44 protein-coding genes are annotated in these 57,671 nt (G+C 64.4%); 17 read left to right on the top strand and 27 right to left on the bottom strand.

Going from position 1 to position 57,671, the window contains the following annotated elements:
• Positions 1-5 precede the first annotated feature (5 nt).
• The 3 genes from PIN31009_RS07270 to PIN31009_RS07260 all read right to left on the bottom strand — a co-directional run bounded on the left by PIN31009_RS07270 (position 6) and on the right by PIN31009_RS07260 (position 4,521).
• Complete coding sequence (locus PIN31009_RS07270; protein WP_150789800.1) at positions 6-1,448, bottom strand: replication-associated recombination protein A; 1,443 nt, start codon at positions 1,446-1,448, stop codon at positions 6-8.
• A 92-nt stretch (positions 1,449-1,540) separates the two neighbouring features.
• The gene (gene lolA, locus PIN31009_RS07265) at positions 1,541-2,191 is read right to left on the bottom strand and encodes an outer membrane lipoprotein chaperone LolA (protein WP_087688781.1); all 651 of its coding nucleotides are present in this window, start codon (positions 2,189-2,191) and stop codon (positions 1,541-1,543) included.
• A gap of 5 nt (positions 2,192-2,196) precedes the next feature.
• Positions 2,197-4,521: a DNA translocase FtsK gene (locus PIN31009_RS07260; RefSeq protein ID WP_150683650.1), complete on the bottom strand. Its 2,325-nt coding sequence runs from the start codon at positions 4,519-4,521 to the stop codon at positions 2,197-2,199.
• Positions 4,522-4,898: 377 nt separating this feature from the next.
• Between PIN31009_RS07260 and trxB the strand changes: the two genes are divergently transcribed.
• The 3 genes from trxB to PIN31009_RS07245 all read left to right on the top strand — a co-directional run bounded on the left by trxB (position 4,899) and on the right by PIN31009_RS07245 (position 7,394).
• Positions 4,899-5,855, top strand: coding sequence for a thioredoxin-disulfide reductase (trxB, locus tag PIN31009_RS07255; RefSeq protein ID WP_058375412.1), 957 nt, complete (start codon positions 4,899-4,901; stop codon positions 5,853-5,855).
• 125 nt (positions 5,856-5,980) lie between these two features.
• Positions 5,981-6,664 carry a Smr/MutS family protein gene (locus PIN31009_RS07250; RefSeq protein WP_150789799.1) on the top strand — a complete coding sequence of 228 codons (684 nt, stop codon included), beginning with the start codon at positions 5,981-5,983 and terminating at the stop codon, positions 6,662-6,664.
• A 106-nt stretch (positions 6,665-6,770) separates the two neighbouring features.
• Positions 6,771-7,394, top strand: coding sequence for a trimeric intracellular cation channel family protein (locus tag PIN31009_RS07245; protein WP_087688782.1), 624 nt, complete (start codon positions 6,771-6,773; stop codon positions 7,392-7,394).
• A 137-nt stretch (positions 7,395-7,531) separates the two neighbouring features.
• Here the strand turns inward: PIN31009_RS07245 and PIN31009_RS07240 are convergent, their stop codons facing one another.
• The 6 genes from PIN31009_RS07240 to PIN31009_RS07220 form a co-directional block, all read right to left on the bottom strand.
• Complete coding sequence (locus PIN31009_RS07240) at positions 7,532-7,870, bottom strand: P-II family nitrogen regulator (RefSeq protein ID WP_058375414.1); 339 nt, start codon at positions 7,868-7,870, stop codon at positions 7,532-7,534.
• A gap of 116 nt (positions 7,871-7,986) precedes the next feature.
• Positions 7,987-10,107, bottom strand: coding sequence for an NAD(+) synthase (locus PIN31009_RS07235; RefSeq protein WP_150789798.1), 2,121 nt, complete (start codon positions 10,105-10,107; stop codon positions 7,987-7,989).
• 91 nt (positions 10,108-10,198) lie between these two features.
• Entirely contained in the window at positions 10,199-11,329 is a 1,131-nt protein-coding gene (locus PIN31009_RS07230; RefSeq protein ID WP_150789797.1) for a GNAT family N-acetyltransferase, read from the bottom strand.
• A gap of 3 nt (positions 11,330-11,332) precedes the next feature.
• On the bottom strand, positions 11,333-11,485 hold the full coding sequence (locus PIN31009_RS27855) for a hypothetical protein (RefSeq protein WP_174997017.1): 153 nt from the start codon (positions 11,483-11,485) through the stop codon (positions 11,333-11,335).
• Between the two features lie 85 nt (positions 11,486-11,570).
• Positions 11,571-12,098, bottom strand: coding sequence for an inorganic diphosphatase (gene ppa / locus PIN31009_RS07225; RefSeq protein ID WP_058375417.1), 528 nt, complete (start codon positions 12,096-12,098; stop codon positions 11,571-11,573).
• A gap of 103 nt (positions 12,099-12,201) precedes the next feature.
• Entirely contained in the window at positions 12,202-13,377 is a 1,176-nt protein-coding gene (locus PIN31009_RS07220; protein WP_150789796.1) for an alpha-hydroxy acid oxidase, read from the bottom strand.
• Positions 13,378-13,460: 83 nt separating this feature from the next.
• Between PIN31009_RS07220 and PIN31009_RS07215 the strand changes: the two genes are divergently transcribed.
• Entirely contained in the window at positions 13,461-14,381 is a 921-nt protein-coding gene (locus PIN31009_RS07215) for an IclR family transcriptional regulator (RefSeq protein WP_150789795.1), read from the top strand.
• Between the two features lie 24 nt (positions 14,382-14,405).
• Here the strand turns inward: PIN31009_RS07215 and PIN31009_RS07210 are convergent, their stop codons facing one another.
• From PIN31009_RS07210 to PIN31009_RS07190, 5 genes are all read right to left on the bottom strand, one after another.
• Positions 14,406-15,311, bottom strand: coding sequence for a dihydrodipicolinate synthase family protein (locus PIN31009_RS07210; protein WP_150789794.1), 906 nt, complete (start codon positions 15,309-15,311; stop codon positions 14,406-14,408).
• A gap of 102 nt (positions 15,312-15,413) precedes the next feature.
• Complete coding sequence (locus PIN31009_RS07205; RefSeq protein ID WP_150790245.1) at positions 15,414-17,138, bottom strand: ABC transporter permease subunit; 1,725 nt, start codon at positions 17,136-17,138, stop codon at positions 15,414-15,416.
• A gap of 105 nt (positions 17,139-17,243) precedes the next feature.
• Positions 17,244-18,347 carry an ABC transporter ATP-binding protein gene (locus PIN31009_RS07200; protein WP_058375420.1) on the bottom strand — a complete coding sequence of 368 codons (1,104 nt, stop codon included), beginning with the start codon at positions 18,345-18,347 and terminating at the stop codon, positions 17,244-17,246.
• A gap of 45 nt (positions 18,348-18,392) precedes the next feature.
• Complete coding sequence (locus tag PIN31009_RS07195; protein ID WP_246185609.1) at positions 18,393-19,436, bottom strand: ABC transporter substrate-binding protein; 1,044 nt, start codon at positions 19,434-19,436, stop codon at positions 18,393-18,395.
• Between the two features lie 265 nt (positions 19,437-19,701).
• A complete protein-coding gene (locus PIN31009_RS07190; protein ID WP_150789793.1) occupies positions 19,702-21,138 on the bottom strand; it encodes an FAD-binding oxidoreductase in 1,437 nt (478 codons plus the stop codon).
• 223 nt (positions 21,139-21,361) lie between these two features.
• Between PIN31009_RS07190 and PIN31009_RS07185 the strand changes: the two genes are divergently transcribed.
• From PIN31009_RS07185 to PIN31009_RS07160, 6 genes are all read left to right on the top strand, one after another.
• Positions 21,362-22,801: an aldehyde dehydrogenase family protein gene (locus PIN31009_RS07185; RefSeq protein WP_150789792.1), complete on the top strand. Its 1,440-nt coding sequence runs from the start codon at positions 21,362-21,364 to the stop codon at positions 22,799-22,801.
• Positions 22,802-22,844: 43 nt separating this feature from the next.
• A complete protein-coding gene (locus PIN31009_RS07180; RefSeq protein ID WP_150789791.1) occupies positions 22,845-23,603 on the top strand; it encodes an SDR family oxidoreductase in 759 nt (252 codons plus the stop codon).
• Positions 23,604-23,746: 143 nt separating this feature from the next.
• On the top strand, positions 23,747-25,063 hold the full coding sequence (locus PIN31009_RS07175) for an MFS transporter (RefSeq protein WP_150683641.1): 1,317 nt from the start codon (positions 23,747-23,749) through the stop codon (positions 25,061-25,063).
• A 196-nt stretch (positions 25,064-25,259) separates the two neighbouring features.
• On the top strand, positions 25,260-26,774 hold the full coding sequence (locus PIN31009_RS07170) for an MDR family MFS transporter (protein ID WP_174997015.1): 1,515 nt from the start codon (positions 25,260-25,262) through the stop codon (positions 26,772-26,774).
• A gap of 146 nt (positions 26,775-26,920) precedes the next feature.
• Complete coding sequence (locus PIN31009_RS07165) at positions 26,921-28,171, top strand: hypothetical protein (protein ID WP_150789789.1); 1,251 nt, start codon at positions 26,921-26,923, stop codon at positions 28,169-28,171.
• Positions 28,172-28,515: 344 nt separating this feature from the next.
• The gene (locus PIN31009_RS07160; protein ID WP_150789788.1) at positions 28,516-29,400 is read left to right on the top strand and encodes a hypothetical protein; all 885 of its coding nucleotides are present in this window, start codon (positions 28,516-28,518) and stop codon (positions 29,398-29,400) included.
• 60 nt (positions 29,401-29,460) lie between these two features.
• Here the strand turns inward: PIN31009_RS07160 and PIN31009_RS07155 are convergent, their stop codons facing one another.
• Genes PIN31009_RS07155 through hemC form a run of 4 tightly spaced genes read right to left on the bottom strand, consistent with a single transcriptional unit; the run spans position 29,461 to position 33,646 of the window.
• The gene (locus PIN31009_RS07155; RefSeq protein ID WP_150683637.1) at positions 29,461-30,633 is read right to left on the bottom strand and encodes a heme biosynthesis HemY N-terminal domain-containing protein; all 1,173 of its coding nucleotides are present in this window, start codon (positions 30,631-30,633) and stop codon (positions 29,461-29,463) included.
• Between the two features lie 10 nt (positions 30,634-30,643).
• Positions 30,644-31,789 carry a uroporphyrinogen-III C-methyltransferase gene (locus PIN31009_RS07150; protein WP_174997013.1) on the bottom strand — a complete coding sequence of 382 codons (1,146 nt, stop codon included), beginning with the start codon at positions 31,787-31,789 and terminating at the stop codon, positions 30,644-30,646.
• Positions 31,776-32,687, bottom strand: coding sequence for a uroporphyrinogen-III synthase (locus tag PIN31009_RS07145; RefSeq protein WP_150789786.1), 912 nt, complete (start codon positions 32,685-32,687; stop codon positions 31,776-31,778). The genes PIN31009_RS07150 and PIN31009_RS07145 overlap by 14 nt, the downstream gene beginning before the upstream one ends.
• Positions 32,687-33,646 carry a hydroxymethylbilane synthase gene (gene hemC / locus PIN31009_RS07140; RefSeq protein WP_150789785.1) on the bottom strand — a complete coding sequence of 320 codons (960 nt, stop codon included), beginning with the start codon at positions 33,644-33,646 and terminating at the stop codon, positions 32,687-32,689. Before hemC ends, PIN31009_RS07145 begins: the two co-directional genes overlap by 1 nt.
• Before the next feature lie 82 nt (positions 33,647-33,728).
• Here hemC and ppc point away from each other — a divergent pair, with 82 nt between their 5' ends.
• The 3 genes from ppc to argH all read left to right on the top strand — a co-directional run bounded on the left by ppc (position 33,729) and on the right by argH (position 39,296).
• Positions 33,729-36,701: a phosphoenolpyruvate carboxylase gene (gene ppc, locus PIN31009_RS07135; RefSeq protein WP_425495470.1), complete on the top strand. Its 2,973-nt coding sequence runs from the start codon at positions 33,729-33,731 to the stop codon at positions 36,699-36,701.
• Positions 36,702-37,065: 364 nt separating this feature from the next.
• On the top strand, positions 37,066-37,776 hold the full coding sequence (gene aroQ / locus PIN31009_RS07130; RefSeq protein WP_174997011.1) for a gamma subclass chorismate mutase AroQ: 711 nt from the start codon (positions 37,066-37,068) through the stop codon (positions 37,774-37,776).
• A gap of 122 nt (positions 37,777-37,898) precedes the next feature.
• Complete coding sequence (gene argH / locus PIN31009_RS07125; RefSeq protein ID WP_058375434.1) at positions 37,899-39,296, top strand: argininosuccinate lyase; 1,398 nt, start codon at positions 37,899-37,901, stop codon at positions 39,294-39,296.
• 115 nt (positions 39,297-39,411) lie between these two features.
• On the opposite strand, the gene gltS is transcribed toward argH, so the two are convergent.
• The 4 genes from gltS to apbC form a co-directional block, all read right to left on the bottom strand.
• The gene (gene gltS, locus PIN31009_RS07120; RefSeq protein WP_150683634.1) at positions 39,412-40,641 is read right to left on the bottom strand and encodes a sodium/glutamate symporter; all 1,230 of its coding nucleotides are present in this window, start codon (positions 40,639-40,641) and stop codon (positions 39,412-39,414) included.
• Positions 40,642-41,030: 389 nt separating this feature from the next.
• On the bottom strand, positions 41,031-43,316 hold the full coding sequence (locus tag PIN31009_RS07115; RefSeq protein ID WP_150683633.1) for an arginine/lysine/ornithine decarboxylase: 2,286 nt from the start codon (positions 43,314-43,316) through the stop codon (positions 41,031-41,033).
• A 106-nt stretch (positions 43,317-43,422) separates the two neighbouring features.
• On the bottom strand, positions 43,423-43,992 hold the full coding sequence (gene dcd / locus PIN31009_RS07110; RefSeq protein ID WP_150683632.1) for a dCTP deaminase: 570 nt from the start codon (positions 43,990-43,992) through the stop codon (positions 43,423-43,425).
• 112 nt (positions 43,993-44,104) lie between these two features.
• A complete protein-coding gene (gene apbC, locus PIN31009_RS07105) occupies positions 44,105-45,250 on the bottom strand; it encodes an iron-sulfur cluster carrier protein ApbC (RefSeq protein ID WP_087688635.1) in 1,146 nt (381 codons plus the stop codon).
• 210 nt (positions 45,251-45,460) lie between these two features.
• Here apbC and PIN31009_RS07100 point away from each other — a divergent pair, with 210 nt between their 5' ends.
• Together PIN31009_RS07100 and metG are read left to right on the top strand one after the other, a co-directional pair.
• A complete protein-coding gene (locus PIN31009_RS07100) occupies positions 45,461-46,117 on the top strand; it encodes a YiaD family glycine zipper/OmpA-like lipoprotein (protein WP_150683631.1) in 657 nt (218 codons plus the stop codon).
• A gap of 344 nt (positions 46,118-46,461) precedes the next feature.
• Positions 46,462-48,564: a methionine--tRNA ligase gene (metG, locus tag PIN31009_RS07095; RefSeq protein WP_150789783.1), complete on the top strand. Its 2,103-nt coding sequence runs from the start codon at positions 46,462-46,464 to the stop codon at positions 48,562-48,564.
• Between the two features lie 137 nt (positions 48,565-48,701).
• Here the strand turns inward: metG and PIN31009_RS07090 are convergent, their stop codons facing one another.
• Both PIN31009_RS07090 and PIN31009_RS07085 read right to left on the bottom strand, forming a co-directional pair.
• On the bottom strand, positions 48,702-49,430 hold the full coding sequence (locus tag PIN31009_RS07090; protein ID WP_150789782.1) for a class I SAM-dependent methyltransferase: 729 nt from the start codon (positions 49,428-49,430) through the stop codon (positions 48,702-48,704).
• A 47-nt stretch (positions 49,431-49,477) separates the two neighbouring features.
• Positions 49,478-49,939: an Lrp/AsnC family transcriptional regulator gene (locus PIN31009_RS07085; protein ID WP_058375442.1), complete on the bottom strand. Its 462-nt coding sequence runs from the start codon at positions 49,937-49,939 to the stop codon at positions 49,478-49,480.
• A 117-nt stretch (positions 49,940-50,056) separates the two neighbouring features.
• On the opposite strand from PIN31009_RS07085, the gene PIN31009_RS07080 reads away from it, so the two are divergent.
• A complete protein-coding gene (locus tag PIN31009_RS07080; protein WP_150789781.1) occupies positions 50,057-50,302 on the top strand; it encodes a DUF6356 family protein in 246 nt (81 codons plus the stop codon).
• An 85-nt stretch (positions 50,303-50,387) separates the two neighbouring features.
• Here the strand turns inward: PIN31009_RS07080 and bamE are convergent, their stop codons facing one another.
• The 3 genes from bamE to PIN31009_RS07065 form a co-directional block, all read right to left on the bottom strand.
• Positions 50,388-50,924 (bottom strand): outer membrane protein assembly factor BamE domain-containing protein, encoded by a 537-nt coding sequence (bamE, locus tag PIN31009_RS07075; RefSeq protein WP_150684233.1) that lies wholly within the window; start codon positions 50,922-50,924, stop codon positions 50,388-50,390.
• Between the two features lie 147 nt (positions 50,925-51,071).
• On the bottom strand, positions 51,072-55,325 hold the full coding sequence (locus PIN31009_RS07070; protein WP_150789780.1) for a translocation/assembly module TamB domain-containing protein: 4,254 nt from the start codon (positions 55,323-55,325) through the stop codon (positions 51,072-51,074).
• Positions 55,325-57,055 (bottom strand): autotransporter assembly complex protein TamA, encoded by a 1,731-nt coding sequence (locus PIN31009_RS07065; RefSeq protein WP_150790243.1) that lies wholly within the window; start codon positions 57,053-57,055, stop codon positions 55,325-55,327. Before PIN31009_RS07065 ends, PIN31009_RS07070 begins: the two co-directional genes overlap by 1 nt.
• Before the next feature lie 368 nt (positions 57,056-57,423).
• Between PIN31009_RS07065 and PIN31009_RS07060 the strand changes: the two genes are divergently transcribed.
• The gene (locus PIN31009_RS07060) at positions 57,424-57,606 is read left to right on the top strand and encodes a DUF3460 family protein (RefSeq protein ID WP_058375446.1); all 183 of its coding nucleotides are present in this window, start codon (positions 57,424-57,426) and stop codon (positions 57,604-57,606) included.
• The last annotated feature ends 65 nt before the right edge of the window (positions 57,607-57,671 follow it).

Raw genomic sequence — 57,671 nt, 5'->3', positions numbered from 1 at the left:
CAAACTCACTCGTCGTCGCTGGTATCCGCCGGTGGTGATTTTTCCGAAAATGGCGCGGAAGACGGCGGTGCGGAGGCAGAAGACGTGCCGCCAGACGCCTTGGTCTGCGGTGCCGCATCCGCCCCATTACCGGCTTTTCGCCCCTTGGCATTCGCACGACGCCACTCGGCATCGAGCGACTTGAGCCAGTTCAGCTTCTCGCCAATCTTGCCCTCCAGCCCGCGCGGCACCGGACGGTACCACTGCTGTGCCCGCAGATCATCCGGGAAGTACGTCTCGCCAGCGGCATAGCCGTCCGGCTCGTCATGCGCATAGCGGTACTCGTGACCGTAGCCCAGTTCTTTCATCAGCTTGGTCGGCGCGTTACGCAAATGCACCGGCACCCCACGCGATTTGTCTTTGCTGACGAACGCGCGCGCTTGGTTGTAAGCGTTGTAGCCGGCGTTCGATTTGGGCGCGGCAGCCAGATAAAGCACTGCCTGTGCCAACGCCAGTTCGCCTTCGGGCGTACCGAGGCGTTCGTAGGTTTCTGCCGCATCCAGTGCGATGCGGGCCGCGCGCGGATCGGCCAGCCCAATGTCTTCCCACGCCATGCGCACGATGCGTCGCGCCATGTAACGCGGATCGGCGCCGCCGTCGAGCATTCGGCAGAACCAATACAGCGCACCATCGGGCGAACTGCCGCGCACCGACTTGTGCAGCGCACTGATCTGGTCGTAGAACGCATCGCCGCCCTTGTCGAAGCGGCGCAGGTTTTCGGCCAGCACGCTCGCGAGCAAGGCGTCGTCGATGGTGTCGAGACCTTGCGACGTCGCTGCCTGCGCCACGATTTCCACGTTATTGAAGAGCTTGCGACCGTCGCCGTCGGCCGAATCGATCAGCGCCTGACGCGCCTCGTCGGTGAACGTGATGTCGCCGAGCTCATGCGCCGCGCGCGTGACCATTTCGCCCAGTTCGTCGTCGTTCAGACTCTTGAGCACGTACACGGCCGCACGCGAGAGCAATGCACCGTTCACTTCGAACGACGGGTTCTCGGTGGTGGCCCCCACGAAAATGAAGAGCCCCGACTCCACGTGCGGCAGAAAAGCATCCTGCTGCGCCTTGTTGAAGCGATGCACCTCGTCGACGAACACCACCGTCTGGCGCCCCTGCCCGCGCTGGATCTGCGCCGCTTCCACCGCGTCGCGAATGTCCTTCACGCCGGAAAGCACGGCCGAGAGCGAGATGAAATACGCCTTGAACGCGTCGGCCATGAGGCGCGCGAGGGTGGTTTTCCCCACACCGGGCGGGCCCCACAGGATCATCGAATGCGGACGCCCTGCTTCAAACGCCACGCGCAAAGGTTTCCCCTTGCCGAGCAGATGGCGCTGGCCGATCACGTCGTCAATGGTATGGGGGCGCAAGCGCTCGGCAAGTGGCACCGAGGCAGAAAGAGGTGCGTCTGGCATGGTAAGAAGCAGTGCGGCCGGGGAGTCCCCGGCCGCAGATCAGATTTCGGATACGCCCATTATGCCAGTCCACCGGCAGCGGGGCCGTTCGCTCACCCCTTGATCACATCGGCCCCCTTGGGCACGGTGAATTTGAAGTTGTCCGGCGACATCGGCGGATTCTTCTGCATATTCGCAAACGTCAGCAGCGTCACGTTGCCGAATGCATCGTAGAGCTCCATCGCGGCCAAGTTGCCATCGCGAAAGCCGATGCCCACGCGCTGGAACTGCGTGTCCTGCGATTTCGGCTGGAGTTCGACCCAATCGATGCCGTTCTTCACGCCGGCATCCTTGAGGGTGAAGTTCTTTTCGACATCATTGCTGCCGAAGAGAATCGCCGCCGGACTCGCGCCCAGCGACGCGCCCAGCTTGCGCTCGGTGACCTGATTCAGGTCCTTGTCATAGATATAGAGCGTCTCGCCGTCGGCTTGCAGCAGTTGATCGTACGGCTTGACGTAGCGCCAGATAAAGCGGCCCGGCCGGGAGAATTCGAAGGTGCCCGATGCCATGTTCGACACCGCCACGTTGCCGTCCTTCCCCTGCTTGACCTGCTTTTGCTCGAATTCGCCACGCGCGGACTTCACCTGCGCCGCGAATGCCTTGAGTTGCGCCGTGCCGCTGGCGTAAGCCGGTGCGACCAGCGCCGCCAGCGTTACGCCCACCACACCCGCCATGAGCGGCAAACTGCGCTTGAATCCCAGCATGTTCTTCATTCTCCTTCGCGATTGGGCACCAGAATTTCCCGGTTGCCGTTGCTCGCCATCGCCGACACGACGCCGGACTGTTCCATCTGTTCGAGCAGCCGCGCTGCCCGGTTGTAGCCGATGCGCAGATGCCGCTGCACCAGCGAGATCGACGCGCGGCGCTGCTTGAGCACCACCGCCACCGCCTGATCGTACAGAGGGTCGGACTCGCCGCCCCCCTCGCCGGTTCCGCCGCCACCCGCGCCGTCGATGCCACCGTCCTCGCCTTCGATCGCCCCATCGAGCAGGCCTTCGACGTAATTCGCCTCGCCCTGCTCCTTGAGCCGCTGCACCACGCGATGCACTTCATCGTCGGCCACGAACGCCCCGTGCACGCGCAACGGCAGGCCCGTGCCCGGCGGCATGTAGAGCATGTCGCCCATGCCCAGCAGCGTCTCAGCGCCCTGCTGGTCGAGAATGGTGCGCGAATCGATCTTCGACGACACCTGGAACGCCACACGGGTCGGCACGTTGGCCTTGATCAGGCCCGTAATCACGTCGACCGACGGGCGCTGCGTCGCCAGAATCAGGTGGATACCGGCCGCGCGCGCCTTCTGGGCAATGCGGGCAATCAACTCTTCGACCTTCTTGCCGACCACCATCATCAGGTCGGCCAACTCGTCGATCACCACGACGATGTACGGCAGACGCTGCAACGGCTCCGGTTCTTCTGGTGTCAGCGAGAATGGGTTCGGAATGTGTTCTTCGCGCTTGGCGGCTTCGTCGATCTTGTTGTTGTAGCCCGCGAGGTTGCGCACGCCGAGCTTGCTCATCAGCTTGTAGCGGCGCTCCATTTCGGACACCACCCAGTTCAACGCATGCCCCGCCTGACGCATATCGGTCACCACCGGGCACAACAGATGCTGAATGCCTTCGTACATGCTCATTTCGAGCATCTTCGGGTCGATCAGGATGAGTCGCACCTGCTCGGCCGTGGCCTTGTAGAGCAGCGACAGAATCATCGCGTTGATCCCCACCGACTTGCCCGAACCGGTCGTACCGGCCACCAGCAAGTGAGGCATCTTGCCCAGATCGGCCACGACAGGCTTGCCGCCGATGTCCTTGCCCAGCGCAAGTGTCAGCAGCGACGACGAATCGTTATAGACCTCGGAGCCCAGAATCTCGGTCAGACGAACGGTCTGACGGCGCGGGTTCGGCAGCTCCAGCCCCATGAAATTCTTGCCGGGGATGGTCTCGACCACGCGAATCGACACGAGCGAAAGCGAACGCGCCAGATCCTTCGCCAGCGTCACGATCTGGCTGCCCTTCACGCCCGTCGCCGGCTCGATTTCATAGCGTGTAATGACCGGGCCCGGATAGGCCGCCACCACGTTCACTTCGACGCCAAAGTCTTTGAGCTTCTTCTCGATCAGGCGCGACGTGAATTCGAGCGTTTCGCCCGACACGGTCTCCTGCACGGCCGGCGGGGCGTCGAGCAGCGCCAGCGGCGGCAGGATGGAATCGGGCAGGTCGGCAAACAGCGGCGCCTGCTTTTCCTTCTCCACGCGCTCGCTCTTGGGCACCACCTTCACAGGCGGCACGATCTGCACCGGTTCATGCACGTCGGCACGCACGCGGTTCTGCACCACGGCGCCTTCACGGGCGATGGCCGCTTCTTCACCCAAGCGGCGGTCCTGACGCGCCTCACGGCGGCGCCGGATCACCGTGCCGGTGTCGAGAATCAGGGCGCCCAGTTTTTCGGCCGCAGACAGCCACGAGAAATGGAACAGCAGCGACAGACCGAACGCCAGAATCAGCAACAGCGCGAGCGTACCGCCCGTAAAACCGAGCGCATGCTGGAAGAATCCGCCGACGGTCTCGCCGATCACGCCGCCGGACGCGCGCGGCAGTTGCGCTTTCATGCGGTACAGACGCAGCGATTCGACACCGGCGCTGGCGAGCAACACCATCAGGAAGGAGACGATCTCGACCCAGCCGCCGCTCGCGAGCCGTTCGCGCAGCGGGGGCGCTTCGCGCTTGGTGGAGATACGCCGGTAGCCGGAAATGACACGGCGGGCAATGAATACGACCAGCCAGTAGGCGGACAGGCCGAGCATGAGCAGCAGCATATCTGCCACCCATGCGCCGACGCGCCCCGCCCAGTTGGCGATGCGCTCCACGTGCGCCGCATGTGTCCAGCTGGGGTCCAGACGGCTGTACGAGAACAACGCCATCAAGAGGAACACCATCAGCGCGACTTGCGCCATCCAGCGGATTTCATGGAAAAGATGCGTCACCCGGTTGGGCAACGACGATCCGGCACCAGCAGAGTAGGAAGATTTCGTCGTCATCAAGCCAGTTGGTTGGGCGGGCAGACGGGCGGCCTGCCGCGCGGCAAGCCTCCATTCTAAACAACTATTACAACGCTCAACGCACGAAAAGGTGACAAGGGGTAACGCTGGACGCCCGCTGAACGCCTGCCGAATGCCCGCTGGACGCCCGCCGGAAGGCCACCGAACGTCGGCCAAACGATGGCCAGCCTCCCGCCCCGGGGCTATCGGATCGATTGCAAGGCTCCATCAACGAAACGACGCTGGCCCTTTATAATGACGGATTGCGCCGATTCCCCGCGCCCGCCACCCCGCCTCTGCCGCCCGGCCGACGCGGCGGCCCGGGGCGCACGGGATGCGGCGCCAGCCCCCAATGCCCATTTACGGTGAGTTCGTCCATGTCCGCTGCCAAGCACGCTAAAGTCCTGATTCTCGGTTCCGGCCCCGCCGGCTACAGCGCCGCCGTCTACGCCGCACGCGCCAACCTCAAGCCCGTGCTGATCACCGGTATCGCCCAAGGCGGTCAATTGATGACCACCACCGACGTCGAGAACTGGCCCGGCGACCCGACCGGCGTGCAAGGCCCCGAGCTGATGGCCCGCATGCAGGCGCACGCCGAGCACTTCAACACCGAAATCATCTTCGACCACATTCACACGGTGCATCTGACCGAGCGCCCGCTGCGCCTCATCGGCGACTCGGGTGAGTACACGGCCGACGCCCTGATCATCGCGACCGGCGCTTCGGCTCAGTACCTTGGTCTGCCGTCGGAAGAAGCGTTCTCGGGCCGCGGCGTGTCGGCTTGCGCCACCTGCGACGGGTTCTTCTACCGCGGCAAGGAAGTGTGCGTGGTCGGCGGCGGCAACACCGCCGTGGAAGAAGCGCTCTACCTGTCGAACATCGCCAGCAAGGTCACCGTGATCCACCGCCGCGACAAGTTCCGCGCCGAGCCGATCCTGATCGACCGTCTGCTGGAGAAGGCCAAGCAAGGCGTGGTCGAACTCAAGTACGACAGCGTGCTCGACGAAGTGACCGGTGACGACTCGGGCGTGACCGGCGTGCGCATCAAAAACACCAAGACCGGTGCTTCGGAAGACATCGCGCTGCACGGCGTGTTCATCGCCATCGGCCACAAGCCGAACACCGATATCTTCGAAGGTCAGGTCGAGATGAAGAACGGCTACATCGTCACGCACAGCGGCCTGAACGGCAACGCCACGGCCACCAACGTGCCGGGCGTGTTCGCCGCCGGCGACGTGCAGGATCACGTGTATCGTCAGGCAATCACCAGCGCCGGCACGGGTTGCATGGCCGCACTCGACGCGCAGCGTTTCCTCGAAAACCTCGATCAGTAAGCTGACTTCGCAACTTATTTAGAGACTTACTTCGCGACGTACTTCGCGACGTATTTAGCGACTTAGTCAGCGCTGACCGACGATACCGCCCGGGCACCCCGGGCGGTATCCGACTCCGACATCTCATGAGCAAGAAGCCCCCCAAGCTCAGCCTCAACGACCTCGCCGGCCTGCGCGACACCCTCGCCAAGGAAACCGCCGCCCGCGAAGCCGAGCGCATCGAGGCCGCCAAATGCGCCGCACAAGCTGAGCGCGATGCCAACGTGTTTCGCGACAGCATCGGCGACATTGCCCCGATTTCCCGCAAGCGATCAGTCGATCGCGTCGAGCACCCACGCCAGCCGCCGGCACCCGTCGCCCGCCAGACGCAGGAAGACGAAGCCGCCGTGCTCTACGAATCGCTGTCGGACGAATTCGATCCCGAAGCGCTGCTCGATACGGACGACCGCCTGTCGTACCGTCGCCCGGGCATCAGTCAGGACACCCTGCTCAAGCTCCAGCGCGGCGACTGGGTGGTACAGGCACAGGTCGATTTACATGGCCTGCGCCGCGACGAAGCCCGCGAAGCCCTCTCCGCCTTCCTGCACGACGCCGTCAAGCGCGGCCTGCGCTGCGTGCGCGTGATCCACGGCAAGGGGCTGGGCTCGGTGGGACGCGAACCGGTGCTCAAGGAGAAAGTGCGCAGTTGGCTCGCCCAGAAGAACGAAGTGCTGGCATGGGCGCAGGCACAAGGACGCGACGGCGGCAGCGGCGCACTGGTAGTATTGCTACAACCTTCGCCGGGCCGATCGCCGCGCGCGGGCTACTGACCCCGGCGGGGCACGCCCCCGCCGCACCGTCTCAAGGTCAGTTTCGACGCTTGTCACGACACCAATCACGACGTTTCACCCGAAGGATTCGCCGATGATTCATGAGATGAGCAGCCAGCTGCATACGATTCTGGCCATCACCGAGGCCATTGCCGTATTGTCGTGCGCCATCTCCGGTTTTGCCGAAGCCCGCAAACAGCATCTCGACCCGGTCGGCGCGTTCGTGCTGGCCTTCGCCACGGCCTTCGGCGGCGGCACCCTGCGCGACGTGCTGCTCGATCACCGCCCCTTCTACTGGGTGCAACACCAGTGGTACACGATCATCATTCTGATTCTCTCGCTCTCGACGTCGGGCGTGCTGCGGCTCGTCTCGCGCGTGGCCACCGAGCGTGTGCTGCTCATCACCGACGCCATCGGGCTCGGGACGTTCAGCGCGTCGGGCACGTCGCTGGCGCTTCAGACCGGCATGTCGCCATTCATGTCGGTGATGATGGGTGTGATCACCGGGGTGGGCGGCGGCGTGATGCGCGACATTCTTTGTAACGAGGTACCGCTGGTGCTGCGCGATACACGCCCGTATGCGGTATGCGCGTTTATCGGCGGATGGATCTACATCGCGCTGACTTACGCCGATCTCGACCCCGTCTACACACTTTCGATCAGTGCCCTCTCGGTGATCTTCGTCCGGTTGATCACGGTCGCGTTCGACGTGCGGCTGAAGGCCGAATAACTCGGCACACGCCGGTACGGCACTGAAACCACCCCCAAAAACGCCAAAGGGCGACGCTGCACTCGCAGCGGTCGCCCTTCGTCATGTCTTACGGGTGTTCTGCTGATGCCGTCGACTCGACGGCATCGCCTCAAACCTTAAACGGCCTGCTCACCCTCTTCACCGGTACGGATGCGGATCACGCGCTCCACGTCGGTCACGAAGATCTTGCCGTCGCCGATCTTGCCGGTGCGCGCCGCGCCCAGCACGGCGTCGATGACCTGCTCGGCCTGTGCGGCACCCACGACCACTTCGATCTTGATCTTCGGCAGGAAGTCGACCACGTATTCGGCGCCACGATACAGCTCGGTGTGCCCCTTCTGGCGGCCAAAGCCCTTCACTTCCGTCACGGTCAGGCCGGTCACGCCGACTTCGGCCAAGGCTTCACGCACTTCGTCGAGCTTGAAGGGTTTGATGATGGCAGTAACGCGTTTCATTGTCGCCTCGATATCTTAGTTTGAATGTTCTGGAAATTCGCTGGCCTATTGTACCGGTCCGGCGGCAACACGCTGATGACAGCGCGAAACCGCCGCGCCCGCGCGCTCGTCGGGCATCAAGCGTGCGGATCGTCGGGCACGGTGTCCAGATCGGCCAGCCACACCACCGATTCGGAATCGCTCGGCGCACGCCAGTCGCCGCGCGGCGACAGCGACCCGCCCGTGCCGACCTTCGGCGCATTCGGCACGCACGAGCGCTTGAACTGGCTGGTGCGGAAGAACCGGTCGAGGAAGATTCGGAGATTGCGCTTGATCGCGACCATGTCATACGCATTGTGGGCGCGCTGCCCCTCGTCCGGCCAACGCCCGGTCGACGCGTCGTGCCACGCGCTCCACGACAGGAATGCCACCTTGCGCGGCGCGTAGCCGAAACGCAGCGTGTAGTACAGGTTAAAGTCCTGCAACTCGTACGGCCCGATGAAGTGCTCGGTGCGCTGCTCCGGCGCGCCGTTGGCCTTGCCGGGCACAAGCTCCGGGCTGATTTCCGTCTCGAGAATGTCGATGAGGACATTGCGACGGCCCGCCGCTTCCTTGCCTTCCTTCGTGTCCTTGGCGCCCTTGGCCGGTGCCGTCTGTCCAGCCGCCTGACTCAGTTGCCCCGTCTCGGCGACCCAGCGCACCAGATGGATGATGAGCGTCTTCGGCACGCTGGCGTTGACGTTGTAGTGCGACATGTGATCGCCCACGCCGTAGGTACACCAGCCCAGCGCCAGTTCGCTCAGATCGCCCGTGCCGATCACGATGGCACCGAGGTGGTTGGCCAGACGGAACAGATGGTTGGTCCGCTCGCCCGCCTGCACGTTTTCGAACGTGACGTCGTAGACTTCCTGCCCCTTCGCAAACGGATGGTCGAGGTCCTTCAACATCTGCATGCAACTCGGGCGAATGTCGATCTCACGCGCCGTACAACCTACGGCTTCCATCAACTCGCGCGCCTGACGCAGCGTGCGCTCGCTCGTCGCGAAGCCCGGCATCGTGTAGGCGAGGATGTTCGTACGCGGCAGCCCGAGCCGGTCCATGACCTTCGCGCACACGAGCAATGCGTGCGTGGAATCGAGGCCGCCCGACACACCGATCACCACCTTCTGGATCTTCGACGACGCGAGACGCTGCATCAGCGCCTGCACCTGAATGTTGTAGACCTCGTGGCAGCGCTCGTCGCGCAAACGCGGGTCAGCCGGGACATACGGAAAACGGCCGATGGCGCGCGCGAGCGGCAACTCGGCATCGCGCGGCATCGTGACGTCGACCTTGATCGTGCGGAATCGCGCCACTTCGTCCGCATGACGCCGCACCGACACGCCGAACGTGGTCTGGTGCATGCGCTCACGGGCGAGGCGCTCCAGATCGACGTCCGCGTAAATCAGGTGCGACTCGCTGGCGAAGCGGGCCGACTCGGCCAGCATATCGCCGTTCTCATAAATGAGCGCCTGTCCGTCCCACGCGAGATCGGTCGTCGATTCCCCTTGCCCGGCCGACGTGTACAGATACGCCGCCAGACAACGCGCCGACTGCTGCCCCACGAGTTGATGACGGTATGCCGACTTGCCAACGACGACGTTCGATGCCGACAAGTTGACGAGCACGGTCGCGCCCGCGAGTGCGGCAAACGACGACGGCGGCACCGGCACCCAGACGTCTTCGCAGATTTCGCAGTGAAAGCGCAGCAGCGGCTGATCGGCGGCTTCGAAAATCAGGGCACCGAAGGGGACTTCATGACCGAGCAAGGTGACCGAGTCCACGCCAGCGTCGTCGGCGGCGTTGAACTGGCGGGCTTCGTAAAACTCGCTGTAGTTCGGCAGATAGGTCTTGGGCACCACGCCGTGAATGCGTCCACGCGCGACGACGACCGCACAATTGAACAAGCGCTGTTGCACACGCACGGGCATGCCGACGATGAGCGCAGCACCTAGTTCGCGGCTCGCGGCCACGATCTCGGCGAGCGCGGCATCGCACGCGTCGAGCAGTGCGCGCTGTTGGAACAGGTCTTCGCAGCTGTAAGCGGGAATCCCCAATTCGGGGAACGCCACCAGCACGGCGCCTTTGGCATCGGCTTCGCGGGCGAGCGCGATGGTCTGCTGGGCGTTGAACGCCGGGTCGGCGACGCGGCATTGCGGCACGCCAACGGCGACGCGCGCGAAATCGTGGTTATAGAGATTGAGAAATCGGTTGGTCATGTCGGCGGCTACCCATGCATCGCTCGTGGGCCGGTGCAGCGGCAGGCTGGCAGGCCCGGCGCGACCGGCGGGCGGTCAGATCGCCAGTATATTACGTGCGCTTGAAAGGCGTATGCGCTTCCAACTCGCCAATATGCTCGTCCATGGCCGAGGTCTCGGCATCGAGAAACTCGGCAATCGCGTCGGCAAACCGCGCGTCGCCGATCCAGTGGGCCGACCATGTCGGCGTGGGCAACAACCCGCGCGACATCTTATGCACGCCCTGTGCCCCGCCCTCGAAACTGCGCAACCCGTGCACGATGCAGTACTCGATGCCCTGCGCGTAGCACGTCTCGAAGTGCATGCCGGAGACGAAATCCGTGGTGCCCCAGTAGCGCCCGAACATCGTGTCGTGCGTCACCACGTTGAGCGCACACGCCAGCGGAGCGTCATCACGCATCGCCATCACGAGCAGCAGCGTGTCGGGCATCGTGGCATGCACCTGCGCGAAGAACTCACGCGACAGATACGGCGCGTTCCAATGCTCGCGATAGGTGTTTTCGTAGCATTGGTAGAAGAAATCGAGCGCCGCGTCATCGATGTCGGCACCGCGCAGCCAGCGATAGGTCACCCCGGCCTCGCGCACGCGCCGCCGGTCCTGCCGCAGCTTCTTGCGCTTCTCCTGATTCATCTGCGCAAGGAAGTCGTCGAACGTGGCGAAGCCCTGATTTTCCCAATGGAACTGCACGCCCTCGCGCAGCATATAGCCGGCTTCGGTGAGCGCGGCCAGATCGTCCTCGTGCGTGAAGAGCACGTGAATGGACGACACGTCCAACTGCTTTGCAAACGCGATGGCGCCACGAGCGAGCGCCACGCGGTCGGCATGCGTGCGCGCCAGTAGACGCGGCCCGGTCACCGGCGAGAACGGCACGGCCGAGAGCAGCTTGGGGTAATAGCGCAGCCCGTGACGCGCAAAAGCGTCGGCCCACGCATGGTCGAACACGTATTCGCCGCGCGAGTGCGACTTGACGTACAGCGGCATGGCCCCGGCGAGCGTGTCGCCTGCGTGCATGAGCAGATAGGCCGGCTGCCAGCCGGTGCCCTTGCTGGCACAGCCGCTGGTATGCATGGCATGCAAAAACGCGTGCTGCACGAAGGGATTGCTGCCGGCGAGCGCATTCCACTGGTCGGCCGGCACGTCTTCAATCGATTGCACTACCCGAATCACTACGTCGCTGCTCACCCGTCACCTCGTTCGCGAAGCCGCCGGCGAGAAGTCGCTGCCGGACTGCCCGTCATTGTCGCCGAACTCGGCGAAGCTTTCAGGCATCACCGTCACGACGCCTTCACGCGACGATCCGGCAGGCTTTCGGCGGGCAACAAAAAACCCGGCAATCATGCCGGGTTTCGATGACATCGGGCCACGGCGGCTAAGGCAACCGTGACCTCGATGTCGCAAGCCGAAAATCGCTTACGAAAACCGCTTACTTCTTGGCGTTGGCCACGCCGTCGACGATTTCCTTGTGGGCGGCATCGATGCCTTCCCAGCCTTCGATCTTCACCCACTTGCCCTTCTCGAGCGCCTTGTAGTTCTCGAAGAAGTGCTTGATCTGGTCCTTCAGGTAGCCCGGCACGTCGTCGATCGACTTCAGGTGCGCGGTCATCGGGCAGATCTTGTCGACCGGCACGACCACCAGCTTGGCGTCCACGCCCGACTCGTCGGTCATGTTCAGCATGCCCAGTGCGCGGCAGCGCACGATCGAGCCAGCCAGCAGCGGGAACGGGGTGATGACCAGTGCGTCGACGGGGTCGCCGTCGCCAGCCAGCGTCTGCGGAATGAAACCGTAGTTGGCCGGGTAGCGCATGCCCGTGCCGATGAAGCGGTCGACGACCAGCAGGCCCAGGTCCTTGTCAGCTTCGTACTTCACCGGGTCGCTTTGCGCCGGGATCTCGATGATGACGTTGAAATCGGTGGGGATGTCCTTGCCGGCCGGCACGTGGTTGAAGCTCATGATGACGTTCCTGTGTATGAAAGATGGCATACCGCCGCGCGACGCACTTGCCCCGCTCACCTGCCGGATGCCGCGCCGCCCGAGGGTATTCGGGCGCGAAACATTATAGCGGGTTTGCCCCAAGCGCCGGCAGCCGCGCCACGCACTGGGGCGAGAGGGCGCCCACTTGCGCACAACCCAGCAGTTGCATCGTCGTGCGCAACTCGCCCAGCAACATCGCGAGCACGTCGGCCGCGCCCGCGCCGCCACGGGCTGCCACGCCATACAACGGGGCACGCCCCAGCAGCACGCCCTTCGCCCCCAATGCCACCGCCTTGGCGACATCGGCACCGCGCCGCACGCCGCCGTCCACGAACACGTCGAGATGCCGTCCCCGCCCGTTCACCGCCTCGACGATCGGGGTAAGCGCCTCGATCGGCGCGAGCGTGTTGCCCAATTGCCGGCCGCCGTGGTTCGACACCACGATGCCGTCCGCGCCGTAGGCCTGCGCGAGTTTGGCGTCTTCCGCCGTCAGAATGCCCTTGACGAGCACTTCGCCCGGCCAGTGACGCCGCACCCACGCCAGATCGTCCCAACCGAGCGACAGGTCCATCTGACGGCTCAGCATGGCCGCATGACGGGCCAGATCGGCACGCTCGCCCACGCTCTGGGCGATGTTGCGCAGTTGCGGCGCGCCGTTGGCCAGCATCTGCCAACTCCAGTGGGGATGGCGCAGGCAATCCGCCACCAGCTTCGGCGTGAACCGCAGCGGCAGCTTGAACCCGTTGCGCGTGTCGTGATCGCGCTTGCCGTGCACGGGGGTATCGACGGTCAGCAATAACGTGCGATACCCCGCCTCGCGAGCGCGCCGCATCATGCTCTCGGCGATGCTCCGGTCTTGCTGCACATAGAGTTGCAGCCACAGTTCGCCGTCGGGCACCGCGGCGCGCACGTCTTCGAGCAACGACGTGGAGGCCGTCGACAGCACAAACGGCAAGCCGGCATCGGCCGCCGCACGCGCGAGCAATTCGTCGGCACGCGGCCAGAACAGCCCGTTCAGGCCGGTCGGCCCCACGGCCATCGGGGCGGCTGCCTCGCGTCCCCAGAAGGTGGTGGCACTCGAGACTTGCGACGTATCGGTGAGCACGCGCGGGCAAAAGCCCCATTGGGCGAAGGCGTCGCGATTGCGGCGCAGCGCGTGACCGTCTTCCGCCCCACCCTCCAGATAGTCGAACGCGATCTTCGACAACCGCCGCTGCGCAGCACCCCGGTAATCGTCCACGCAGGAAAACGCGGCCATGCCTCCCCCTATTCTCATGACTTGCTCATAAACAATTGCATTACAATCACAATCATTACAATACGCACACTCACGAACCGCTCATGCCGCGCTTGCCCGCCCGGTCGTCCCGTCGTACCGACGACTCTGCCCCCGACTCCCCTGCCACATCAGCCGCGTCTGCGGGTGCTGCCGTCCCGTTGAACGACAAGCCATCGAAGGCCGCCACCAAAGCGAGCCGGGACGCCACGCGCTCGACGCTGTTCGTCGGCTCGACCGAGAAGACGTTTCAGGTGCTGCACGCCTTCGACGGCCCGGCGCGTTACATGACGCTCAGCGACATTGCCAAGGCGGCCGATCTGGACCGCAGCGCCACCCAGCGGCTCGTGCATACGCTCGAAGCACTGGGGTATCTCTTTCGTGTGCCCGAGACCCGCACCTACGGCCTGACGACCAAGGTGTTGCAGTTCTCGTACAACTACATTCGTGCGAACGAGCTGGTCGACAAGGCATCGCCGTACCTGCTCGACATCAGCCGCCGCGTGGGCGAGACGACCAACCTTCAGGAACTCGACGGCCACGAAATCGTGTTTGTCGCCCGCTTTCCCGGTCAGCATCTGGTGAACATCGATATCGTGGTGGGCGCGCGCCTGCCGGCCATGTTCACCGCGTCGGGTATCGCCATCCTGTCGCGCCTGCCCGACGTGCGGGTGCGAGAAATCCTCGCCAGCACGTCGCTCGAACCGATGACGCCCTACACGCTCACCGACGAGAAGAAGCTGATCGACCGGATTCAACTGACGGCCCGGCGCGGCTACGCCATCGTCGAGAACGAGACGGTCATGGGCGACATTTCGGTCGCCGCCCCCATCACCGATCACGACGGCCACGCCGTGGCAGCCATCAACATCTCGGTGCCGACGTCGCGCTGGTCGCGCGAACGTGTCGAAGCCGAACTCGCCCCGCACATTCAAGTGGCCGCGACCTCGATCTCGAAGTCGCGGCTCTCGACCTTCCGGCGCTAACCTTGCGCGATGACCGCCCGGCGATTACCGTCCTTCGAAAATCGCCAGTTGCTTCTTGAGTTCCGTGCGCAGGTCGGCTGACAGTGCGGGCGCCGCAGGCACCAGCGGTGCGAGCATCGCGGGCGCATCGACGCCGATCAGATCCATCACCGACTTCATCGGCCCCGGGTTGGTCTCGGCAAACGCCAGATTCATCAGCGGAATCAGCGAGCGGTGCAGCGCGATCGCCTCGGCCGTCTTGCCTTCGGAGGCCAGCGTGAAGATGCGCTGCCACGCGGTGGGCAACAGCGACGCCGTCACGACGATGCCGCCGCGCGCGCCGGCTGCCACATGCAGCGGGAACAGCGAGTCTTCGCCGCTCAACACCGCAAACGATTCATCGACACCGGCCACCGTGCGCAGGAAATGCCACATGTCGGTGTTGCACGCCTTCATGCCGATGATGTTTTCGTGGCGCGAAAGCTCATGCAGCACTTCCGGGGCAATGGCGATGCGTGTGCGATACGGAATTTCGTAAATCAGGATGGGCACCGGCGACTCGTCGGCATAGCGCAGGAAGTAGTCACGAATGCCGGCTTGCGTCGGGTTGGTGTAGTACGGCGTGAGCACCAGCAGGCCATCGACACCGGCGGCGGCGAAGTCGCGGCCGGCGGCAATCGCGTCGTGATAGCCGGGATCGAGCACGCCGGCAATCACCGGCACATCGCGGCCTTCGACTTCCTGTGCCGTGAGTTCGGCCATGCGCACGCGCTCGGCGCGCGAGAGAGCACCGTATTCACCGGTGCCGCCCAGCGGCACCACGCCGTCGATGCCCTGCCCCAGCAGGTAGCGCAGCAAGGCGCGCGCCGCATCGGTGTGAATGGTGTCGTCGGCATGCACCGGCGTGGGAATGGCCGGGAGAATGCCTTTGAGTTGTGCAGAGCGAAGCATGAGTTTTACGTCCATCAAGCGTGAATCGAATCAATCGGTTGACTGCACCGCCGAGGCATCATCGGGCCACCTTTGAGGTGTCCGCGATGCCTCGGCGATGGATCAGGCAGCCTCGGCGGGGGCGGTCGTCAGACTGCGGCGACGCAGCCATTCGGCCACCCAGATCAGTGCGGCAATGAAGAGGAACAGGCAGGTCGAGACGGCGGCGATCACCGGCGAAATCTGCATCGTGATCTCGTCCCAGAACTGCTTGGGCAAGGTGGTCGACAGACCGCCCGAGCTGAACAGCGCAATCGTGAGTTCGTCGAACGACGTGGCGAAAGCGAACAGGAACGACGACAGCAGGCCGGCCCCCAGAATCGGGAAGGTCACGCGGCGCAGCGTCGCCCACGGGCGGGCCCCAAGGCTGTACGCCGCCAGATCGAGGCGCGTGTCGTAGTTGCGCAGCACCGCCATCATCGTGATGACGACATACGGCACGGCCACCACGGTGTGAGCAATCGTCAGCCCGATGCTCGATCCGACCAGACCGATCTTGGCGAAGAAATAGAACACGCCCACGGCCAGAATCATGCGCGGCACGACAATCGGCGCCAGCACGAATGCCAGCATGCCCGCCTTGCCCCGCATGCCGCCGCGCACCAGCAGGAACGCCGCCGGCGTGCCGATCAGCATCGACAGCACCCCTGCGCCGATACCGACGAGCATCGAGCGCGTGATCGCCTGCATCCACAGCGGCGAATCCCAGATCATCTGGTACCACTGCAACGAGAAGCCCTTGGGCGGCCACGTCAGTCCCGATGCCGAATCGAACGAGATCGGAATCATCAGCATCGCGGGCGCCGCGAGGAACACGATCAGCAGGAACACCACCACACGCAGGCCAAGCCCATCGCCCTGCGCGCTGCGGCTGCGCGGCAACGCACGCAACAGCAAATCGGTAACGTTGCCCAGCGCTGCCAGCACGTGCTCACCCAGCACTCGGGTCCAGCCGCCACGGCGCTTGCCCGGCTTGCTGTCACCCGCGCCACCGGCCATCGTCGAGAGCCCGACCATGCGGTCGTAGATGAAGAACACCACCAGCACCACGGCGAGCAGCAGCACGGAAATCGCGCCCGCAAAGCCCCAGTTCAGCGCCTGCATCACCTGATCGATGATGAGCTGCGTGATCATCGTTTCATGACGTCCGCCCAGCAGCGTCGGCGTAATGAAGAAGCCGATCGACGTGACGAACACCATCAGCGCACCGGCAGCCACCCCCGGCAGCGACAGCGGGAAATACACCCGCCAGAACACCGTGCCCGGGCGTGCACCCAGCGTCGATGCGGCGCTCGGCAGGCGGCGGTCGATGTTCTCCATCACCGAGAGCATGGTGAGCACAGCCAGCGGCATGAGCGCGTGCACCATGCCGACGATCACCGAGGGGAAGTTGTAGAGCAGCGACAGCGGCGCATCGATGATGCCCAGATCCATCAGCGTGCGATTGACCACGCCGTTACGGCCGAGCAGCACGACCCATGCGAAGGTGCGCACGAGAAAGCTCGTCCAGAACGAGAGCAGCACCCAGAACAGCAGACGCTGCTTGCGCGCGCCGGTCAGCGTCGAGAGCCGGTAGGCGATCGGGTAACCGGTGAGCACCGCGAAGAAGGTGGTGTAGAGCGACACCTTCAGCGTGATGAGCAACACCTCGACGTACACCGACGAGGCGAACAAGCGTTGATATTCGGCGAGCGTGAAACCGGCTTCGCCACGAATGCTCAACAGCAGCAACTGGCCGACCGGATACACCAGCATCACCATCAGCAGGATGACGATGGGCGCAGCCATGAGCACCGGGCGCAACCGGCCGCGCCAGCGCGGACGGCGCGGCGCGGGGTGCACGGGGCTCGATGAAGGCGAAGAAGGACGGACCACGGCGGAAGCACTCATGACTTACCCCGCGATGGCCACAGCGTCGTCGGCACGCCATGCAAGGCCGAGCGTCTGCCCGATCTCGAAGCGGTTGCCGCGGCGATGCGTCGGAAACGCCGCGATCAGCGACTTGCTCGTGTCGCTGCCCGTGGCCTGCGATTGCAGATACAGCTTGGTCATGCCGCCCGTGACCATGATGTCGGTGAGCTTCGCCGAAATCGTCGCTACGCCGTCAGCACTCGCCGCCCCTTCCTGCACGTGCAGGTTCTGCGGACGCAACATCAGCTTGACCGGCTTGCCGCGCTCGACCTGCGGGTCGTAGACCATCGCGGCACCGCCCTCCACGCCCGGCATCGCCACGCGCACCTGATCGCCGGCACGCTCCAGCACCGTGGCGTCGAGCAGGTTCGATTCGCCGAGGAAGTCGGCCACGAACACACTCTTCGGACGGAAATACAGATCGTCGGGCGTGCCCAGTTGCGCGATCTCGCCTGCGTTCATCAGGCAGATGCGATCGGACATCGTCATCGCTTCTTCCTGATCGTGCGTCACGTACACGATGGTCGTGCCCAGTTCGCGGTGAATGCGCTTGATTTCGAGCTGCATGTGATCGCGCAGCTTCTTGTCGAGCGCCCCCAGCGGCTCGTCCATCAGAATGATCGACGGCCGGTAGACCATGCAGCGCGCGAGTGCAATGCGCTGCTGCTGACCACCGGAGAGCTCGCGCGGATAGCGCTCGGCCACGTGCGGCAGGTGCACCATCTCCAGCGCCTGCATCACCTTCTGGCGCGCGGTGGCGCTGTCGGTGCGACGCATCTGCAACGGGAACGCGATGTTCTCCGCCACGGTCATGTGAGGGAACAGCGCGTAGTTCTGGAACACCATGCCGATGTCGCGCTCGTACGGCGCACCGTACGTGACATCGGCCCCGTTGATGCGGATAGCGCCCGCATCGGGCTGCGACAGACCGGCGATCAGCGAGAGCAGCGTGGTCTTGCCCGAGCCGCTAGGCCCGAGCAAGGTCAGAAATTCGCCCTGGGCGACGTCGAGATCGGTCGGTGCAAGTGCGACGAAATCGCCGTAGCGCTTGCAGAGGCCCGAAACTTGGAGATTGGCAACGGTCATGAGATCAGCACCCGTAAAAACGTGAAACGGAACCGCAGGTGAGGATCAGGTCAGGATCCAGCGATTGAAACGCTCGAGCGCCGCGCTCTGGTTCTGTTGCCAGAACTTTGCGTCGATATGCACGCCGCTCTTCATGTTCTCGGGGAACGTCGGGCAGTTTTTGGCGATCTCGGGCTTGACGTAGTTGAACGCCTCGGGCTGCGTCATACCGGCCGGGAAATACTTGACCAGTTCGGCCTGACGCTTCGGGTCGCTCGCAAACTTGATGAACTCACGGCAGGCGGCCGCGTTGGGCGTGCCCTTGAGAATCGACCAGTTGTCGCAACCCCAGATGTTCTGGTTCCACACGATCTGCACCGGCACGCCGTTGGCTTGTGCCGACTGTGCACGCGAGGCCCACGTGGCCACCATGTCCACTTCGCCCGAACCGAGCATCTGCTCGACTTGTGCGCCGGTGGTCCACCACACGTCAACGTGCTTGGCGATCTTGTCCAGACTCTTGAACGCACGATCGAAGTCGGCCGGATACACCGAACCCGCCGCCACGCCGTCGGCGAGCAACGCTTCTTCGATGGTGTCGAACGGATACTTGCGAATCGAACGGCGGCCCGGGAAATCCTTCACGTTCCACAGGTCGGCCCACGACGTCGGTGCTTTGCGGCCCTTGAACGCGTCGGTGCGATAGGCGAGCACCGTGGAATACACGTTGGTGCCCACGCCGAACGGCGACATGTACTGCGGCGGAATCTTGGCGATGACCGGGTCGGCTTCGAGACCGTGGCGCTCCAGATACTCCTTGCCCCCCGAAGTCAGCAGCAGAATGGCCGGCTGGCTGATCTTGGCCATGTCCCACGTGTAGCTGCCCGCATCGACCATGCTCTTGATCTGCGCGGTCGGCTCGGCATTGGCCTGCACGCCCACCACCTGAATACCGGTCTTCTCGAAGAACGGCTTGTAGTACACGGCGTCGTACGCCTTGGTGTAGATACCCCCGTCGTCGCGCACCACGATGCGCTTGGTGGCGGCGCGCGAGGGCGTCCACACGAACGGGAACGCCACGGCAGCGGCACCCACGAGCGCCGTCTTCATGGCGGTGCGGCGACCCGGTTGCGCAAGCGCTTCGGTGCTTTGGTTGTCTGCGAGATCGCTGGGATTACTGGGGAGTGCGGAGGTCTTGCGTTTCATCGTGGTCTCCGGTCTGGGAGGGTTGGGCGCGGCGACGATCGGTGCAGTCGGTACGGTCAGGAACTTAGGCACCGGCCGCCGCGCGCGCAGTTATGGCAACTCAACAACACTTGCGATAAAGCTATGAAACAACTGTGAAACGAGGGGATGAATTCGGGGGATCGGTGAATCAGGGAATCAGGCGGCCCGGGTTGAGCAACTGCCGCGGATCGAGTGCCGCCTTCACGGTGCGCATGAGGGCAAGTTCGGCCGTCGACTTGTAGCGCGCCATCAGCGGCAGGCCCGTCTGGCCCACACCATGCTCGGCGCTGAACGTGCCCGACAGGCGTGCTGCCACGTCGTTCACGCAGGCACGCATCGCGTCGCCCATGCTCGCCGAATCGCTGAGCGCTTCCCATGCGTCGAACGAGAACATCGGGATGAAGTGCACGTTGCCGTCGCCCATGTGGCCGACGATCGCGATGTCGAGGCCCGGCACGATGTCATGCACGGCACGCGTGGCCGCCGCGATGAATTCGGGCACGCTCGAGACCGGCACGGCGCAATCGGTGGTCAGGCCGACAGCGGCCTTCTTGTTGGCTTCGCTCACGCTGTGACGCACTTCCCACAGGTCGGCGCGCTGGGTCTCGTTCGCGGCGATGACCGCGTCTTCGACCAGTCCTTGTTCGATCGCCACACCCAGCGTTTCAGTCAGCACCGCTTCGAGCACGTCGGCGTCGCGGGTGTCGCCCAATTCGACCAGCACATGCCACGTATGCTCGCCTGCCAGCGGATTGCGGCGATTGGGCACATTGGCGAGCACCAGATCGAGCTGGTGACGGTTCATGATTTCGAAGGCCGACAGGCGCGAGCCGCAGGCGCTCTGGAACATGCCGAGAATTTGCAGCGCGGCCGCCGGATCGCGCGGCGCAAACCACGCGAGCGAGTGATGCGTGGGCAGCGGATGCAGTTTGAGCGCCGCCGCCGTGATGATGCCCAACGTGCCTTCGGCGCCGATGAACAGATGCTTGAGATCGATACCGGTGTTGTCTTTGCGCAGTGCGCGCAGCCCGTCCCAGACGGTGCCGTCGGCGAGCACGACTTCGAGGCCGAGCACGTTCTCGCGCGTGTTGCCGTAGCGCAGCACGCTGGTGCCGCCCGCATTGGTCGAGAGCGTGCCGCCGATCTGGCACGACCCTTCCGCGCCGAGGCTCACCGGGTACAGACGGCCGACATCAGCGGCGGTGTCTTGCACGGTCTTCAGAATGCAACCGGCTTCCACCACCATCGACCCGTTGGCGGCATCGACTTGGCGGATGTGACGCATGCGCGCCAGATTGATGATGACGGGCGCACGGCCGTCGTTGGCCGGAACCGAGCCGCCACACAGGCTCGTGTTGCCGCCTTGCGGCAGGATGGGGACGCCCGCAGCAGCGCAGAGCTTCACGACGGCGCTGACCTGTTCGGTCGACGACGGCAGCACGACGCACAGCGCTTCGCCGTGGTAACGGCCGCGCCAGTCTTCGGTGTAGCCGTCGGTGTCGGCGGCGCCGGTGAGCACAGCCGTCGTGCCCAGCGTGGCCTGCATCTGCCCAATCAGCGTCTCATGCGTTACAGCGTCGTTCATTGCCCACCTGCTCCTGAATGAATCCACTCGTCTGGCGATCCGATGTGATCAAGGATAGGCGAGAAAAAATTGCAATAAAATCTCTTTAATTGCATTGCGATTGAATTAGGTGTTTATGCGGATGCGCCTCATACGACGGTCAATGCCCTCGTGAGTTAAGTGATAATGACCGACGTCATCCGAAATCATCCGATCGTCCAACCCGACGCGAGGTGCAGTCGACATGCCAGAAGCTACACACTTCATCGGCAACCAATGGGTCGCGCCGGCGAAAAGCCCGGCGATTCCCGTCATCGACCCGTCCGATGGTCAGCCGTTCACACAAATCGCCCGCGGCGACGCCGAAGATATCGACCGCGCCGTGAAAACGGCCCGCGCGGCGTTCGATGGCGAATGGGGGGCCTTCTCCGCTGCCGAGCGGGGCCGCGTGCTCTACGCCATTGCCAACACCCTCGCCAAACACCACGAAGCCCTCGCGCAGCTCGAAGCGCGCGACACCGGCAAGCCGCTCAAGCAGGCGCGCGCCGATGCGGCGGCCATCGTGCGTTACTTCGAGTTCTACGCCGGTGCCGCCGACAAGCTGCACGGCGAAACCATCCCGTATCAGCAGGGCTACACCGTCTTTACCGTGCGCGAGCCGCATGGCGTGACGGGGCACATCATTCCCTGGAACTACCCGTTGCAGATCTTCGGGCGCAGTGTCGCTGCGGCGCTCGCCACCGGCAACGCGTGCGTGGTCAAACCGGCCGAAGACGCCTGCCTGTCGTTGCTGCGGGTGGCAGAACTCGCCGCCGACGCCGGTCTCCCGCCCGGTGCGCTCAACCTCGTGACGGGTTACGGCGCCGAGGCCGGTGCGGCGCTGGCACGGCACCCGGACATCGATCACATCTCGTTCACGGGCTCGCCTGCAACCGGCATGCTGATCTCGCAGATGGCCGCCGAAAATCACACGCCGGTCACGCTTGAGCTGGGCGGCAAGTCGCCGCAGATCGTGTTCGCCGATGCCGACATGGACGCCGTGTTGCCGGTCGTCGTGAACGCCATCGTGCAGAACGCCGGGCAGACCTGTTCTGCCGGCAGCCGTCTGCTCGTGGAGCACGACGCCTATGAAACGGTGCTTGCGCATCTGGCCGAAGCGTTTGCAAAGCTGCGCGTCGGGCCTTCGCACGACGATCTCGATCTCGGGCCGCTCATCAACGCGAAGCAACAGCAGCGCGTGTGGGACTTCCTCTCCGAAGCGCAGCACGACGGCATTGCGCTGATGTCGCAAGGCGAAGTCGTCGGCAGTGCGCCGGAAAGCGGTTTCTATCAGGCGCCGACCTTGCTGCGCGATGTGCCAGCCGGACATCGGCTCGCCCGCGAGGAGGTGTTCGGGCCGGTGCTCGCCGCGATGCCCTTCACCGACGAAGCCGATGCCGTGCGGCTCGCCAACGGCACGTTGTACGGCCTCGCCGCTGGCGTGTGGACGCAAGACGGCGGACGCCAGATGCGTCTCGCCCGCTCGATTCGCGCGGGGCAGGTGTTCATCAACAACTACGGCGCAGGCGGCGGCGTGGAGTTGCCCTTCGGCGGCATGCGGCACTCCGGCCACGGACGCGAGAAAGGTTTCGAAGCGCTGTACGGCTTCACCACGCTCAAGACCGTTGCTATCCGGCACGGATGATTCCCTGACACCTGATTCTCATCAGGCACGGAGGAGACAAGGCATGCGTTTGCAAGACAAAGTGGCGATTGTCACAGGGGCGGGCTCGGGTTTCGGTGAAGGTATCGCTAAGACGTTCGCACGCGAAGGCGCTGCGGTGATCGTCAACGATCTGAATCGCGAAGCGGGCGAGCGCGTTGCCAACGAGATTACCGACGCGGGCGGACGTGCCGCGTTCGTCTACGGCGACGTGTCGCGCGAGGGCGATCACGTCACCCTGCTCGACGAGGCCGTGACGCGCTTCGGCCAGTTGGACATCGTGGTGAACAACGCGGGCACCACCCATCGCAACAAGCCGCTGCTGGAAGTGACGGAAGCCGAGTTCGATCGCGTGTATGCGGTCAACGTCAAGAGCATCTTCTGGAGCGCGCGGGCGATGGTCCCCTACTTCCTGCAACGCGGCGGCGGTGTGATGATCAACATCGCCTCCACCGCAGGCGTGCGGCCACGCCCGGGGCTCGTCTGGTACAACGGCAGCAAAGGCGCCGTGATCACCGCCAGCAAGGCCATGGCCGCCGAATTCGGGCCGAACAACATTCGCGTGAACTGCGTCAATCCGGTCATCGGCGACACGGGCCTGACCGCCGACTTCATGGGCGTGCCCAACACCCCCGAGAACCGCGCCAAATTTCTCGCCGGCATTCCCCTCGGACGCTTCTCCACCCCGCAGGACATCGCCAACGCCTGCCTTTATCTGGCCAGCGACGATGCCGCGTTCATCACCGGCGTCTGCCTCGAAGTGGACGGCGGGCGCTGCATCTGACATCGCCCGGCATCGCTTTTGCCTTTGTTTTTTTGTGATTGCAGTTCGTGCAGCCGATCGCACCGAAGTACTGAAGCACCGTAGTTGTCGAACACACACACCATAACGACAGACAACACAACGTCATTCCGGAGGAGATCCGTATGAATAGCATTCCGACGCCCCCCACGCCGATGGCAGACTCGCTACCGGCGGGCTTCGAAGAGGCCACCTACCGCAAGGTGGGCTGGCGGTTGATTCCGTTTTTGCTGCTGTGCTACGTGGTCGCGTACCTCGATCGCGTGAACGTGGGCTTTGCCAAGTTGCAGATGGTCGGCGATCTGCAATTCTCCGAGACGGTGTTCGGCCTCGGCGCCGGCATCTTCTTCATCGGCTACTTCATCTTCGAAGTGCCGAGCAACGTGATCCTGCACCGCGTCGGCGCACGCGTGTGGATCGCCCGCATCATGATTTCGTGGGGCATCATCTCGGGCGCGACGATGTTCGTCACCACGCCCTCGATGTTCTACGTCATGCGATTCCTGCTCGGCGTGGCCGAAGCGGGCTTCTTCCCCGGCATCATTCTCTACATCACCTATTGGTACCCGGCCTCGCGGCGCGGACGCATGACGGCATGGTTCATGACGGCCGTGGCGCTCTCGGGGCTGATCGGCGGGCCGATCTCGGGCTGGATTCTCAAGGACATGACAGGCGTCTCCGGGCTGGCCGGCTGGCAATGGATGTTCCTGCTCGAAGCGATTCCGTCGGTGATTATCGGCATCGTGGTGCTGTTCGTGCTCGATGACCGCATTCGCGATGCGAAGTGGCTCAACGAAGCCGAGAAGTCCATGCTGGAACGCAACATCGCAAGCGACGTGCTCACCAAGGAAGATCTGCCGCTCGCGCAGGTGTTCTCGAGCCCGCGCGTGTGGATGATGAGCCTGATCTACTTCTCGTTCGTGATCGGCCTCTACGGCGTCGGCTTCTGGCTGCCGACGATCGTCAAGGGCACCGGTGTGACCGACCCGCTGCAAATCGGGCTGCTCACCGCGATTCCGTACTTCTTCGCGGTGATTGCGATGGTGCTGGTCGGCCGGCGCTCCGACGTGCGCGGCGAGCGCCGCTGGCACATCGCCATCCCGGCATTCATCGGTGCGGTGGGGCTTTTCCTGTCGACGACGTGGAGCCACAACACGCAACTGGCCATGCTCGCGCTCACGTTCGGCACCATGGGCATCATGATCGTGCTGCCGCTGTTCTGGAGCCTGCCCACGGCGTTTTTGGGCGGCACGGCGGCGGCGGCCGGTATCGCGATGATCAACTCGCTGGGCAACCTCGCGGGCTTCGTGGGCCCCTACCTGATCGGCTTTCTCAAAGACACCACGCAAAGCACCAACAGCGGCATGTATCTGCTCACCGCCTTCATGGTGATCGGCGGCCTGCTTACGCTGGCCGTGCCGGCGCGGCTGGTGAACCAGTGAAAACGATGTCCGGTCGAGGCAATTCCGGCGTGCCGGGCGGATGAATTTTTCGACGCGCCGCTGGATCGCTGTATAAAACAGCGTCTTGATCGCCAAGACCGAGACGCGGCGGGCGTTGTAGTCGAGTGCCCGCCTTGGGAGTAACATGCATCAGGCCATCCGCTCCGGGATGGCCTGTTTTTTTCCCCGAAACCGCATGTCCGCCAACGACTCACAGACGACGCCGGCCGGCGTCTCGCTCACGCCCGCCGAGATCAAGTCGATTCTCTCCGGCCTGCTGCTGATCATGTTTCTCGGCTCGCTCGACCAGACCATCGTCGCGCCGGCGCTGCCGACGATTGCCCGCGATCTGGGCAGCTTCGACGCCGTGTCGTGGGTGGTCACCGCGTATCTGCTCTCGTCGACCGCGATCACGCCGATCGTCGGCAAACTCTCCGATCTGTTCGGGCGGCGCGGCATCATCGCGCTGAGTGTCGCGGTGTTTCTGGTCGGCTCGATTCTGTGTGCGCTCGCGCCCAGCATGCTCACACTCATCATTGCGCGCGGCGTGCAGGGGCTCGGCGGCGGCGGGTTGATCGCGCTGTCCAATACGGTCATCGCCGATATCGTCTCGCCGCGCGAACGTGGCCGTTATCAGGGCTATATCTCGGGGATGTTTGCGGTCTCGGGCGTTGCCGGGCCAGTGACGGGCGGCGTGTTTGCGCAGTACCTCAACTGGACGCTCATCTTCTGGATCAACATTCCGCTGGGCCTGCTCGCGATCTATCTGAGCGACCGCGCACTGCGCCGCCTGCCCCGCCGTGTCGGGCGCCCGACCATCGATTATCTGGGCTCGCTGCTGTTGATCGTGTCGACGGTGGCGTTACTGCTCGCGCTCACGTGGGGCGGTCATCGTTACCCGTGGGTGTCGAAGGAAATTGTCGGCTTGATCGTGGTGACGGTCGTGGTCGGCGCCGCGTTTTTGCGACGCCAGCGCAGTGCGGCCGAGCCGTTGCTGCCGCTCGCTTTGCTCGCCAACCCGGTGTTTCGCGTGACCTCGACGATGGCCGTGCTGGTGATGATGGTGAACATCAGCATCGGCATCTACGTGCCGCTTTATCTGCAATTGCAACGCGGCCAGTCGGCCAGCAGTTCCGGCCTGATGCTGATTCTGCCGTTGCTCGGCATTGTGATCGGGGCGCTCTCCTCCGGGCACTACATGCGGGCGACCGGACATTACAAACGCCCGCCGCAAATCGGGTTGCCTGCCGCGTTGCTTGGGCTTGCGGTGATCGCCATCGGCGTGGAGTCGCTGCCGCTCGTGGTCATCGGTGCGTGTCTGGGGCTGGTGGGCATCGGTTTCGGTTCCGCAATGCCGGTGATGACCGTGGCCACGCAGAACGCTGTCGCGCCGCGCGATATCGGTATCGCCACCGCCGCGCACGCGTTCTTCCGTGCACTGGGCGGCATGATCGGCGTCGCTCTGTTCGGGGCAATCATCGTCGGGTTGCTGGTGATGGGCGGCGACGGTTCGGCACCGCACGAGTTGACTGACTTCCTGCGACCCGGCGGGGCACCGGCCGGTATGGAAGATCATCTGCGTCTCGCGTTCGGGGCATTCTTCGGCGGCAGCGCACTCGTCGCGGCACTCGCCATCGTGGCGCTCAGCCGGCTGCCGGAAATTCCGCTGCGGCAGAGCTCTGCGAATGAGGCGGTGGCGGCGATCGATTGAGTGGCGTGAGTGTCGAGAGAGCCGGCTGGAACGGGTAATTGAGGGCGCGCCTCTACGGCGGATGAGCGCTGCATGAAAGTGACGGGGCAGGCGCGGCGGCACGATGTTTCTCATCGTCTCCGCCCTCCTTGTCATAGGACTCCGCCGTGCTTCCAGTCAACGCTTACCATGCCACCCCGCCGCGCTCGCCGGCCGATTCCATCGCCGACAATTCGTCGTCGACGATCTCCGGATCCACCGACAGCGGAAGGCCTGCTGTCGATGACCATCCTACGATGCGCGGTGCTCCGGGCGGTGACTTCAATCACCCTGAGCACCGCGACCGCGCAAACGCAACACGTCGGGATGCGCAGCAAGCGCGCAGTGCCGCGTTATCCCGTATCTCGCCCGCCATCGCGCTGAACGCAGCAGAAGACGCACTCATTCGCGCTGCCGCCGAACTGCCCGATGCCGCACTCGACGCCGCACTGCAAGTCATCGTCGCGAATCCGAACGGCCCGCAATTCTGGGAATTGTGCGACGGCCTCCGGCGGCTTCCCCTTGCCGAGGCACAACGTCTGTTTGGCCGTCTGACGGGGAGACTCGAAGCGTCTGCCTTGAGCCCGGAATGGGGACAGGCGTTCGAGCATCTGGTGGCGTTGCGGATTCCCCTGCAACACCGGATCGCCGAAGCCATTCTGGCCATCCTTCCCAACTCGGAAGACGATCGCCACGGGCATGCGTTCGCACTGGCGAGCGAGTCGGTGGAGGCGCGTCTCGACGCCGCGTGGTTGCAACAGACGCACGCCATGTCGATGGCACCGTCTTCGGGCGCCGCGACACCCGACGCAACGCCCTCGCTCACGTGGGAAAACACGCTCGTCAGCCTTCGACGCACGGGCGACTATTGCAATCCCTCCCGGCTGACCCGGCTGGCGCGAGTGATTCCCTCTCTGCCCGAACACAGCAGGAGTGCGGCGGCCGTAAGCACGCTGAAGGCTGGCATCGACGCTGAGGAAGGCGAGATCACCGGGGGCTGGGGCGAACTCGCGGCGGTGCTGATGGACGTCACCCCCGAGCGGGATCGCGTGCCGCTGGCGCAAGCGCTGCTCGATGCCGTCGCGCTCGCCTCGCATCCGGTCGAAACCATGGACGTTCTGAAAGCGCTGGCTCAGGCGGTGCCGCTTTGTCCCGAGGACCACGCCGACGTCATCGTGAGCACGCTCACGAACTTCGCGGCGATGCGCGCGGAATATACGCAACTGAACATCTTCACGACCGAGCAATCGCTCGACGCGCTGCAAGCGGTGCGCAACGCCACCGAGTTGGATCAAGCGCGACGTTACCCATTGCCCGATTTCGATGCCCTGCTCAGCGAAGCGCTGGAAAGCCTTGCCGAGCGCGTCTACGGGACGTAATCGGTTGAACGGAAACCAAAGCCCGCTCGCGGGCCCCGTGACACTCTGCCGCTCCCCTCATATCAACGGAGCTCGACGTGTTCCCTTCCGCCCTTTCCGGTAACGCTCCGCAGCGACTGACACACCTAACGCACGACGGTGAACCCGCGGCGAAACGCCATCAAACCGAGCTGCCTTCGTTCGCCGCCGATTTTGATGGCGCATGCGATTCGAATTTCTGCTTCGTCACGAGCTTCTCACCCGCATGCGTACCCCCCGCAGCGCCCCGCCTCACGCAAGTTGTCACGCCTCGCCGCACGCTCGATGTCGATCGCGTCGTACCGGCGGGCATCACGGACGGCACCTTGATCAATATCGCCGACGATCTGAAAAGCCTATCGGCGTTGGCCACACGCGCGCATCTGACAACGTCCCCGCTACCCGAAGCGAAACGGCATTTCGAGCGCCTGCTCGCTTCGCTCGAGGCGAGTCCGAACCTGACCTGTTGGCGTTCGGCGTTCGAAAATCTGCTGAACTTGCACGACACGCTGGAACAACGAACCGCGCACGCCATGGTCGACTTACTGTTCGATGCTTCTGCCGAACAGCACTTGCCGGAAGCCAAAGCACTGGTGCGTACCGCACGTAACGCGCGTTTCGACAACGTGCTGCGCAGCCGTCTCGAGGCTATCGCCGCCATGCCGCCAGCCACGAGGCTGAATGCATGGCGCGACACGCTCGCCGCGATCCAGCGCTGCGAGGGGTACTACGAGGCGTCGACAGCCAACCGGTTGGCGAAATGCATCGGTGCCTTACCCGAGACGGATCGGGAGGTGGCCATACTTGGGATGTTGAGCGACGGGGCGAAGGTCATACGCGGCCCGGGATGGAATTCGCTAGCAACGACGTTGTACAGAACCTGTGCGGCCGAGTCGCTCCCCCGGGTCATGCGGGCGACGCTCGACGCCGCCACCCACGCCCACGTGCACGATGCGGATATCAAGGACGCGGTGATGACGACCGCGCAGCATATCGATCGCTGTCCGCTACAGGATGCCGAATACGTACTTCAGCGACTGGTGGCGATCACTACGCTGGAAGACGAGTACGACCATCTGGGCTTTACCGATCTCGACGCCATCTCGATGTTGCGCGATCTGCGCCACTTCAGTAACGACGACAGACGTGCCTACCATCGGCCGAACTTTGACTATCTGATTCAGCAGCAGTGTAGCTACGCGGCAGACTAGGCCGGTAGAGAGACGAATGCGAAAACGCCAGCCGCATGGGCTGGCGTCGTCTTATGCCGCTCAGGCCGTCGCGCAGGCCCGGTAGTGGCGATTGGCCTGTTCCATCTGGCCAAGCCCTTCGAAGAGCTGCGCGAGCGCCAGATGCAGGCGCTGTTGCAGATGACGGTCGTCGGTGTGGCGCAACGCGCCTTCGAGGAACGTCTGCGCCTTGCCCCACAAGCGCTGATGCTGGCAGAGCTTGCCCAGTGCGTAGAGCAGGTCGGGATCGTTCGGGTGGCGTTGCTGCCACGCTTCGGCCTTCTGGATGAGCGGCAGGGCGTCGCCCCCCGCACAGTCGGCATAGCGGCGCAGCAGGCGCGGGTCCCAATGCTCGGCCAACGCGGCCTCGACAATGTCGCGGGCTTCACGCGGACGATCGAGCGCAATCAGCAACTCCGCCGCGACATCGGCCGTGCGCGACGACGTGCGCGCGTCGGCCGGCAACTCGTGCCAGCACTTGAGCAGCGCATCAGCATCGTGGCGGTGATCGCGCAGAATGCCTTCGCTGGCCGTCTGCTTGAGCTTGGCCGCCAGCGCCGGATGCAGCGCTTCACGCTTCTCCAGCACCTTGAGCAGGTTCAGGACCTCCGGCCAGTGCTTCAGGTGCTGATGCGCGCGCAGGGCCACCAGTTGCGCCTGCATACGCCGTGCGCCTTGCGCCCGCATTTCGGTCAGCGCTTCGAGCGCGCCTTCTGCGTCGCGGGTATCGACGCGCAACTCGGCCGTCTGCAACAGACGGGCTTCTTCGAGATTCGCGCCCTGTGCTTCGGCCAGCCACGTGTCGCGACGTGCAAACTCACGCATGCGATGCGCCGCGCGGGCGCCGATGATGGCCGCCACGCCGCGGTTATCGTCCTGCTCGGCCGCTTCACGTGCCGCTTTTTCGGCGCGCGTGTAACGACCGGCAAAGAGGTTGGCCACCGCGTCGCGCAAGGCGATGTTCGCGCGACGGCTGCGTTGGCGATTGCGGTAGGCCGCGACGCGCTCCGGCATCTTGTAGATGTTGCGCAGCACGCGAATGATGACGTACAGCGCGAAGAACAGTGCCAGCAGTGCCAGCACGAACAGGTTCAGCGAAACGTCCACACGGTACGGCGGCACCAGCATCACCACCTGCCCGTGATTGAACGTGGCCAGCACGGCAAAGCCGGCCGCCACCGCGAACAGGAGCGTCAACCAGATCAATCCTCTCATCCAGAGCTCCTTACGGCTTGTCCTTGACGTCCTTGACCTGACCGATGGCGGTCAGGCTGGCGTCAAGCGTGGGCAGTTCGATGGTGCGGGCGCCCGAATCGACCTGATCGAGCAACGTTTTGACCGCACCGATGCGACGCGACTTGCCGTCGAAGTACTTGTCGAGCGCCGCTTGCGCCACCAGCACGTCGGTGTGCACGGCGGCCGCATTGCGCGCGAGCAGCGCCAGACGCGCATTCAGCAGGCGCAGCTTCAGGTTGGCCCGCAGGAACGCCCCTTGTTCCGGCGCGACGAGCATCACGTCCGGGTCGTCCAGACGGCGCACCTGCACCAATTGCTTGAGACTGCCGAGCATTTCGCCCGACAAACGGTCCAGCGTGGCGCGCCAGCCGGTGTCGCCCGCGCCGCTCGGACCCGTGGCGTCGGACTTCGGAGCGGCACGTTGCTCTTCCGCTTGCAACGGCAGGGTATCGATCATCGCAATGGCCTGATCGAGCTTGCCGGTCAGTTGGGGCAAATCGGCGGCCGGGACGGCCTTCAGACGGTCGATGTCCTTCTTGAGCGCATCGCGAACGCCGGCCAGTTGCGGTGCACCGGTGCGTGCCAGACGGGCATCGGCACCTTCGAGCGCAATCAGCGCGCCGCGCACGTTGCCGGTGAGCTGCAACTGCTGGTTGGCACTCGTGACGATCTGCTCGGTTTCGGCCAGCACCCACTCGTCGCGGTTGTGCGCGAGTTCCTGATAGAGCTGCTCCAGCGAGGCCTGCTGACTGCGCGAATCAGCCACGCGGCCTTCGAGCGCCGTCAGCCGGTTTTGCAAATCGCGCTGATTATCGAGCGCCTGTGCGGTGCGCACCTGCGCCTGCATGACCTGCGCGTCGCCGGCCTGCGCGCGGCGGGCCATCTCCTGCTGCACGCGGTCGAGCTTCTGATTGAGGGACCAGCCGCCGATACCGGCGCCGGCCGACACCAGCACGAAGAGCAGCCACGGCAGGGCTGCCCCGCTGCCACGGCGCTTTTGCGGCGGCTCGGGCGGTGTCCACGCGGGCGGCACACCCGCAGTGCCGTAGGTCGCGGACGAAGGGCTCGACGCCGCCGGGCCGGTCGATGCCGGCGAATTTGGGGAAGACTCAGGAACGCGATTATCTGTCGTCATGCTTGACTTGAATGGGATCCGCCCATGTTTTGAGTGCCGCCAGCAAGTTCTCGTCGCCAGCCGCGCACTGCGTAATCCTATCAAACCCCGCAGCCCGCGCGGCATCGGCGATGCGCGCATGCGACGTAAAGCACGGCGCAGCAAGGATTTGCGCCAGAACGTGCGGGGTGCCGGGCGTATGTACGCCTTCTTGTGTTCCGTATCGGGCCGCCAGCATCGTCGCCAGATGGCGCACGGCTTCGGAGCTGGTCAGTACCCATGCGCAAGGCACGCTGGAGGCCAGCCGTGCTTCGAGCGCCGCCCACGCAGCCGAATCCGGGGCTGGGGCACGTCGAGTGTACGCGCTCACGATGTCGACCTGAGCGCCGGCAGCGCGCAGTGTGTCTGCGAGCAGCTCACGCCCGCCGTCGCCGCGCACGATCAGCACGCGGCGTCCGGCCAGTGCGGCGACATCGAGTTCTGCCAGTAACGCTTCGGAATCGAAGCGTGCATCGGGGCCGCCCGGCGGCACGATCACTTGATGCTGCGGCGGTGCAATGCCCGCTTCAGCCAGCGCCTGTGCGCTGCCCGGGCCAACGACGGCCACCGGCAGCGATACCGGCCAATACGCCGTTGCAGCACTCGCGCCCGACTTCAGAAACACGAGCCGCGACAACGCGTGTGTCACGGCATTCGGCGAGACGAACACCGCCAGTGCGTACGACGAGAGATCGTGCAGCGCGGTATCGAGCGCCGCCAGCGCGGCGGCGTCGGCTTGCGCCGCAATGTGCAGCAACGGGAAGGCGAACGAGTCGATGCCTTCCGCTTGCAGGGCGGCGGCGAGTGCACCGCTCTGCCCGTCGGGACGCGTCAGGATGACACAGCGTGAGGGAACCGGCGCGCGCGGGACCAAACGCATCAGTCCTTCGGCTCGGACGGCGGCACCAGTGCCAGCCCGCCCGCGTCGATGAGTTCCTGCGCGACACGCTTGCCAAGGGCTTCGGCACCGGCCACGTCGCCCTGTTCGAGCGTTGCAGCGCCCTCGGCGCGCAGCACCGTAGCACCGTCCGTCGAGGCGATGAACGCGCGCAGCGACAGCGCGCCCTGTGCGTCGAATTCGGCGAATGCACCGAGCGGCACCTGACACGACCCGCCAAGGGCACGCGACACCGCGCGCTCGGCGCTTACGGCCAGCGTCGTGCGGGCGTCATGCAGCGGAGATAGCCATTGCAAGATTTCGGGACGTCCGGCACGCACTTCGATGCCCAATGCGCCCTGACCGGCCGCCGGCAGGCTCGCTTCCGGTGGCAGAATGGCACGGATACGATCCCCCAGACCCAGACGCTTCAGACCGGCAGCGGCGAGGATGATCGCCGAGAAGTCGCCACGGTCGAGCTTGCCCAGACGCGTATCGAGATTGCCGCGCAACGGCGCCACTTTCAGATGCGGATACCGCGTGCGCAGGCTCACCTCGCGACGCAGGCTCGACGTGCCGACCACGGCACCGGCGGGCAGCGCATCGAGGCTGTCGTAGTCGTTACTCACGAAGGCGTCGCACGGATCTTCACGCTCGAGCACCGCAGCAAGCGTAAAGCCCTCGGGCAGTTGCATCGGCACATCCTTAAGCGAATGCACGGCCAGATCGGCACGTCCGTCGGCGAGCGCGAGTTCGAGTTCTTTGACGAACAACCCCTTGCCGCCGACCTTGGCGAGCGAGCGGTCGAGGATCTGATCACCGCGAGTGGTCATGCCGAGGATACTCACGTGACACTGCGGATATAATTTGTGCAGCGCGTCACGCACGTGTTCGGCTTGCCACATGGCGAGCCGGCTCTCGCGCGAAGCGATCACCAGGGTTTCAGGAGCAGCGAAGTTCATTCAGCAACCGCGTGAAGACCAAAAGAAAAAATGGTATCACGCTTGGCCGGCGGCTCAGACTGCCGGCTTCGAGAGGAGCGACATGAAGAGCAGCGCAACGGCAGATGCCCCGCAAGAGGGCCTCGCCCCGTCGGTCGGCAACACGTCACCCGCAGGAGCAGCATCGGCGGCCACATCCACTACTGGTGAGGCCGCAGCCGCTTCGCCGCCGGGTAAGGAACGCGCCCGCCGCTCTCGCGAGGACAAAGACGCCCCGCTGCGCGAGGACATCCGCTTCCTCGGCCGCCTGCTGGGCGACGTGCTGCGCGAGCAGCAAGGCAGCGACGCCTTCGATCTGGTCGAAACCATTCGCCAGAACGCCGTGCGCTTTCACCGCGAAGACGACCGCAGCGCCGCTCAGGCGCTCGATACGCTGCTCAATGGCCTGTCGAACGAACAGGCCATTCAGGTAGTACGCGCCTTCAGCTACTTCTCTCACCTCGCGAACATTGCCGAGGACCGCCATCACAACCGCCGCCGCCGCGTGCACGCGCTGGCCGGCAGCAACGCGCAGCCGGGCAGTCTGGCCGCCGCACTGCAAAGCCTGAAAGACGCCGGTCTGGCCGATCCCGCTACGCTGCAAGCGTTCTTCGCGAGCGCGCTGATCGTGCCGGTGCTGACCGCTCACCCGACCGAAGTGCAACGCAAGAGCATTCTCGATGCCGAGCGCGAGATTGCCCGCCTGCTCGCCCATCGCGACGACGCCCTCACCGAACGCGAATCGGCCCGCAATACGGAAGCGATGCGCGCCTACGTGACCACCCTCTGGCAAACACGCATGCTGCGTAGTTCGCGCCTGACGGTGGCGGACGAAATCGACAACGCGCTGTCGTATTACCGCAGCACGTTCCTGACCGAAATTCCGGGGCTGTATGCCGACGTGAGCGCCGAGTTGTCGGAAGCCGCACCCGGCGTGCGCCCGCAGGCGCTTGGCCGTTTCCTGCAAATGGGCAGTTGGATCGGCGGCGATCGCGACGGCAATCCGAATGTGACGGCGCAGACGCTGCAACTGGCGATCACGCGTCAGGCCACGGAGATCTTTGCGCACTATCTGGAACAGGTGCACTTGCTCGGCGCCGAGCTGTCGGTGTCGCAACTGCTGGCCGGTGCCAGCGACGCGCTGCTCACGCTGGCAAGCCGCTCGCCCGACGATTCGCCGCACCGCACCGACGAGCCGTATCGCCGCGCGCTGATCGGTGTGTACGCCCGGTTGGCGGCCACCGCCCACGCATGGGTAGGTCACGTGCCGCATCGCGGTGCCGTGGGCGAAGCCAGCCCGTATCTCGACGCCGCCGAGTTCGTCTCGGACCTGAACACCGTCGTCGCCTCGCTCCTGTCGCATCACGGCGGCGCGCTGATTTCGCAGCGCCTCGGGCCGCTGGTGCGCGCGGCCGAAGTGTTCGGCTTCCATCTGGCCAGCATCGACCTGCGCCAGAGCTCGGACGTGCACGAAGCCGTCATCGCCGAACTGTTCGCCAAGGCGGGCGTCGAGCCGAATTACGCGCAATTGTCCGAGGACGAAAAACTCGCGCTGTTGCTGCAAGAGCTACGCGAACCGCGTCCGCTGTTCTCGCCGTATCTCGACTACTCGCAACGCACGCGCGACGAGTTGGCCGTGTTCGGCGCAGCGCGCGAGATCCGGGCGCGCTTCGGCGCACGTGCGGTACGCAACTACATCATTTCGCACACGGAAACGGTGAGCGATCTGGTCGAAGTCATGCTGCTGCAAAAAGAGACTGGGCTCTTCCAAGGGGCGCTCGGCGTGGCCAACGTGACCAACGCGGACGGCGAGCCCACGACCGGCATCAAGGTCGGCGCGATGGTCATTCCGTTGTTCGAGACGATCGCCGACTTGCGCAATGCGCCGGTCATCATGCGCGCGCTGTTCGACATCCCCGGCATGGCCGACGTGGTGACGCAGCAAGGCGGTGAGCAGGAAGTCATGCTCGGCTACTCGGACAGCAACAAGGACGGCGGCTTTCTCACGTCGAACTGGGAGTTGTACAAGGCCGAACTGGCGCTGGTGCACCTGTTCGAGGAGAAAGGCATCCGGCTGCGGCTCTTCCACGGCCGTGGCGGCACCGTGGGCCGTGGCGGCGGCCCGACCTATCAGGCCATCTTGTCGCAGCCGCCGGGCACGGTGAAGGGGCAGATTCGCCTCACCGAGCAGGGCGAGATCATCGCGAGCAAATTTGCCAACCCCGAAATCGGGCGACGCAATCTCGAGACCATCGTCGCGGCCACGCTCGAAGCCACGCTGCTGCCCAGCCGCAATCAGCCGCCGCAGTTGGACGCTTATGAAGCCGTCATGCAGACGCTCTCGGACACGGCGTTCAGCGCCTATCGCCATCTGGTCTACGAGACGCCCGGCTTCACCGACTACTTCTTCTCGGCCACGCCGATTGCGGAGATCGCCGAGCTCAATATCGGCTCGCGCCCGGCCTCGCGCAAATTCTCGGACCCGAAGCAACGCCGCATCGAAGACCTGCGGGCAATTCCGTGGGGCTTCTCGTGGGGCCAGTGCCGCCTGCTGATCACCGGCTGGTACGGCTTCGGCAGCGCGGTCGCCGCGTATCTCGACGCTGCGCAAGACGATTCGGCACGCAACGAACGGCTGGAAACGCTGCGCCGGATGGTCAAGCACTGGCCCTTCTTCGCGAACCTGCTATCGAACATGGACATGGTGCTCGCCAAGACCGATCTGGGCGTGGCCTCGCGCTATGCCGAGCTGGTGCCCGACGAGACGCTGCGCAAGCATGTGTTCGACCGTATCGTCGCGGAATGGGAGAGCACGTCGAAGGCACTGGCCCTGATTACCGGGCACGAAGAGCGTCTGGCCGACAACCCGATGCTCGCCCGTTCGATCAAGAATCGCTTCCCGTACCTCGATCCGCTCAATCACTTACAGGTGGAACTGCTACGCAGACACCGTGCGGGTGAATCGGACGAACGCGCGCGACGCGGCATTCATCTGTCGATCAACGGCATCGCCGCCGGCCTACGCAATACGGGCTGATTCGGCGGATAGGAGTGCATGGGGGCAGATGGGTATCCCCGTGCATGGCGTCGACGCGGCCGGGATCGCGTCGACGCCAGCCAGTTCCTTGGGATTCTCCCCAACGACAAACGGATCGATAGGGCGGTATATTGCGACGCATCCGATTCGATTGTTGCCGGGGGGCCAATCCATCATGCATTCCCTTCTGTTGTTGCCGCATGCGCGACGCGTGCGAACTGCGGGTCAACTTGCGCGGCGACGCGGCACCGTTCTCGCTTCTGGCCTCGCAACGCGCTTCGCGTCACGTTTTTCATCGCGCCTTGCACCTCTCCTCGCATCCCTCTGCTTCCTGAGCGCGCCCGCGCATGCCGGCGCCCCATCCGTGGGCGATTTTGCCGATACGGCAACCCCGTCCGCCGCATCTCCCACTACCTCACCTGCCAACGCTAACGTCCAACAGGACGCCGGCGTATTCACCGCCGCCCCGCACGGGCTGCGCGGGTTTGCGGTGCGGCTGGTCTCACAGGCATTGGCGGGCAAGGTTGCGCAGCCGTTGTCGCCGCCACCGGTCATCGACCCCGTTCTCGATCCGCTCATGCGCGGCATTCTCGAGCGTCTGGCGATCAGCGAAGCGGTCGCGCGCACGAAATTCGGCTCCGGCAAACCCGTGCAGGACACGCCCCGCGAACAAGCGCTGCTCGACAGCGTCGGCGAGCGTGCCAGCCAGTACGGCCTGACGCCTGCCCAAGCCCGCACGTTCTTCCGCCTGCAAATCGAAGCGGGCAAGCTCGTACAGACCGCCCTGCTCGCCCGCTGGGCACGCGAGGGGCGGGCACCGGGGCAGCCGGTCGATCTCGCCACGCGCCTGCGTCCGGCGCTCGACCGGCTCGGCGGCTCGCTGATGCACGACCTCGGCCGTCTCTGCGCGCTGCCCGACGACCCGACGCGGCTGGCCCGCATTCATCAGGCCCGCGAGCGCATCGCCAAAGCGGCGAAACTCGAAGCGCTGCAACGCGCCGCCTTCGACGAGGCCACCTCCGGTCTGTGCCTGTCAGCGCCGCCGCGCATCTGGACGTTGTCGATGGCGCAGTGACGCCCGCAATCGGCCCCGCGACCTGACGGGGCGCGGGCGTTGGTATAATCACGGTTTGCCGTGTTTTCACTACGGTCCGCTTCAATCTGCCTCGATTGGCCTCGATTAGCCACGCTACGACAATGACCTCCCAACTCCACAAGAAGGGCGAAGCCTGGTCGGCTCGCTTTTCCGAACCCGTTTCCGAACTCGTCAAGCGCTATACGGCGTCGGTATTCTTCGACAAGCGTATGGCCCTGTTCGACATCGAAGGGTCGCTCGCCCACGCCGACATGCTGGCCGCACAGGGCATCATCAGTGCGCAGGATCTGGCCGATATCCAGCGTGGCATGACGCAGATTCGCGGCGAAATCGAGCGTGGCGAATTCGAGTGGCAACTGGATCTCGAAGACGTTCACCTGAACATCGAAGCGCGCCTGACCGCGCTGATCGGCGACGCCGGCAAGCGCCTGCACACGGGCCGCTCGCGTAACGATCAGGTCGCCACCGACATCCGCCTGTGGCTGCGCAGCGAAATCGACCGCATCGGCACGCACCTCGGCGACCTGCGCAGTGCGCTGCTCGATCTGGCGGAACAACACAGCGCCACGATCCTGCCGGGCTTTACCCATCTGCAAGTCGCACAGCCGGTGACCTTCGGTCATCACCTGATGGCGTATTTCGAGATGTTCAGCCGTGACGCCGAGCGCATGATCGACGTGCGCCGCCGCGTGAACCGCCTGCCGCTGGGCGCCGCCGCACTGGCCGGCACGAGCTACCCGATCGACCGCGAACGCGTCGCCGCCACGCTGGGCTTCGAAGAAGTCTGCACCAACTCGCTCGACGCCGTGTCGGACCGCGACTTCGCGATCGAATTCACCGCCGCTGCCGCGCTCGTGATGACGCACATCTCGCGCTTCTCGGAAGAGCTGGTGCTGTGGATGAGCCCGCGCGTGGGCTTCATCGATCTGGCCGACCGTTTCTGCACGGGCAGCTCGATCATGCCGCAGAAGAAGAACCCCGACGTGCCGGAACTGGCGCGTGGCAAGACCGGCCGCGTGAACGGTCACCTGATTGCGCTGCTGACGCTGATGAAGGGCCAGCCGCTCGCCTACAACAAGGACAATCAGGAAGACAAAGAACCGCTGTTCGACACGGTCGACACCGTGATCGATACGCTGCGCATCTTTGCGGACATGGTGCCGGGCATCAAGGTGCGTGAAGAAAACATGCGCAACGCCGCGCTGCAAGGCTTCTCGACCGCCACCGATCTGGCCGACTATCTGGTCAAGAAGGGCCTGCCGTTCCGTGATGCGCACGAAATCGTGGCCCACGCCGTGAAGATCTGCTCGGATCGCGATATCGATCTGGCCGACCTGTCGCTGGCCGAACTCCAGAAGTTCTCGCCGCTCGTGGGCGAAGACGTGTTCGGTTTCCTGACGCTCGAGGGCTCGGTCTCCAGCCGCAATCACATCGGTGGCACCGCCCCCGAGCAAGTGAAGCGCGCCATTGCCGCGGCCCGCGCGAAGCTGGCGAAGTAAGTTGGCGAAGTAAGCTGGCGAAGTAAGTCGACGCAGTAAGCTGAACCGCAGTGACGAAAAAGCCACCCAATCGGGTGGCTTTTTCTTTGCCCATACGACGGTGCCGCGGCCGATATCAGAAGATCGGTAACGACAGAAAGCCCTTGATCACGATGGCGTTGACGATATCGATGAAGAACGCCCCCACCATCGGCACGATCAAGAACGCGATGTGCGACGGCCCGAAGCGCTCTGTGACCGCCTGCATATTCGCAATGGCCGTCGGCGTGGCACCCAGCCCGAAGCCGCAGTGCCCCGCAGCGAGCACCGCCGCATCGTAGTTGCGGCCCATCACGCGGAAGGTCACGAAGATGGCGTAAGCGGCCATCGCCACCACCTGCACGGTGAGAATCACGATCATCGGCACGGCCAGCGTCGACAGGTCCCACAGCCGCAGCGCCATCAATGCCATCGCCAGAAACAGCGAAAGACTCACGTTGCCCAGCACCGACAACGAACGGTCGAACACTTCGTAGCCGACCAACGACAACGCATTGCGCACGATCACGCCGGTAAACAGCACGCACACGAACGTGGGCAGCTCGAAGGCCGTGCCCGACAGCCACGCCGCGATGACTTCGCCGCCCAGCAGGCAGATCGCGATCATGGCCACCGTTTCGATCAACGCCTGCGCGGTGATCAGGCGGACCGTATGGGGCTGCTCGAAGCCTTCCGGCGCCGGGGCCGACGTCGACGTATCCGCGCCGGGCACGTGGGCGCCATGGCGCCCCAGACGGCCGACGAGATACCTTGCCACCGGCCCGCCGAGCAGACCGCCCAGCACCAGCCCGAACGTAGCGCAGGCCATCGCGATTTCCGCCGCCGACTGCACGCCGTAGCGCTCCGTCATGACGTGCCCCCACGCGGCACCGGTGCCGTGACCGCCGGCCAGCGTGATCGACCCGCCCAGCAGGCCCACACCAGGCGGCAGCCCAAGCAGCATGGCCAGACCGACACCGATCGTGTTCTGCATGACCAGCATGCCCACGACCACGGCGAGAAACAGCGCGAGCGTACGCCCGCCGGCCCGCAGGCTCGCCAGATTGGCAGACAGCCCGATGGTCGCGAAAAACGCCAGCATCAGCGGGGTTTGCAACGAGGTGTCGAACTTCAGTTCGAAGTGCCCGAACTGACGCAGGGCCAGCGTGGCGAACGCCACCAGCAGGCCCGCCGCGACGGGTTCGGGAATGCTGTACGTGCGAAGCGGCCCAATCCATTCGACCAGCTTGCGCCCCAGCAGCAGGACCAGCGTGGCGCAGACGAGCGTGCCGTAGTTGCTGAAGACCAGTTGTCCCGTGACGCCCATGATCCCCCCTCCCACATCCGAAAAGCGACGAGTTTAGCAACGGGATTACGCCGCATTCTTGGGTAATTTCCCAAAAATAGGACGACCAAGCATAACCTCAAATCGGGCGATTTACCTCGGGATTGGAAAGTTTGCCGCCGTGTTCACGGCATCTCACCGGGTATTCGAGGGATTTGGGAACGTGCAACACGTTGGGGACAAGCGCGCCTGCGCGATATCCGCAAGTTGTCACGTCAGAAACAAGCGTATAGCGCGTAACGGCTCGCCTAGGCATCCTCCCAGAGGCGAAGCGGATGGCGCGCCGTAAACGACAACACCCTGCGCAGCAGGCCGCTGGCAGGGTGTTGTTTTGCGTCGCGCCGTCGGCGGACGCGGACTTATGCCGCAGGTTATTGACGCACGCAGTCCACGAAGTACTCCGGACGGCCATCCACCTCTTCGACCACCAGACCGTGAATATCGGTGTGGAAGCCCGGGAAACGCTCGTTGAAGTCACGTGCGAAGCGCAGGTACTCGATGATCGCGGCGTTGAAACGTTCGCCCGGAATCAGCAGCGGAATGCCCGGCGGGTACGGCGTGAGCAGCACGCTGGTCACGCGGCCTTCGAGTTCGTCGATCGACACGCGGTCGATCTGGCGGTGCGCCAGCTTCGAGAACGCATCGGTCGGCTTCATCGCGGGCTGCATGTCCGAGAGATACATCTCGGTCGTCACGCGCGCCACATCGTTGGCCTTGTACACGCTGTGGATCTGATCGCACAGGTCGCGCAGACCGATACGCTCGTAACGCGGGAATTTCGCCACGAACTCGGGCAGCACACGCCACAGCGGACGATTGTGATCGTAGTCGTCCTTGAACTGTTGCAGCTCGGTCACCATCGAGTTCCAGCGGCCCTTGGTGATACCGATCGTGAACATGATGAAGAACGAATACAGCCCGGTCTTCTCCACGATAATGCCGTGCTCGGCAAGGTACTTGGTGACGATGGCGGCCGGAATGCCCGATTCGCCGAACTCGCCTTCCACGTCCAGCCCCGGCGTGATGATCGTCGCCTTGATCGGGTCGAGCATGTTGAAGCCTTCGGCCAGATCGCCGAAGCCGTGCCAGCGCTCGTTCGCGCGCAGCACCCAGTCGTCGCGCTGAATCGTGCCTTCGTCGCCCAGATTGTCCGGGCCCCAGACCGAGAACCACCACGAATCGCCGTACTCGTTCGCCACCTTGCGCATGGCGCGGCGGAAGTCGAGCGCCTCGACGATCGACTCTTCCACGAGTGCCGTGCCGCCCGGCGGCTCCATCATCGCGGCCGCCACGTCGCACGAGGCGATGATGGCGTACTGCGGCGAGGTCGACGTGTGCATCAGGTACGCCTCGTTGAAGCGGTACGTATCGAAATTGCGCGTATCCGCCTCTTGCACCACGATCTGCGAGGCCTGCGAAATACCGGCGAGCAGCTTGTGCGTCGAGTGCGTCGCATAGATGGTCGCTTCCGACGAACGCGGACGGCCTTCGCCGATGGCGTGCATGTCGCGATAGAACTCGTGGAACGTGGCGTGCGGCAGCCAGGCTTCGTCGAAGTGCAGCGTATCGATCGTGTTGCCCAGCACTTCCTTGATCATCTCGACGTTGTAGATCACACCGTCGTACGTGCTTTGCGTGATCGTCAGGATGCGCGGCTTGGCGTTCGGGTCGCGCTCCAGCACTTCGCGGGCGAACGGGTTGGCTTCGATCTTCGCGCGAATCACTTCGGGGTCGAATTCCGACTTCGGAATCGGGCCGATGATGCCGAGGTGGTTACGCGTCGGTGTGAGGAACACCGGCACGGCGCCCGTCATCGTGATCGCGTGCAGAATCGACTTGTGGCAGTTGCGGTCGACCACGACGATGTCGCCCGGGGCGACGGTCGCGTGCCAGACGATCTTGTTCGACGTCGACGTGCCGTTGGTCACGAAGAACAGGTGATCCGCGTTGAAGATACGCGCGGCATTGCGCTCCGACGCACCCACCGGGCCGTTGTGATCGAGCAACTGGCCGAGTTCTTCCACCGCGTTGCAAACGTCGGCGCGCAGCATGTTCTCGCCGAAGAACTGGTGGAACATCTGGCCCACCGGACTCTTCAGGAACGCCACGCCGCCCGAGTGCCCCGGGCAGTGCCACGAGTACGAACCGTCGGCCGCGTAGTGCGTGAGCGAGCGGAAGAACGGCGGCGGCAGCGAGTCGAGATACGACTTGGCTTCACGAATGATGTGACGCGCCACGAACTCGGGCGTGTCTTCGAACATGTGAATGAAGCCGTGCAGCTCGCGCAGGATGTCGTTCGGGATGTGACGCGACGTGCGGGTCTCGCCGTACAGGAAAATCGGAATATCCGGATTGCGGCGGCGCACTTCCTGCACGAACGCGCGCAGGTTGATGATGGCCAGCGCCAGTTCGCCCTCGCCTTCACCGCCCGCTTCGCTCGAGAACGTGCCGAATTCGTCGTCGTCGATCGACAGAATGAAGCTCGACGCGCGGCTGGCCTGTTGCGCAAACGACGTCAGATCGCCGTAGCTCGTCAGGCCATTGACCTCCATGCCCTCGGCTTCGATGGCCTCCGCCAAAGAACGAATCCCGGATCCGGAGATATTTTCGGAGCGGAAGTCCTCGTCAATGATGACGATCGGAAAACGGAATTTCATTGGCGTTCCTTCGACAAAAGAACGAGCCACGGTCCGACATGGCCGTGGCTCTTGGGCAGTGCAATAGAGAGGATGCTCACCGGCGGCGAGTCACTAGCGTAATGGGCTAGGTTTTCGGCAGCGTGACACCACGCTGTCCTTGATACTTCCCGCCGCGGTCCTTGTACGAGGTCTCGCAGACTTCGTCGGACTCGAAGAACAGCACCTGAGCGACGCCTTCGTTGGCGTAGATCTTGGCCGGCAGCGGCGTCGTGTTCGAGAATTCCAGGGTCACGTAGCCCTCCCATTCGGGTTCGAACGGCGTCACGTTCACGATGATGCCGCACCGGGCATACGTCGATTTGCCCAGACACACGGTGAGCACACTACGCGGAATGCGGAAGTACTCGACGGTGCGGGCCAGCGCGAACGAGTTCGGCGGAATGATGCAGACATCGCTCTCGACGTCGACAAAGGACTTCTCGTCGAAGTTCTTCGGATCGACGATCGTCGAATTGATGTTCGTGAAGACCTTGAATTCAGGCGCACAGCGGATGTCGTAGCCGTAACTCGACGTGCCGTAGCTGACGATCTTCTGCCCGTCCTGGGAATAGCGGATCTGCGTCGGCTCGAAGGGCTCGATCATGCCGTGCTCTTCGGCCATTCGCCGGATCCATTTATCGGACTTGATGCTCATGTGTGGGCCTGAACTGGGGTAGTACGTAAAAAGTGGGCGTATTTTACGCGATTGTTGCGGTGCGGTGATTTTTTCACACGCACCGCCCGGCAGCCTGCCCCGTCAGCCTGTTTCAGGTGTTCTGAACAACGATCGACGGGAACTTGCTCGTCATGTCCTTCTGCTTCGACGCGATCTTCACCGCGACCTTGCGGGCGATGGCCTTGTACAGCTCGGCGACGCGGCCGTCCGGATCGCCCACCACGCTTGGCATACCGGCGTCAGCGTGAACGCGGATGCTCATTTCCAGCGGCAGCTTGCCCAGCAGATCGACGTCGAAGTCGTGGCTCATACGCTCGCCGCCGCCCACGCCGAAGATCGGCTCTTCATGACCGCAGTTCGAGCAGATATGCAGGCTCATGTTCTCGATCAACCCCAAAATCGGGACGCCAACCTTCTCGAACATCTTGAGACCCTTGCGCGCGTCGAGCAGCGCCAGATCCTGCGGGGTGGTCACGATGACCGCGCCGGTGACGGGCACCTTCTGCGCCAGCGTGAGCTGGATATCGCCCGTGCCCGGCGGCATGTCGACGATCAGGTAGTCCAGATCCTTCCAGTTGGTCTGGTTGAGCAGTTGCTCCAACGCCTGCGTCACCATCGGGCCGCGCCACACCATGGGGTTGTCCGGCTCGATCAGAAAGCCGATGGAGCTGGCCTGCAAGCCGTGGCCGACCATCGGTTCGAGCGACTTGCCGTCTTTCGATTCGGGCTTGCCGTGAATGCCCAGCAGCGTGGGCAGCGACGGGCCGTAGATGTCGGCATCCAGAATCCCGACATTCGCCCCTTCGGCCGCCAGCGCGAGCGCCAGGTTGACCGCCGTGGTGCTTTTGCCCACGCCGCCCTTGCCCGAGGCAACCGCCACAATGTTTTTCACATTGGGAAGGAGCTTGACGCCACGTTGAACGGCGTGCGCGACAATCTTCTGGCTGATTTCGACAGCAACGCGCTCTACCCCGGGCAGCTTGCCGACGGCGTCGGTGATGCGCGTGCGCATGGCCTCGAACTGACTTTTCGCCGGATAACCGAATTCGATGGCGATGCCGACATGACCGTGTTCGGCGTCGACTCGTTTCACATACTTGCCGGCGACCAGATCCAGCCCCGTATCGGGGTCGACGATGCCTCGCAGTACGTCGTTGATTTGCGCTACTTCCATGTCGGTCTCTCGCTCTGTAGCGGCACGCGGACGGGCCGGCGCATCGCTAACAACTTGTAACATCCGTGGCGCGCGCTCTCGATTAGCATGCGAGGCGCACGTGTTTTGGGGAACCAGTCACCGTGGCAATCTGTCCTTGCCAGCGGTTGACACTCGGCACTATTGTAAAAGACGTCGCGCCGGTGGGCGTCAAAACCCATGCCAGGCGCGCGTGCTTCCGCGAAGTGCTCACGTGTGTCTCATCACAGCAAGCTAATCGAGAAGGAGCCTTATATGAATAAGAACACTCTGCGCGCTTCGGCGCTTGTCCTGGTCGCCGCTGCCCTGCTGGCTGGCTGCCAGACGCCGCAGGGCACCAACACGGCGGTCGGCACCGGTGTCGGCGCGGCGGTCGGGGCGGGTCTGGGTAACCTCATCGGTGGCAACACGACGGGCACGCTGATCGGCGCCGCGGTAGGTGCCGCCGCCGGCGGTGCGGCCGGTTACAACTGGCAGTCCATCAAGAACACGCTGGGCGGCCACACGGCCGGCACCGGCACGCAAATTACCGAACGCCCGGACGGCCAGCTCCAGGTCAACGTGCCGAGCGATGTGACGTTCGACACCAACCAGTACGCCATCAAGCCTAACTTCGCTGCCGTGCTGACCGACCTCGCCAATTCGCTCAATCAGAACCCGGGCATCACGGCCCGCGTGATCGGGCACACGGACAGCACCGGTGGCGACCGCATCAACATTCCGCTGTCGCAGAACCGCGCCAACGCGGTCATCCAGTTCCTGACGAGCCGCGGGGTTGCCGCGAACCGCTTGCAGGGCGTGGGTGTTGGGTCGAGCCAGCCGGTTGCGTCGGATGCCACGGCCGAAGGCCGCGCGCAGAACCGCCGCGTCGAAATTCTGCTGCAAGCCCCGCAACAGCAAGCCCCGCGCTGATCCACCTGACCGATGTGACCGATGCTGCGGCTGCATGTTGCGACGCAGCATCGAAAAGTTGGCACATCGGTTGAACTAATCCCGCGTCACGTCGCTCTGACCCTTCGGAAGTGCCTACCGTGGGCGCTTCCATCTCCTCTTTGTTATTGACGTTACGTGTGCCTAGTTATGCCGGAACCTGGTTCCGGCTTTTTTTTGGCCGAACGCTTTTCCGGCCGAGCCCTTCCCCCTTCCCCTTCCGTTTTGAGGCCGTTATTCCCGCCAAGTGACCCCATTTGGGCGGTAACGCGCCACGCCTGCTAGAATCGTCCCTTCCCCGCCACTACAACCCACACGCAAACTCCATGTCCCGCCGCATTCTTGTCACCTCCGCCCTGCCGTACGCCAATGGCCAGATTCACATCGGTCACTTGGTGGAATATATCCAGACAGATATCTGGGTGCGGTACATGCGGATGCAGGGCCATGAGGTGTACTACGTGGGGGCGGACGACACGCACGGCACGCCGGTCATGCTGCGTGCCGAAAAGGAAGGCCTCACGCCCAAGCAACTGATCGAGCGCGTCTGGAAAGAGCACAAGCGCGATTTCGACAGCTTTGGCATCTCGTTCGATAACTACTATTCGACGGATTCCGAAGAAAACCGCGAACTGTCCGAAAACGTCTATCTGGCGCTCAAGGCACAGGGGCTGATCGAGGCGCGCGATATCGAACAGGCGTATGACCCGGTCAAGGAAATGTTCCTGCCGGACCGCTTCATCAAAGGCGAATGCCCGAAGTGCGGCGCCAAAGATCAGTACGGCGACTCGTGCGAGGTCTGCGGCTCGACCTATGCGCCGACCGACCTGCTCAACCCGTACTCGGTGGTTTCGGGCGCTACGCCCGTGCGCAAAACCTCGACGCACTACTTCTTCAAGCTGTCGGACCCGCGCTGCGAGCAGTTCCTGCGCAAGTGGGTGGCGGGCCTCGCCCAGCCGGAAGCCGCGAACAAGATGAAGGAATGGCTGGGCGAAGACGGTGAGTCGACGCTGGCCGACTGGGATATCTCGCGCGACGCGCCGTATTTCGGTTTCGAAATCCCGGGCGCACCCGGCAAGTACTTCTATGTCTGGCTCGACGCGCCGGTCGGCTACTACGCCAGCTTCAAGAACCTGTGCGCCCAGCGTGGCCTGAACTTCGACGAGTGGGTCAAGCCGGGTTCGACGACCGAGCAGTACCACTTCATCGGCAAGGACATCCTGTACTTCCACACGTTGTTCTGGCCGGCGATGCTCGAATTCTCGGGTCATCGCACGCCGACCAACGTGTTTGCGCACGGCTTCCTGACCGTCGATGGCCAGAAGATGTCGAAGTCGCGCGGTACGTTCATCACCGCACAGAGCTTCATCGACACGGGTCTGAACCCCGAATGGCTGCGTTATTACATCGGCGCCAAGCTCGGCAACACGATGGAAGACATCGACCTGAACCTCGATGACTTCATCGCCCGCGTGAACAGCGATCTGGTCGGCAAGTACGTGAACATTGCCAGCCGCGCTGCCGGCTTCCTGCTCAAGCGTTTCGATGGCCGCGTCTCGGCCGACGCCATGCAAGCGCCGCTGCTCGCGCAATTGCGCGGCGTGGCACCGCAGATCGCGGCACATTACGAAGCCCGTGAATTCGGCAAGGCCCTGCGTCTGGTGATGGAACAGGCGGATGCCGTGAACGGCTACGTCGACACGGTCAAGCCGTGGGATCTGGCGAAGGACCCGGCACAAGCGGGCGCGCTGCATGAAGCCTGCTCGGTGTGTCTGGAAGCTTTCCGCCTGCTCACGCTGTATCTCAAGCCCGTGCTGCCGACGACGGCTGCGGCGGTCGAGCAGTTCCTGAACATTGCCCCGCAAACGTGGCAGGACGTCGCCACGCCGCTGACCTCGGCCAGCGCCATCTCGGCCTACAAGCACCTGATGACGCGCGTCGAAGGCAAGCAGGTCGAGGCACTGGTCGCCGCCAACCGCGATTCGCTGCAAGCGACGGCGGCCCCGGCCGCAGCGTCCGCCGACGCGAGCAAGGCTAAGGGCAAGGACAAAGCCGCAGCAACCGCGCCGGCGGTAGCAGACGACGGTGTCATCACCATCGACGACTTCGCCAAGATCGATCTGCGCATCGCACGCATCGTTGCCTGTCAGGCCGTGGAAGGCTCGGACAAGCTGCTGCAACTCACGCTGGATGTGGGTGAAGCCCAGACGCGTAACGTCTTCTCGGGCATCAAGTCGGCGTATCCGCAACCGGAAGCGCTGGTCGGCAAGCTCACCGTGATGGTGGCCAATCTGGCGCCGCGCAAGATGAAGTTCGGTCTGTCGGAAGGGATGGTGCTCGCGGCGTCGGCAGCAAACGAGAAGGCTGAACCCGGCATCTACATTCTCGAACCGCACGACGGTGCCAAGCCGGGCATGCGCGTGAAGTAAGCACGCGCGTAACGTTCGCTTCGTCCGCAACACCGTAGTACCCGCCACCCCAAGCGCCGGAAATCATCCCGGGCTTGGGGTGAAGTCTTTTGGGGCGCCGTCGCACGCGAGATGGCCCGCGCCTGCAGCTGCAACGTCTACGTGCGCGCTGAAACCATCAGCATCATGGGACGCTCCAGTTCCTCTGCCAACGCCGGCATCTGCTGGATTTGTTCAGGCGTCGGCGCAAACTCCTCCACCCGCTGCAACTGAAAGCCCGCACGCATCAGCGCGTTCAGCGTCGTGCCGAGCGTGCGGTGATATTTCAACACGCCCTTGGCAAACCAGTCGGTTCGGCGTTCGCCTTCGATGCTGTAGCCGTTCACCGGCCAAGTCTTGCGTCCGTCCTCATCGGCCAGCCAGTGCGGATGGGCCGCCGCCATGAAAATCGGGTGTTCGATGGTGAACACGAGGTGTCCGCCGGGCGCGAGCGACTGATGAAGCTGTCGCACCAAACGGTCGAAGTCGCGAACGTAATGGAAGGTCAATGCGCTGTAGGCAACGTCGAAGGCCGCAGCAGGCAGATCAAGCGTATCGAGATCGGCAATGCGGTATTCGATCGCGGGGTCGGCCGTGTCTGCCCTCGCCCGCGCAATCATGTTCTGCGACAGATCGAGCCCGAGTACCGACGCCGCCCCTTGCTCGCGCATCCAGCGCGAGGCCCAGCCGAAACCACAGCCAAGATCGACCACGCGCTTACCGCGCAGGTCCGGCAGCATCGCCCGGATGGCCGGCCACTCGGGCGCGCCGTCCAGCCCCAGCACTTGCCGGGGCAACTGGCTGTAACCCGTGAAGAAATCCGGGTTGTCGTAGATGTTTTGTGCCATGTCGGTATGTCCCATCAAGCCGCTGGCGTCAGCGAGGCGGGCACTGCCTAGCGCAGATGCTCCACCGGCAGCGCCGTGGTGAATTTCACCGTCTCCATCGAGAAACTCGCGCTGATGTCCTGCAAATCGGCCACGCGGATGAGCTTCTTGTAGAAACGGTCGTAGGCGGCGATATCGGGGAGATACACCTTGAGCAGATAGTCGATGTCCCCCGCCATGCGGTGGATCTCGACGATTTCCGGGAGTTCGCGCGCGCCGGAGACAAACCGCACCATCCACTCCTCACTGTGCGTCGCGGCCTTGATGAACACGAACGCCGTGACGCGCAGGTCGAGTTGCTGCGGGTCGCAGAGGGTGACCTGCCCGGTGATCACCCCGTTCTCGCGCAGACGCTGCACGCGCCGCCAGCAAGGCGTGGGCGACAGGTGCACGGCCTCGGCCAGCTCACCCAGCGACCGCGAGGCATCCACTTGCAGATTTTCGAGAATCGCTAGATCAGTTTTATCCATGATCGCCACTTAAAAGGAAAAATTTTCTCAATTCTACTCGATTTGAGCCAAACTTTGAAAGCCTTTACCTGTGGCTGCCCGGTAGACTGGCCGGACATTTCGAAAACGGGCGATGCCATGAAAATCTTTACCGAACACCCCGCTTCCGTCGGCGAAAACTATACCCAACATCTGGGCTCCGCCGTCTCGTTCGCGTTGCCGCTGCTTGGCGCCGGCCTTGCGTGTCTCGTCCACGCGTTGCTGCCGTTCGCCTTCGAGAAGACCGGCAGCAAGATTATCGTGCGCCTGCATGAGCGGATGGTGACGCATCGCCACCGTCACGGCGCAGCGCCCGCGCAAGCCGCACAGTCCACGCAGGAATAAGTGAGCGACGCGACTCCGGCGGACGCAGCGGAATAACAGGATCGGGCGGATCGAGCGGATCAACCCGTCTCGATCACCCCGGCCCTCAAGGCCGTTCCGAGGCGGGATCCGGCGAGCGTGACGTCACCGTCACGCGGCCGTCCGGGCCGAAGTGGGCGTTGAACATGCCTGCCGTGTTCACGCCGTCTTCGAGCCAACGCCAGCTCCACACCACTTCCTTCTTGAGCCGGTACTCCGCGACCGTGGTCGGCTTGCCTAGCAACCGCCGCACATCGTCCTGCGACATCCCCGGCTGCACCTGCTCGAAGTTTTCCGCCGTCAACGCCTGTGTGACGGCGCGCAGCTTGCCGTCGGGCGCGATATCGACCATGTACGTACGCAAGCCGCCGGGCGCGCGCGGATACTCCAGCCGGCGCGAGCCGTCGCTGTTTTCCCACACGATCTCGGGCTTGCCCATCTGATCGCGCACCTGCGTCTCGGTGGTGACACCGGGCTTGAGATCGCGCAACAGCATGTCGTCGGGTTTGACGGCATTGAACGTATCGCGCGCTTTCTCGCGCGCCTTGTCGATTTGCTGCTGGTCGCAGCCGAACAGGCCCAGCAGACTCGCGAACAATCCCATGGCGACTCCCCAACGAACGCTGCGGCGCAGACCCTGCGCCGGTTGAATCGAATGACGCGACGTCATCATCGATGGCACCTCCCTCATCTACGTTGCGCCGTGCGCGCACCGCGGCCTCATGGCTTTGCCTCGGTGCCTACACGGACATCAATCGAAACGGCGGTTGAACAACACGTCGAAGCCCGACAGCGACCCCGTGCGCAGCGCCAACTGCCAGCGGCGCGACACCTGCCACGTGATCTTCACGATACTGGCCGAACTCGTCAGCCCTTGCTCGAAGCCGAGCGCGAAGTTATCCGAAATCGCCTTGCCCACCTTCACCACCTGCTCGTCGTCCGACAGGCCCGACTCGCTGGTGCCGATGCTGAACTCGTCGATCCCCAGATCCTTGATGATGCGCCTGCCGCCCGTCGCGCCCAGCAGCACCGACGCGGCACCGGCCATCGCCTGACGCTGGCCGAGACCTGCGCCGTCCGGACCGTGGCCGAACATCAGCCACGAGAGCTTTTCCTCGTCCGACACATTCGGCTCCGACACCAGCGACACGCGCGGCTGACGCACCGTGCCGGTCACCAGCACCCCCGCCGCCACTTCCTGATTGCGGCGCATGGCCTGAATGTAGAGGTCCGGGTTGTCGAGCGGGCCGACAAAGTTGATCTGACCGCGCTCGATGGCGAGCTTGCGATCGAACGCTTCGTAAGTCCCTTCCGCCACCGTAATCGTGCCCGTCGCGCGCATCGGCGACAGCGGTGCGCTCTGCACGTGCATGCTGCCACGCAACAGCAGATCCGCCCCTGCGCCGACAAAGCGGAAATCGCGGCCGAGATTCAGTTCGATATCGATGCGCGGCGAGAAGCGGCTCGCGGGTTTCTCACTGATGCGCGCGGCCTCCTCCTTCGGATCGAGCGGTTTGCTGCGCGACTGTGCGCCACCGCGCACGACGAGTACGTCGTCACCCAGCTTCGGCGCGCTCGTCGGCGGCAGTGCGAAGCGGGCACGATCGACGGTGAACTTGCCCGTCACCGACATCGTGTCGCCACTGCCCACCGCCTTCGCATCGCCCGTGAGCGAGAGTTGGCGATCGGGGGCCGCAAACAGTTGCAGCTTATCGGCGGCGAGCGTGATGCCCAGCGTCGGCTCGGGCGTGTCGATCCGAATACCGCCCGTGGCGCGGGCCGTACCGCCGCCACCGCCGGTGAAGACCACGTCGCGCAGGACGATCTCCGTCGGGGTGAGGCCGATGCGCACGTGGCCATCCTTCACGCTCACGCCCGTATCGAACATCTGCACCGACAAGTCATCGGCGGTCAGTTCCCCCGTCGGACGCGGCTTCGCCACCGTGCCCGCCAGTGTCATCTGCAAGTTCGCCCGGCCCCTGAGCGCGAACTGCGCACCCGCCAAAGTCTCGAATTTCGAAATATCGGGGATCACCATCGCCACGCGGCCGGTCAGCGGCGCGTCGTCCGGCAGACTCGGCATGCCGTCGGCCACGCGCAGGCCGGTCTGCACATCGGCGTCGAGCGTGCCGATCAGGGCCGACGCGGCTTTGACGGTTGCGCGCGCCGACTGACCGGACAAGTCGATGCGCGCTCGCATCTCCGAGATGCCTAACGGTACGCGTGCGCCGATGCCGCCCTTTTCGGCACTCAGCCCCGGCATGCCGGTGATAGTCACCTTCACGTCGTCGTTGACACCGCCACGGCGCAGCGTCACGTCACCACTGCGGCGCACGATTTCGACAAAGCCGTCGGCGCGTTGCGCCATGCTCACATTCCATTTGCCATCGAGCACCAGATCGCTGGCCAAGGCCGGTGGCTCGCCGGTGAATGAGGCGACCACGCGCAACACCTGACCGATATCGAGCGTATCGACGGTGCCGGCGGTCTTCAGTTGTCCCGCGCCGTAATCGAAGTTCGTCAGCGACAACGCGCCGACGCCCGTGACGAGCTTCGCCGCACCCAGATGCACGCGCTCGGCGCTCGCTTCGACTTGCCACGGCGAAGCCAGTGTCAGCTTCGGCATGCCCCGGTTTTCCAGCGCCTGAATCGTGCCGCGCCAGCCCGGTTTGCCACGCGTGTCGGTCACCGCGCCTGCGGCGTCGAGGTTCAGGTCCAGCGGCGCTTCGCGTAACTTGCCGGCGGCCTTCAAGTGCAGCGTGTGGGCGCCACGTGTGCCCGCCAGCGCCACCGACAACTTGTCGAGACGCGCAACGTCGCTCGTGAAGCCATTGCCATCGAGCGTCACGTTCAGGCGATCGCCCGGCGCGCCGGGCAGCCCACCGCTCACGTCGACCTTACCGGCAAGGTGATCCAGCTTTTGTGCGCCGAAAACCAGTTTGTCGGCCGCAAGCGTTGCCACCACGGCGGGACGCTCGATCGTGCCCGATACCTGCCCGTCGAGTTGCAGACGCCCGGCTAACCCGAAACCGAGCTTGTCGAGCGAGGGCGCGTCGATATTCACGGCCATCTTGTCGCCTGCGGTGCCGAAACTGCCGCGCAACGCGACCTTATTACCGGCGACGAGCAAGTTGGCATCGCTAGGCAGCAGCCGCTTGCCTGCGACCCTCACCGTGCCCGTGCCACTCATCGGCAGGTCTGCATAGACGCTGTCCTGTAGCGCGAATTTGAGCGTCACGCCCAACTCGGGCCGCAACGCCCCCTGCACGTCGAACTGGCCGGTAACGCTGGCCGCAGGCGGCTTGGCGGCGCCCTTCTTCGCGCGCGCCGTGTCGTACAGGTCGTACCATGCCGCCGGGTCGAAGCGCGTCAGCTTGAGTTGCGCCTGATACGCACCGGTGTCGCCGTTCTCCAGCACGCCGGTGGCCGCCACCTTGCCCGATCCGGCGTCGAGCGAGAGGTTATGAATCGTCGTGCCCTTCGCGTCGAGTCCGACGTCGGCCAGCACGCGACGCGTCGCATCTCGCCAGTCGAGCACGATGCGCTGCCCGGTGGCGTCGAGCTTGATGTTGAGCGGCCCGGAGAGCTTCGTCGCCGGCAACTTGCCATAGAGGGCGCGCAGATCGAGGTCTTGCATCGCCAGCGCAAAGCCACCGACCATGGCCTCGGCAGGGGCGTCGGCGGCGGCCGCTGTGGTCGCGCTGGCGGACGAGGCCGACGAGCCCGACGAGGCCATCGGTGCCGATGCCGATGCTGGTGCCGGTGCCGAAGCGGTGGCGGCAATCTTCTCGCGATGCACGTCGCCGCTGCCGGTGAGCAGCGCCCGCCCGGCGAGCTTCAGTTCGATGCCCGTGAGTGCCTGACGCGTTGCGTCGAGCAGCACCTCGGCACGCAGACTCTCGACCGGCAGCAATTCCGCGTCGATGGCACCAGGCTTCGCATTCGTCACCGAGACCGGCCCTAGCACGCGGAATTCCTTCGCCCCCGGTGCCGGCCGCAGATCGGCGTTCACAGCGAGATCGGCTTGCGGCGCCCCCGCAGAGAAATCGCGCGGGTTCAGGTGATCGAGCGCAATCTGCGCCCGAGACAGCGGTACCGCACCGAACGGTGCCGCAGCGATATGCGCCGTGCCGTTGAGCTTCTCGCCACTCGCGACCAGATCGACGATCAGCGCATCGAGCGAGCCCGACAGGTCCGCCTTCAACGACACGGGGATATCCCCCGCCTTCGCTTGCAGACCGATGTTGCCGCCGAGGGCGAACGGGCGTTGTCCGTTCAGTTGCAGATTCGCTTCGGCTTCGCCGTAAGGCGTGCCGAGGTGTTCGAGTTGCACCGTGTGTTGCGTGCCGTCACTGCGCGCCGCGACACGAATGTCGTCGAGCACGAGCGCCGGTGAATCGAGCGTGAGCTTCGCCACACGCACGTCGTTCAGCGTGAGGCCTAGCCCGAATGGCAGACGCAGACTGGTTGGCATGACCGTCGGTTGGTTCGACGGCGGCGACGGCGCAAACGCCAGCGCCACGTCGCCCGCATGCAGCTTGTCGACGGTGAAGTGCAACGGACGCAGTGACAGTTGCCAGCGGCTTTCGAGACGGCTCACCGTGATGCGCGTGGCACCGTCGAGGTAGCGCACGTCGTTCACCGTGAAGCCATGCGCGAAGCTGCCGCTCCGCCAGTCGCCCGCGAGCTTGCCGCCCAGCGTGGAGACGGCCGTCTGCCAGAGCCAGCGGCTGCCGCGCTCGGAGGACATCGCCCACAGCAGCGCGCCGATGGCGAGCACAACGATCAGCAACAGCGTGAGCAGCACGCCTGCGAGCCAGCGGCCCCAACGCCTGCGAGGCGGCGGGGACGATGGCGGCGTATTGGACGGTGTATTTGACGGCGGCGGCGATCCACCGCCGCTGCCGTCGCCCTCAACGCCCGATGGCGCGGCAGGGGCAAGGGTGGGTTCGCGCTCGGCCGGCGGCGGCGAAGACATCGTGGCATTGAGTGGCAAGGTCGTCATCAGAAGGCCACTCCCAGCGAGATCGACGGCCGGAACTGCCGATCGTTGACCCCGTAGCCGAGATCGACGTTCACCGGGCCAACCGGGCTGCGCCAGCGCAAGCCCAGACCCACGCCGTGATAGAGCGGCGTGGGGTGACGATAGTCGTCGGTGGCGGTGCCCACATCCCAGAACGCCGCCCCGCCCCAGTCGCGCGTGAACCAGCGTTGGTATTCGAGACTGCCGGTGCCGAGGTATTTGGTCGGGAACGTGGTGCCGTTCTGCTGCCGCCCGAGGCTCTGATACGTGTAACCGCGAACCGACGAGGTACCGCCCGCGAAGAACAGCAGCGACGACGGAATGCGGTTGCTGTTGCCGTTGGTGATCACCGCGCCCAGTTCCAGCCGCGCGATTACGATGTCGCGCTGGCCGACCGGAAAGTACTGGCGAATGCGGCCGTAGACACGGCCGAACGTCTGATCCGTGAGCACCGGCTTGGCGGCGAAGCCGATCTGCGTGTTGATGATGTTGCCGGCGCGCGGAAAGATCAGATCGTCCACGTCGCGCCGTGTCCACGCGAAGGCCGGTACGAGGGCCTTGTTGACGAAGCGCGTGCCGCCGTCGGGGCGCTCGTCCGTGTGATAGAAGTCCAGCGAATAGGCCCAGTCGTAGCGCTCGCGCGAGCGGGCTCTCTTGATGCCGACTTGCAGGGCGCGCTGATCCAGACCGTTCAGGTCTGTGCGGTCATACGAGCCGCGCAGGCTGTTCGTGTAAGCGTTCGAGTCCGGTGGCATCGCCAGCTCGGCGTAGCCGCCCTGCCGGAATTGCTCCAGACGCGCCTGCGTGTCGAACGTCCACGCGCTGCCGAACAGGTTGTAGTACGAGTAGCGGCCATTGACGCTGCCGCCGGTGTCCGTCGTATAGCCCACACCGCTTTGCACGCGCTGCGTGGGAAATTCGCTCACCCTCACCTCGACCGGCGCGTTCTCCGCCTTGGCGGGGTCTTCCGTCACCGAGATGATCACGTTCGAGAAATACGGCGTGGCCTGAATCTGGCGCTGCAATTCCTGCAACCGGCCCGCGTCGAACGGCTCGCCGACCGACAGCGGATTCACGTTGCGGATGATCTGCTCCGGGTAGCGGCGCGTCCCCGTGATGATCAACGGGCCGAGCGTGAACGGCGGGCCGCTGTCATAGGTGGCCGCCAGCGACGCCGCATCGTTGTCGGCATCGACCACCGCGCGCGAGAACGTCATCTTGGCCGCGTGGTAGCGCTTCTGGCCGAGATTGAACAGCGTGTCGCTCTTCGCCTTGTCCCAGTCGGCCTGCCGGAACGGCGTATCCACCGGCAGCCCCCAGCCGTTGCGCAGTTGCTCGACGCGTTGCGGGTCTTGTTCGGCGATGGGGCCGGTGAACTTCAGATCCACGTCCTTGATATGGGTGCGCGGGCCCGAGTCGACCGTGACATGCACGTCGCGCTTGCCGTTGATGGTGGCCACGTCCACGTGGGTGACGGGCGAAAAATAGCCTTCCGTGGACGTGAGTTCCTGAATTTGCTCGCCTACGGTGGCGATCAGATGCTCGAACTGCGCGTCGCCGATGTCGTCGCGGTCGGCGAAACGCACGAGATCGAGGTTCGCGTTGAGCAGTTTGGCGAGGCCATTGGGTGCCTCTACGCGAACGCGATAGTCGGCGCGGGCGAGCGAGGGCAGTGCGAGGGCGCAGGCCAGCGCGACGAAGACGGCACGCATCTGGCGCCTCTGGCGCTTGGCGAGCACGGGGCGCGCGCGCGACCGACGGCGTGCGTCGTAGCCGGGTTTGATCAGTGCGACGGTCAAAACCTTCCTTATTGTCATGGCATCCGCCGCCGATACTTTGGCGTGCGGCATATCGGCCTGTTCGGATGATGCGTATGGGCAATGCGCATGAAGCGTATTGCCGTATTTGACCATATCCCCGGTGTCACTTCACCCACGACGCCCAAACCGGCACAAACCGGCCCGAAGCGACGCGTGGCGACCGGTTTGCGGTAGAATCAGCGTCGTTTGGCACGGCTGCGGCTGTGCCGCTTTGCTGATTGCAGGCCGAGTTGCCTGCCTAATTTTTGCGCAGACCGATCATGTACGAGTCCGACATCACCCAATTCATCAACCAACTGAAGAGCGAGAAGCCGACGCTGGAAGCCGAACAACGTCAAGGCCGCTCGCTGCTGTGGGACAAGCAACCGATCGATATGGAAGAGCGCCGCCGCGCCCAACAATCGCGCGTGGCCCAGCAGCCGTACGTCTACCAGAGCGAGTAAGCCGTGCCGGCGGGACTGATGCGCGGCCAATGCAGTCATTAAGGCCTTTGCCGCCGCCATCGCCC

Source organism: Pandoraea iniqua, assembly GCF_902459685.1.
GTDB lineage: Bacteria > Pseudomonadota > Gammaproteobacteria > Burkholderiales > Burkholderiaceae > Pandoraea > Pandoraea iniqua.
The sequence above is the reverse complement of the archived record's forward strand: the minus strand, read 5'-3'. Positions and strand labels throughout refer to the sequence as shown.

Coding starts and splice junctions, on each gene's coding strand:
- PIN31009_RS07150 (WP_174997013.1), bottom strand. CDS start 31,789: ATGACGACAGATAATCGCGTTCCTGAGTCTTCCCCAAATTCGCCGGCA.
- PIN31009_RS07215 (WP_150789795.1), top strand. CDS start 13,461: ATGCCGCGCTTGCCCGCCCGGTCGTCCCGTCGTACCGACGACTCTGCC.
- PIN31009_RS07070 (WP_150789780.1), bottom strand. CDS start 55,325: ATGACGACCTTGCCACTCAATGCCACGATGTCTTCGCCGCCGCCGGCC.
- PIN31009_RS07270 (WP_150789800.1), bottom strand. CDS start 1,448: ATGCCAGACGCACCTCTTTCTGCCTCGGTGCCACTTGCCGAGCGCTTG.
- hemC (WP_150789785.1), bottom strand. CDS start 33,646: ATGAACTTCGCTGCTCCTGAAACCCTGGTGATCGCTTCGCGCGAGAGC.
- lolA (WP_087688781.1), bottom strand. CDS start 2,191: ATGCTGGGATTCAAGCGCAGTTTGCCGCTCATGGCGGGTGTGGTGGGC.
- PIN31009_RS07065 (WP_150790243.1), bottom strand. CDS start 57,055: ATGCGTGCCGTCTTCGTCGCGCTGGCCTGCGCCCTCGCACTGCCCTCG.
- PIN31009_RS07220 (WP_150789796.1), bottom strand. CDS start 13,377: ATGGCCGCGTTTTCCTGCGTGGACGATTACCGGGGTGCTGCGCAGCGG.
- PIN31009_RS07145 (WP_150789786.1), bottom strand. CDS start 32,687: ATGCGTTTGGTCCCGCGCGCGCCGGTTCCCTCACGCTGTGTCATCCTG.
- PIN31009_RS07235 (WP_150789798.1), bottom strand. CDS start 10,107: ATGACCAACCGATTTCTCAATCTCTATAACCACGATTTCGCGCGCGTC.
- PIN31009_RS07210 (WP_150789794.1), bottom strand. CDS start 15,311: ATGCTTCGCTCTGCACAACTCAAAGGCATTCTCCCGGCCATTCCCACG.
- dcd (WP_150683632.1), bottom strand. CDS start 43,992: ATGAGCATCAAGTCCGATAAATGGATCCGGCGAATGGCCGAAGAGCAC.
- gltS (WP_150683634.1), bottom strand. CDS start 40,641: ATGGGCGTCACGGGACAACTGGTCTTCAGCAACTACGGCACGCTCGTC.
- PIN31009_RS07115 (WP_150683633.1), bottom strand. CDS start 43,316: ATGAAATTCCGTTTTCCGATCGTCATCATTGACGAGGACTTCCGCTCC.
- PIN31009_RS07205 (WP_150790245.1), bottom strand. CDS start 17,138: ATGGCTGCGCCCATCGTCATCCTGCTGATGGTGATGCTGGTGTATCCG.
- PIN31009_RS07260 (WP_150683650.1), bottom strand. CDS start 4,521: ATGACGACGAAATCTTCCTACTCTGCTGGTGCCGGATCGTCGTTGCCC.
- PIN31009_RS07245 (WP_087688782.1), top strand. CDS start 6,771: ATGAGCAGCCAGCTGCATACGATTCTGGCCATCACCGAGGCCATTGCC.
- argH (WP_058375434.1), top strand. CDS start 37,899: ATGACCTCCCAACTCCACAAGAAGGGCGAAGCCTGGTCGGCTCGCTTT.
- PIN31009_RS07185 (WP_150789792.1), top strand. CDS start 21,362: ATGCCAGAAGCTACACACTTCATCGGCAACCAATGGGTCGCGCCGGCG.
- trxB (WP_058375412.1), top strand. CDS start 4,899: ATGTCCGCTGCCAAGCACGCTAAAGTCCTGATTCTCGGTTCCGGCCCC.
- PIN31009_RS07170 (WP_174997015.1), top strand. CDS start 25,260: ATGTCCGCCAACGACTCACAGACGACGCCGGCCGGCGTCTCGCTCACG.
- PIN31009_RS07100 (WP_150683631.1), top strand. CDS start 45,461: ATGAATAAGAACACTCTGCGCGCTTCGGCGCTTGTCCTGGTCGCCGCT.
- PIN31009_RS07090 (WP_150789782.1), bottom strand. CDS start 49,430: ATGGCACAAAACATCTACGACAACCCGGATTTCTTCACGGGTTACAGC.
- PIN31009_RS07085 (WP_058375442.1), bottom strand. CDS start 49,939: ATGGATAAAACTGATCTAGCGATTCTCGAAAATCTGCAAGTGGATGCC.
- bamE (WP_150684233.1), bottom strand. CDS start 50,924: ATGGGATTGTTCGCGAGTCTGCTGGGCCTGTTCGGCTGCGACCAGCAG.
- metG (WP_150789783.1), top strand. CDS start 46,462: ATGTCCCGCCGCATTCTTGTCACCTCCGCCCTGCCGTACGCCAATGGC.
- PIN31009_RS07175 (WP_150683641.1), top strand. CDS start 23,747: ATGAATAGCATTCCGACGCCCCCCACGCCGATGGCAGACTCGCTACCG.
- PIN31009_RS07240 (WP_058375414.1), bottom strand. CDS start 7,870: ATGAAACGCGTTACTGCCATCATCAAACCCTTCAAGCTCGACGAAGTG.
- ppa (WP_058375417.1), bottom strand. CDS start 12,098: ATGAGCTTCAACCACGTGCCGGCCGGCAAGGACATCCCCACCGATTTC.
- PIN31009_RS07060 (WP_058375446.1), top strand. CDS start 57,424: ATGTACGAGTCCGACATCACCCAATTCATCAACCAACTGAAGAGCGAG.
- PIN31009_RS07180 (WP_150789791.1), top strand. CDS start 22,845: ATGCGTTTGCAAGACAAAGTGGCGATTGTCACAGGGGCGGGCTCGGGT.
- apbC (WP_087688635.1), bottom strand. CDS start 45,250: ATGTTACAAGTTGTTAGCGATGCGCCGGCCCGTCCGCGTGCCGCTACA.
- PIN31009_RS07195 (WP_246185609.1), bottom strand. CDS start 19,436: ATGAAGACGGCGCTCGTGGGTGCCGCTGCCGTGGCGTTCCCGTTCGTG.
- PIN31009_RS07200 (WP_058375420.1), bottom strand. CDS start 18,347: ATGACCGTTGCCAATCTCCAAGTTTCGGGCCTCTGCAAGCGCTACGGC.
- PIN31009_RS07080 (WP_150789781.1), top strand. CDS start 50,057: ATGAAAATCTTTACCGAACACCCCGCTTCCGTCGGCGAAAACTATACC.
- PIN31009_RS07155 (WP_150683637.1), bottom strand. CDS start 30,633: ATGAGAGGATTGATCTGGTTGACGCTCCTGTTCGCGGTGGCGGCCGGC.
- ppc (WP_425495470.1), top strand. CDS start 33,729: ATGAAGAGCAGCGCAACGGCAGATGCCCCGCAAGAGGGCCTCGCCCCG.
- PIN31009_RS07190 (WP_150789793.1), bottom strand. CDS start 21,138: ATGAACGACGCTGTAACGCATGAGACGCTGATTGGGCAGATGCAGGCC.
- PIN31009_RS27855 (WP_174997017.1), bottom strand. CDS start 11,485: ATGATTGCCGGGTTTTTTGTTGCCCGCCGAAAGCCTGCCGGATCGTCG.
- PIN31009_RS07250 (WP_150789799.1), top strand. CDS start 5,981: ATGAGCAAGAAGCCCCCCAAGCTCAGCCTCAACGACCTCGCCGGCCTG.